This window comes from Microcystis sp. M144S2 (assembly GCF_020246065.1).
Lineage (GTDB): Bacteria > Cyanobacteriota > Cyanobacteriia > Cyanobacteriales > Microcystaceae > Microcystis > Microcystis ichthyoblabe_A.
In genome coordinates this window covers 1-57,671 of sequence record NZ_JADBTR010000136.1, presented here as the reverse complement: position 1 = coordinate 57,671, position 57,671 = coordinate 1, and the positions used below count along the sequence as shown (strand labels likewise).

Here is a 57,671-nt window from a genome sequence, read left to right as displayed (position 1 = left end):
CCACATGGGACCGAGGGTGACATTATCTAATACCGTCAGATGGGGAAAGAGGTTAAATTGTTGAAAAACCATGCCGACTTCCTGACGGATTGCCTCGATATTTTTCAGGTTGTGGGAAACAGTTATCCCGTCAATAATAATGCGGCCTTTTTGATAGGATTCTAACCCGTTAAAAGTGCGGATAAAGGTGGATTTTCCCGAACCCGACGGCCCCATAATCACGACAACTTCCTGTTTATTCACAGTGAGATTCACTCCCCGTAAAGCATGAAAGCGGTTATCATACCATTTTTCCACCGCTTCGGCAATTATAATCGGTTCACTGTTGTGAGATTCCATATTTTTGAGAGTTTATTGATTGTCTGTATCGGGAAACCACTGTTTCTCAAGAATTTGTCTCAGAGAGTAGGGACAAATTATCGGTAAATTTTTTAATCCTGTCTTTTTTTCGGCAATTAAGCGAGCGTTTTCATAGATATTTTCTAACTCTAGTTCTAGTTCTAGAAATTTACTTAAATTGGTGGTGAGCTTATCTTCTAATTGTACTCGAAAAGTGATAATCTCTGCCGCCCAATGATTACTATTTTTTCTTTTTCTGTTGTCCAAAATTGATAGAGTAACAGATGGATTATCATTTGTAAACTTAAACTTTTAACAGCAGTTTTTTCGCTTCGTCCCAAAGCTGCCAACTCCTCGATTAAATGTTCGTAATCTAACTGATCTAACTGACGATTTTTTAATAACTCGATCGTCTCGCTTAACCAGCGATCATACTCCCGTTCATAAAGCTGTTCTAAAGCAAGCATTGTCTTTGATCAAATGGCGACATTATTAAAAATAACCCATTCCTAGAAATGATAGCACAAAATATCCGGATGGCACGGGATTAGTGTAAATATTTGTGAATTAATGATGATGACAGTCAAAAATGCTTGACCCTGAGGTAAAAAAAGGTTAAATTATGGTTAGGCTGAGAACCCACACATCCTAGATAATGAGGCTATCATGGATTTAATCGATAAACTCAAAGCAATTGCCCAAAAAGTTGAAACCTCTCGTTCTCAAATCCAAAACGAACAGGCAACCAAAACAGCTTTTATTATGCCTTTTTTGCAAGCATGGGGTTACGATGTATTCAATCCCATGGAAGTTCACCCCGAATATAGTGCCGATTTAACTGGATTAAAAGGGGAAAAAGTAGATTATGCTATTTGTTTGGACAATCAACCGATTATTTTGATGGAATGTAAAAGCTGTCATCAAAATCTTGAGCATCCTAAACATAGTTCCCAACTGCATCGATATTTTAACGCAACTGGAGCTAACTTTGGAGTTTTAACTAATGGGATTATCTATCGGTTTTATACGGATATCGTCAAGGATAATATCATGGACGATAAGCCATTTTTTGAGTTTAACATTCTCGACTTTGACGACTCTTCTGTTAACGAATTAAAACGATTTTCTAAATCTAGCTTTAATTCTGACGAACTAGAAGAGGTTGCTCGCAATTTATTGCACACAAAAGAAGTTAAAAAAGTGATTGCCCAGCAATTAAATGATCCTTCCCCCGAATTTGTTAAGTTTTTTGTTAGTCATGTGTATTCTGGGGTGAGAACTGCATCGGTTGTCGAAAAATTCAAAGAAATTATTAAGCGTTCTCTCAAAGAGTATATCAATGATATCATCAAAGAAAAATTTGAGGAAGTTTTAGGAAAAGAACCTGAAACAAATCCTCCTGATACACCAGCATTAGAAGATACTCCACCAGAAGAAACAGGGGAAGATAAAATTAATACGACCCCCGAAGAATTGGAAGGATTTTACATTATTAAATCAATTCTACGGGAAGAAATCAATACCGCACGCATTCAATTCAAAGACACTAGAAGTTATTTTGGTATCAACTTAGATGGAAAAGTAACCAAAACAGTCTGTCGTCTGCGCTTCCATGAAAAAACTGGCAAGAAATCAATCAGTATTCCCGATAACGTCGAAACTGGTAAAGAAGCAACCACGAATATAGACAGTCTTGATGAAATTTATGGAGTCGCTGAATTTCTGAAATCTCGTATCCGCTATCTGACTCAAGATACTTATAAAAGCAAGTCAGAAAAAACGGAAAGTATCTAAAATAATTAGTCCCTATCTCTTTAATGACCGCAATATTTCTGATGATTGGTGGATTAGCGAGCAAACTTCAACACAAATACCATCACTACAAAATCTCTTAACTTTCCTGAAACAACTACTCAAAATGGAGTTGATATAATTATATTTATCTGCTGAAAACTTGGGGAGTTATACCAATTCTCCAAAGTCTGACTACAGAAGTTTAATCCCCCTAAATCCCCCTTAAAAAGGGTGACTTAAATTCGATGTGTAGTTTTCATTTAGAGAAATGGTATTATACTAAATCCGTTGAGTATAGGCTACATATCAGGATAGGCAAAAGGCACTCATGCAAAAGGGGGAATAAATAATCAGTCTTTGATAACCAGATTTGGTATAAATTAAGTCTGTCAAAGCTTAGAAAAAAAGCGAACTTCTCTGGGGAGAAATTCGCCTTAATTTCCAGAAATTCTGAATTTAGCCAAAAATTAATTAGGCACGAGCTTCGAGACGACCGTAGAAAATGCCGCGAATTTTCACTTCTTCAGCATCTTTTGCGCCTAAATCGGTGTCGGAAGGCTGTTCACTTTCAAAAACACCAGCAAACTCGCCGGTAGAAGCGTCAACTTTAGTTACCTGTAAAGACATAGTACCTTTACCCAGTTCCGTCGCTTTGACGTTAGCACGCTGGAAATCTTGACTATCAGCACTAGCGGGTAAAGCGACAGCATTATCATAACCCGTCACCACACCCCGACCTTTGGGATCTAAGAAACCAGCGCCACGATAGGAGGGAACTTTAAAGTCGCCTTCAAAATCCGTGGAACTGTTAATCGAGTTAAAGCCGGCTTCGGTTTTGCCGGTGAAACCTTTAATGGTAAAGAAGAGGGGAACTCTTTCACCTCCGGGTAATTGTACGGTAATGGGTTGGAAATCGATACCGTCTTCTTCCTTGAGGGTTAAAACACCGTCTTCGCCTACGGTTAAACTCGCTGTCATCTGTTCTAAACTGGTGGTATCTCTGGTTAAGAGTTTACCCGGGATAAAAGTGGCCGCTTCCCGCTTATTAATGGGTTCACCCTTGACAAAATATTCTTGGGGTTCCAAGCATAAATCTGTCACCACATAACTTTCGCCGCGTTCTAAGGGGAGAGTACCCCGGGTGAACTCGGAAATCTGCGGACATTTGTTAGCTAATCCCGTGTTTAAAATTTCATCATAGGTTAGCTCGTTTCTATTCAGGACGGCACTAGGCGCGTCGCTACAAGCTGTCAACACCCCCAAGCACAAGGCTAAAAAGGCAACTAACAAGGCACGAAATCTCATCTATGTCAACCTCTCTTTGTCAATCTTTACAATTACTACCCTTGATCCATAGCCTGATGAATTATCGAATCGGTCGGGCCAATTCATCGAAACTCAGTTTATCAAAGATCCGTGACCATTGAGAAGATGGGGGACAGGAGACGGGAAACAGGAGGCAAGAGGCAAGAGGCAAGAGGCAACAGTAAAGAGATTGGAGGAGATTCGGCTAATCGAAGAATAAGCAGTTTAAATACGTCTTAGCTTAGGAGTCAGTCCCGATGAAAAAATTTTCACCACCACAGATGAAAGAGGTTTCCTTCCCCACACCCCACACCCGTTCGGCTGAGCTCACGGCCGAAGCCCACACCCTACACCCCACTTCCCCACTTCCCCACTTCCCCACTTCCCCACACCCGTTCGGCTGAGCTCACGGCCGAAGCCCACACCCCACACCCTTTTTCAAGTCAGAAGGCTCTAAGTAACTCATAGCTGATGACTGATATGATTGGTGTGACTGTTTTCAGATGCAGAAATTTCGATGAATAGCCCATTGCCGGGAGATAATAGCCAATTAGATAGCCAACTACATTCCCTTGTAACGACGGTGACAGCGATCGCCCAAGAACAGCAGGGAGATTGTAACGGTTTGTTAATGTTGCTGCGAACTTTAGAAAATTTACATCGGCAAATTCGCGAGCAGATGTTCGAGCCATCTTTACCCAATACCCGTAAGGACTTATACGGATTACTCCGGGATATCGAGGAAACCGGGGGATGGCCCTATATAGAACGGATGAAGTTACAAATGTTAATGGAAAAATTATTAGCCAGTGAAGTCGGCGCGCTCGATTCGGCGGCAAAAACCGATGATCGGGAAAAATGAGTTTCCAGAGGTTACGGAGCGGGTTACAGTATTGGGAAAATGGATATTTTAGGGGTAGTTCGTAAATCATGACCACCGTGAACCCGATTAAATTTGGAACCGATGGCTGGCGCGGGATTATCGCCGCCGATTTTACTTTCGATCGAGTCGCTCTGCTCGCTCCCTTGGCGGCTCAGGTTTTAGCGGATAATTATGGTCAGATCACGGGTTCGCGGACGATGATCGTCGGCTATGATCGGCGGTTTATGGCGGAGGATTTTGCTCAAACTGCGGCGGAATCGCTGCAAAAAGCAGGTTTTGATGTGCTTCTCTCCCAATCCTATGCTCCCACTCCCGCTTTTAGTTGGGCAGCTCGATCAGAAAATGCTCTCGGTGCGATCGTGTTAACCGCCAGTCATAACCCGGCTAAATATCTCGGTTTGAAAGTTAAAGGTTATTTTGGTGGTTCTGTCTCGCCGGAAATTACCCAACAAATTGAAGCTTTATTGTCTAATCCGCCCCAATTTAAGGCCAATGCAGGTAAATTAAGCACTTTTGAGCCATGGTCAGGTTATTGTCAGGGTTTACGCCAAAAAGTTAATATTGCCGCTATTGCCGAGGCGATCGAATCGGGACAACTAAAAGTTTATTCCGATGTCATGCACGGTGCGGCGGCTACCGGTTTAGAGCGTCTTTTGGGGGTGGGGATCACGGAATTACGCGGCAATCGCGATCCTTTGTTCGGTGGCGGCTCTCCGGAACCTTTGCCGAGAAATTTGACGGAAATTATCGATAAGCTGGCTCACAGCGCCAATTTAGCCCCTTTACGAGTAGGTTTGGTCTTCGATGGGGATAGCGATCGAGTGGCGGCGATCGATGGTCAGGGGAATTTTTTAAGCACCCAAAATCTCATCCCGATTTTAATCGAGCATTTAGCCGGCAAAAAGGGAATGAGAGGGGAAATTGTCAAAACGGTGAGCGGTTCCGATTTAATCCCCAAATTAGCCAGTTTATACGGTTTATCGGTCTTTGAAACTCCGATCGGTTATAAGTATATCGCCGATCGAATGTTGACCACTCCTGTGTTAATTGGTGGGGAAGAGTCGGGAGGTGTCGGTTATGGTACTCACATTCCCGAACGGGATGCTTTATTATCAGCTTTATACGTTTTGGAAGCGGTGGTAGAATCGGGCCAAGATTTAAGCGATCTTTACGCGCAATTACAGGATAAAACTGGTTTTTATTCTCAGTATGATCGCATTGATTTACCCCTAGCTAATATGGAAGCTCGCGATCAGTTAATTACTGCTTTGGATCAGGAACCCTTAAGGGAAATTGCCGGTAAACAAGTGACTGATTGTAATCCTATAGACGGTTATAAATTCCGTTTAGAAGATGGCAGTTGGTTGTTAATTCGCTTTAGTGGTACAGAACCGGTTTTGCGTCTCTACTGTGAATCTTCAACCCTCGATCGAGTTCAGGAAATTCTCGCTTGGGCAAAATCTTGGGCTACCTATATCTAATAGAAAACGGGTTTCTTGAAGAAACCCGTTTTCTATTCTATTATTTTTTAACGCATTCAATAATACAAATATCTTCTTGAGTCGGAATAATTCGATTTAATTTTAGTCCCGCTTGACTCAACAATTCCTCAAATTCCTCTGCGGTTCTTTCCTTACCTCCCGGACACATAACTAACATATTTAGGTCTAACATTTTAGCGGCCGAAGGATTATTACCCGCAGGAACAACCATTTCCAAGACCAAAACTTTACCGTTACTATCTAAAGCTTGACAACAGTTTTTCAAAATAGCAATCGCTCGTCGATCATCCCAATCATGAATAATATGTTTTAATAAATAGCCATCTCCTCCCGATGGTACGGATTCAAAAAAATTACCGCCAACGGGTTGACAACGATGGAGAATGCCGTGTTTTTCTAAAGTCGGTTGACAATGGGAAATTACATATTCTTCATCAAAAAGAATTCCTTTGAGGTGGGGATATTGCTCTAGGATTGTCCCCAACATCTCACCGTATCCCCCACCCACATCTACTAGGGTTTGAAATTCCGAGAAATCATACACGGCTAAAATAGCTTTCTCCTCCGACAAAGAAAAACTATTCATCGACTGTTCAAAAATCTCGGCATCTAGCGGATGGGTTTGAAAATATTCAAAGACCCCCATCCCAAAGACATCATCAAAAGATGGTTGTCCCGTTTTAATACTATGTAACACATTTCCCCAAGCTTGATAATGGGGGGCTTCTCCTAACATAATCGCTGTCGCTTTTACTGACCGGGGATGGTCACTAGATAAATGTTCAGCTAAGGGAGTTAGTATAAACTGTTGAGATTCAGTTTCTTGAAAAATTCCCACACTAGCTAACGCTCTCATCAGTCGATATAAAGCAGCAGGATTAGTCTCCGTTAGGGAGGCCAACTCTTGACAAGATTTCGCTCCTTTGGTTAAATGCTCGGCTAGACTTAATTTAGCCGCAGCATAGATGGCCTGAGATAGCCAGTAACCCGAAACCATTTGGGTTAATTGAAGATGAAGAGGGGGTTCAGGTAAGGACATAAGCGACTTTTACGGGAATAAAATTAAACATTACCATATAGAATAAGCTGCCCGCGCATTTAAATTGCCTGTTGAATGAGGCACTCTTGCAAGGGTCAAGACCCACCTAACTCCCCCAACTTCGGGGGGTTGAGGGAGATTCAGCTAATTTCTAAACGCAAGTAGAGAGATAAACACAAAATTTCAATCCAAAATTTAAAGCGTGTTTCCATTCAATTAATTTCTAAGCGCGAGTAGAGAGGTTAATTCATGAATTAACCCTACAAATGTTTCCATTCAATCAATTTCTAAGCGCAAGTAGAGAGCTACCATCACCAGACGGTGGCCTGTTCACTCCGTCCGTTGTCAGGCATTCCGCTCAAATCTTTTTTATCCTTCCATTTTCCGCCCCAATTCATTTGCTCGTCTCGTCCCTTATTATCGCATTGCCAACAAGCGTGAGCCACACAACGTTATAAGCTGTACTGAATTTAAACTGCCTATTGGAAATTTTAGGACAAATGCTCAAACTGCCTCTCCCCGCTCCTCTGCAATCTTAACGAATAATTTAGATAGTCAACAGCTTACCTGTCCTTGTGTGGCTTGCGTCGTCTCACGCAGGATTGGGTTGGCGAGGATAGATCTGATCGGCGCGGTTGAACAAGATCCAGCTGGTCAGAATGTACTTGTCTTGCGACTCCGGCACATTGCCGCGATGGGTGTGGGTAAAACTGGCGGGAGCGATCACCATCGTCCCAGAGGTTGGCTTGAGCTTCCGTTCTTGGTACAAGAACTCCGTCTCACCACCGCGCTCTACATCGTTCAGATAGAACATAAACAAAAGGACGCGATGGAGCGTCTCAGCAGCTGGGTCGCAAGGATAGATTTCCGAATGCCAGTAGTAGTAACCACCGAGACTCTTCCAGTATTTCTGAACGTTGATCGCTCCCGGTCGAAACATTCTGAATAGGTACTCGGCGAGTTCCGGGTCTGATGCCGCCCCAACATCCGCAGCTGTTAACGGCCTGAGCAGTCCAGTAGCCCGATCTTGCAAGCTTAATGCAAACGCACTGGTGATCAAGTATGGATACTTGCGAATGTACAACATCAGGTGACGCAGTGTGCTGTCGAGTATCTGACTGTGCAAATCGCTCCACTCGGAGAGGCCTGTGATGGTGATGTCGGTGCTGTTCTTCTTGGATTTGTCGACTCCATGACCGATGCGTCCATCCGACTTGCGATCGCTGGCCTCGAAACGATGCCTGATCTCTTCGCACAATTCGGGGGGTAAAGCATTTTCGTACATCTCGATAAAGTCAGTTGTCATTCCAGTTTTCCCACCCCAAAGCCCTAGATACCTACGCACGCGGTCACGGATCCCATCTGGTTGATTATTATAACAGGTTTGCGTTGCATCAAGACCTTTGCCCGTATCTGGAAAAAGGCAGATGCACGCTGAGGCAAAGGTTTCACGTTTCCATTCAATTAATTTCTAAGCGCGAGTAGAGAGTAATTATGTAAGGATGATTCATGAATCATCCTTACATTTCCATTCAATTAATTTCTCTACTGATTAGAGAGGAAAATGAAAACAACAAAAAGGACTATTCATCTAATTAAGTGTTTCCATTCAATTAATTTCTCTACTGAGTAGAGAGTCATAGCACAAAAAACCCGATCTAAAAGATTGGCATATTTCCATTCAATTAATTTCTCTACTGAGTAGAGAGATACCTAACCGACACACCGAGATCTTGAGGAAACGTGCTTTTCCATTAACTTCTAAGTGCGAGTAGAGAGGGCCAGTAGGCAAACGCCTGACCAGGATTAGGGTTCAGAAGCTAGTTGCGACCAATAGACTAATTATAGCTACATATAGTCATACCGTTAAGCGCATAAACCCCAAAATGCTTGTCCTGTGCTAGATCGAGGGATTTTACCAGATAACGAGGTTGTAGCCACCCACCACTAAGCTGTTGACTATCTAAATTACTGGTTAAGACTGCAAGAGAGAAGGGAGCAGGGAGAGGAAGCTCGATCATTTGTACTAAAAATCCCAATACGCAGTTTAAATTCAGTAAAGTCTATCCAAATATAATAATCATAGAAAAAAATCTATACTAATAGAAACTCAGACAGGATAAGCTTTTGAAGCCTTTTACTAAAAATCTTTTAAATATCCTGTTATCTTCAAGGATTCCTAGGGCATATTAAGTGTAACGAGAAGATCAGTCGGCAAAAAGTTGAGGCGTTTGTGGCTCTGGGATACTGGCAAGCGAAAATCTGGGGATTACTACAATATCCCGTCTTGAAAGCACTACATAGCAACTCAGGACGCGGCGGTGACAGCTTTTGGAGAGATTTAGAAGTAATGAAGTTGTGGGGAAAACATAACCCCGAAGAATCGACTAAAAAAATTCTTAAACAAATCAAACTAGCTGACTATATCACCTCGGCCAGTGATCGAGCCGCAATCTCTAGTTTAACCCAATTCGTTAACTACGATCAACGAACAGGTCTAGAATTGCGTCATCTCCTCTCCGGAGAACCCTTAAATCTCAAATTAGCTAACACAACCCATAAGAAAATCGCTTCTAACCGCACAGATTACTTAAAAGAACAGGAAAAACGGCTATTTAACCAAATTCCCGACAGATTACGCACAGGAATCTCAGAAAACGAAGCTAAAGAACTATTTTGGTGGTTATGGCGCTGTCTTCCCCAAGCGGCGACGAAATTACTCGATGACGAAAATCTGCTTTTAATGCCCGCCGAAACCAGAATACCGGACGGATCGATCTGGAGTCATGCCAGTTTAACGGCGGCCATCGCCGGGTCCCTAGCGGGATATGATCTCACCTCCGAGGATGTGGTCAATAAATGGCCGACGGGAAAACAATTATCCCACGCTTATCTCGTTAGTTTCACCTTTTCCCCTGTGCAAGAACTAATCAAAGCCAGCCGCAAAATGCGCGATTTTTGGGCAGGTTCTTGGATTCTGCACTATCTATCTGCTCAAGTCTGCTGGCAACTGGCCCAACAATACGGTCCCGATAGTTTGATCTATCCCTCTCTCTACGCACAACCCTTAATCGATCGATGGTTACTAGAGAAATATCCCGATTTTAAACCCTGGATCGACCCACCGGGCGATCGACAATTACTAACCGCCGGATTTCCCAACATTATTATCCTCGTCTTGCCCAAAGATAAAGTCGCGGCGGCCATGCAAACCGCTAAATCTAGCTTATTAAAAGAATGGAAAGAAATTAGTCAGCAAGTTTTCGAGAAACTTCAATTAAAAGAAAATAGTCGTACCTGGGACAGTTGGTTAAATGCCCAATGGCAAACCTATTATGTGGGGGTTCCCATCGGTAGAGAAGATCAACCCCTCACCAGTGACGAAATTTACCAAGAAAATGAAAATATCGACGAAAATCAAGCCGAAGACCCAGAAAAAGCGCAAAGCTGGCCAGATAAACAAAACGAACTTTATAATCTCTACGATCAAAAAGCTCTCTTCTTAGAAAAAGAGCGGGAATTTCTGCAAAAAGCCGGAGAATTACGTCTTCAGAAGTGGAAAAGACTTTCTTTTAGCTCTAATGTTGGTTCTTGGTGGAGTAGCGCTTTCGAGCAAAACCTTTCTGCCCTTGCTGCCGTCAAAAATGCCCGTGATTGGCAGATTCCCACTGCTTTCGGTCCGCGTTCCACCATTTCTGGACTCGGACCTGTCGTCCATCCCGATGGTAACAACGATTGGATTAGCGAAAAAGCAAGCAAAGAATACTGGAAACGAAATGCCGGATTATTCGATGGTATCGAACAACTCAACGCCACCGAAACCGTTAAACGGGGATTACACCTAATCCTGCCAAAACTTTTAAAAAATAGCGACCAAAAGCGTCTAGATGCCGCTTATCCTGATTTAACTGTGGGAGTCGCAGGTTATCTCAAAACAGGTGGTGATCTAGACTATTTCCATCGAGTTTGTCGCACCATTTCTCGTAAGTTAAGAGAAGACGGCAAAAAGATTCCCCCGGCACTTACCCAACCGTGGGGAATTCCCTACATTGACGATCACATCGAACCAGAATATAAACGTTATCACCCTCGTTTTCTCAATGCGGGATGGTTAGTAGAAGAACTAGAGATTGCCGATGAAGAAGTGGCTAATTATCGCCATCAATTCAGCCAATTAATTGACCAAAACTATCCCAACAATAACCCAGCTGATTGGTATGTTATCGCCGCAGGAGATGGTGACGGAATGGGGGAATGGTTAAAAGGCAAAAAAATGAAACCCTATCGAGAATATATCGCTAAGTCACTTCATCAATACGCCGATCATCCCCCGACCGAAACCGATACCCTAGAAAAAGAAGTGCAGAAAGCTTTTGCCGATTTTGTCACCCTCGATAAACGCATCGGACCATCTACTCATAGCGCCCTCAGTCGCGCCCTTTTAGACTTCTCTAATCAACTCGTTCCCTACCTCACCGAACAGCGTTATGCGGGACGCTTAATCTATGGTGGCGGCGATGAAGTTCTCGCCTATACTAATCTCTGGGAATGGGATAAATGGTTATGGGATATCCGGCAATGTTTTAAGGGAGAAAAAGACCCCCATGGGGAATTTGATAACGCCGGTGACTATTGGCAATGGCAAGGCGAAAAACCTGCCGAAAATCTGGCAAAACGTCCCCTATTTACCATGGGAAAGCGGGCGACTATCAGTTTCGGTATTGTCATCGCTCACTATTCTGTCCCCCTTGCTATCGCCCTAGAAAATCTCTGGGAAGCCGAGAAAAAAGCCAAAGAACACACCTATAAAGGCTTTGACGGCAAAAAAGTCAAAAAAGACGCTGTACAAGTGCGCGTTCTCTACGGCAACGGTAACGTCCTTGAATCTACGGCTAAGTTTGATGTTTTCCCTCTCTGGCAAAAACTTCTGGCCGGTAATTCCGATGCCAGTTTATTCGAGGCAGTGGCCAGCCTTTGGCAACAGCATCCTGTGCCGATGATAGAAGCGATCGAGGTTTGGGTAAATGCCTTCTCTACCCGTCGGGAAAATCTAACAACAGACAACAGAGAATTTCAAGAAGATCTAACCAACTTTCTCAAACATCTTTGGTTAACCACGGAAAATGATCCTAACGATCTTAACGAAGCCGTGGGTAGCTGGATGAAATTAGCGGCTTTTATGACTCGAAAAAGACAGATTAAGATCGGAGATTCCCTTTCATGTATTGGTACACAATCACTCCCCTAGATGTACTTCTCTTACGCGATGCGAAACCCTTTAGCCCCAAGGAAAGAGCTTGGGCTGGAAGTACATTTCCCCCCAACGGTCACACGATCGCTGGGGCTTTAAGCGCTTTACTAGATCGCTCTAAAAATAGCTATTTTAAAATCACTGGTCCATTCCTATCTTTTGCCGGAGATACTTTATATCTACCCCGTCCTTTAGGATTCGCCAATTCTGATCCATTAATTCCTATTTCTTGGAGTGATAATTTAACGATTTCAGAAAACCATATATTTTGGGATCGATCAAAACCCGCCCCCTTAGCTAAGACTGAACTTCGCAAAAATTGCCAAAATCGAGAAAATCAAGAGGAAGAAGAGAACGAAAGTAAATATCGTCAGTATCTACCTTGTGAAGTTATTCTCGATTATTTAAAAACAGGAGCGATCGATCCCTCTCAGTGGTTAGTCAAGCATAAAGGAGAAGATAAACCCTGGCGAGAAGAAATTCGTTCCCATAACGCCATAAAACCGGGAAGCAAACGGGTAAAAGATGCCGATGGATACTTTGTGGAAAAAGCGATCCGAATGCTACCCGGTTGGAGTATAGCGATCGGAATCGATGTTAATATTCCCACTCCCACAACTTTACGGTTAGGAGGAGAAGGACACCGAGTTATGCTGGAAAAATGCGATCAGTTAGGTCAACAATGGGAACAATTAAAACAACAATCTGATGAGAACTTTAAACAAATAAAAAAAGCGATTGCTTATCTCGTTACCCCCGGTATTTTCGAGCGACGTCACGATAATAATCAAGCCATTTGTCGCTCTTGGCCCTGGGAATGGAAACTCGCCCATACTGTTAATAGTAATCAGAAACCGGGTAATCTAGTCAGTGTCGCAACCGATCGAGCTATCCCCATCAGTTGCCGCATTCAATCAAAAGAAAATATTAGCATTCCCGCCCCCCAAGTCTTCGCCGCCCCCCCGGGTAGTCAATACTATTTAAATCAACCCGAGCGCCTATTTCAAGATCAGCCCGATAGTCCCGAATATCACCAACGCTGGCGCAAATTAGGCTACTCGGAATTACTTTGGATCAACTATAAGGAGAATAGTTAACCTACAGGATCGAAATAGAAGTGCTGAAAATTGCGTTAATGATTCTGATGACAAACAATCAAAATGGTCATTATCTCACTTAAACAGAGACTTTTAGCTCTCTTAGGTTTGGTGGGTAAAATGTATTCTAAGATACAGTCTTGCTGTCTCTGGAGTGGAAGGAACCACTCCAGAGACAGAGGACACAAAGATTGATCGCTTCTATAGTTAAGTTAAACTGATCAAACAAAGAATAAGCGAGCCGACTTTTTGCCCTTACTCGTTTGATTACTCCATGATGCCATAACTTCTGGGGCCAATGCCCTTCAAACTGGTGACAGAAATCATCTACAGGATCAAATAAAGCCTTTAAACTAAATATTAGGACAGGTTATCGGAATTTTAGGTTACTTTCAGCTTACTAACCGTCCTTTTCCTTATCCTGAACTCAGGTTAATTAATCATGAACTTAATTCACTTTTATCTACTTTCTCCCCTACACACCGGAGGAACCACTCAAGAGGGGAATCTAGTCGGTATTGCTCGTGAATCCCATACCACTTTACCCTATGTTCCCTCCAGTACAATTCGCGGGAAAATCCGTTCTTTAGCTACCGAAGAAACCCTAAAATTTAAGTTATTCGGTAATGACATCGATCAAGATCCAGAAAACTTGGTACAGGGAGACATCTGGATAGGGGATGGCTCGATTCTCTGGTTGCCCGTCTCTTCTCTAAGTCACGGTGTCGTCTGGATCACTTCGCCTTTACTTCTCCGTCGTTGGACAAGATTAACTAATCCTCGTCTGACAATTCCTCCCGAATATAGCTGTAGTTTTAAAAAGGCCAACACGAACGTCTATCTCAAGGATGCCATTCTCAAAGATAATGATCTAAAAGACTGGTCAACTTGGTCAATTTTTATTCCCAAAAACTCTGTCAGCAGTAGCATTAATAAAGTCTTAGTATTACCCGATCAGCATTGCACGACTCTCATTCAAATGAGTTTATGGCGACAATTTAAAATTAAATTAGATAAGCATAAATCCGTCGATGGTGGATTTCGTTATGAAGAAGCTATTCCCCCCGATACCTTAATGTATTTTCCTTGGGGTGTCACCTCTCAAGCTAATAAAACCAGACAACAATCCCAAGCTGATTTTAAACGGTTATTAGCAGATAATGACATTCTACAAATCGGCGGACAAGAAAGTTTAGGACGCGGTTTCATTCAACAATTGTAGAGGTAATTTATGACAGCTAATCTTGCCTTAGCTAAATGGTCAGTGGTCGATTATCATCGCATGATTGCGGCGGGAATTTTAATTGATCGGCGTGTAGAATTACTGAATGGAGATATTCTCGAAATGAGTCCAGAAAGCCCTTTACACAAAGATAGTGGAGAAGGATTAGCTAATTTTCTCCGTCAACGTCTCAAGGATAAAGCATGGGTAAGAGAAGCGGGTCCAATTACCCTAGAAAACTCGGAACCTGAACCCGATATCGCTGTAGTTCTTCCCCCTCGTTCTCGCTATCGAGATCATCATCCCTATGCCGATGAAATTTTTTGGTTAATCGAAATTTCTGACTCAACTCTCAGTAAAGACTTAACCGAAAAAAAACGCATCTATGCCCAAGCTGGTATTGCAGAATATTGGGTAGTTGCCATCAAAAATCGAGAGATTTATGTTTTCCGTCAACCCATAAATTCTGATTATCAATATCAAGAAAATTTTAGTAAAGGAACTTTATTTGCTGCTGCATTTCCCGATATTGTTATCTCTCTTGATGCCCTTTGGTCAGGGAATATTTTTTAACTTTTGGAGCCAAAATAACCATGACATTCGACCCTAGAACGATTAGCAATCCCGTGTTCAAGGCCTTACAAGAATTGTACTTAAATACTGGTGATGATAGTCGCCGCAAAGAACAAAAAAAACAAGCTCTTGAACTTTATATCTATCTTTCGACTTGGGGAATGATGCGCCTAAAAGCTGAGGAAACTACCCTAAATCAAGAAGGAAAAAAAGAGGTCGTTAAAAAGTATTTTCAATGCCTAGAAGAGTTATCTCAAATAAATAATCTTTCTAATTCTCAAGGATTAACTACTCTCAAAGATTTATCTACTGATGATTATCTGGGGTTAACGGGTTTAGGATTGGAAATCGCTCAAGAATTTAGCTTCTGGGCTAACGCCATCTATTCCGATGTGGAAAGTGGCGACTAGCTCAGACAAATTGTCACCACAGTTTTTATCATTCATTAAACCAGAAAGAAAATTTATAATTATTATGTCCCATAGCCCCTTACCACGCCCTAATCGCCTCCAAAAACCCACCCTAAAAAATCTGGCTATACAGCAGCAAAATAATCACCAATCCCCCCAACAGCTCCCCGGGGGTGGCGGTGGCGGCAATAATAATCCTCCTCAACCCTCACCCTGGTTAAACACCGAAAAGGAACCTCAACCTGACCAATCAGCCAGTTTTGTCGAATATCTCCGTTGGATGCGTGCTGCTGACTATCCACACAAAGATGCGACTAAAACCCAAATTCTGCAAAAAGCCCAAGAAAATGCTAACTACACTCAGCGTCTTGACCAACTCAATCAGCGTACCCAACTGTTAGCGAAAGACGGAATCACTTTTCAAGTCAAATCCACTTGGCGCATTCGTGTCGGTGGTCATCGCGGACCGGAAGGTATTCTTTTACCTGCTTTTGATGGCCTCGGAATGCCCTATATTCCATCTAGTACATTGCGCGGTGTTGCCAGAACCCAAGCCATCCGAGAAATCATGGCGGAAAATAATCTGGAATGGAAAGAAGCTGAGGAAAAAACTGCTCCCTATTTTGGTGATATAAACGCCAAAGAGAAAAATAAAACGGGTAAAGTTATCTTTTTTGATGCCTATCCTTTACCGACTAAAAATGGTGGATTAGAAATAGACATGACTAATAATATTTGGTCATGGAAAGATGATTCTATGCAATATTCTCCTAACCCTAATCCTTTTTTATCTCTCAAAGAACCAACTTTTTTAATTGGTTTACGTCTAGCTAGTAACTGTGAGGGTAAAAAGATACTTGAACAGGTACAACAATGGCTTAATAAAGGGCTACAGCTTGGTATAGGTTCACAGGTAAATAGTGGTTACGGTGAATTAAAGCCAATTGATGATAATATTCATCCTGATAATAATAAAAATGACAACGATTCGAGTTTTTATCGATTAAATTTCGAGCTAGAAGGTCAATTAATTCATGGTTATCAAAGATTCACCCAATGGCAATGGAATGACCGACGCAATGAATGGCAAATGCGGAGCGCACCCGTTGCAGAAGTTCGTCCGACAGCCTTTAAATCGATGCTGCGATACTGGTTTCGTGTTTTGGCATCTGGAGTTTTACCTATTAACGAAGTTCGAAAGATTGAAGCTGAATTATTTGGTGCTATTAATCCTAAAAAATACGGTTATCTGCAAGTCAATATTCTTGAGGGTAAAGTTACCCAAAAAGAACCTCGAACCAATGCTCAGGGTAAAAATGATCCTTGTGGTGAACAACGGGGAACTTTAGTCTTATCTTTATCTTCTGAAACCCCAAAAGATAAACAAGAAGCTGTCAAACAATTAGCTAAACATTTGACTTGGTTTTTAGCAGATATGGGTGGTATTGGTCAAGGTGCAAGACGACCTATTTATTCTCGCAAAAGTCGTGAACACGCCCCCTGGTTTCGTGGTTCTACATTTTATATTGACAGTGAAGAAGATTTTTGGGCAATTCCCGATGATGTGCAGGGGTTTAAACAACAATTTCAGCAAAGATTGCGAGATTTTTATTGTATTTTGGATAAAATTAGTGAAACCAATATCAATACTAATAATCTAAGAACAGTAGATCAAGTTTCACAAAATCAATGGATTGATGCGGCCGATAGTAACTGTCAAATTTTTGTCTGTGCAGGAAATGAACAAAGAGGTAAACCCCATGCTTTAGCGATTCTTCACAGTGATACTTTGAAAATTACCAGTAAAAATGGTCAAAGAGAATATGATAGTAATCTCTGTGGTAAAGTCAGTGGTGGAGCTAAACCTTCTCCCGTATGGATTGCTGATTTAGGAAATTACCAAATAATTACTGTATTTGGAGCGACGGCAGCTCCTCGTCAAAATTTCGTCAGTGAATTGAAAGCTCAAACTATTGCTGAAAATTTCGCTCAAATCTTCCCTTTATAATTTTAGGCTGTGGGAAGTGGGAAGTGGGTTTTTAAAGTTCGCTTGGGAGTTAACCAGACTATTAAAAACGGATTTGGTATTATAACCTTGCACCTGTTTGGGAAAAAAGGGATTGAAACCTTTAACTGGACTGAATTCTAATTTTATTCAGCCAGTCCTATTTAAAAATCCAATTCGTCTAACTCCGATTCTGGGGAAGAAAAGCGACTGCGAGGAGATTTTTTCGACTTTCTGAAAAAAGCGGGAATAATTGCGGCGATAAAAAATCCCATGGCCAAAGAAAAAGCCAATAAAATGCCGATAGGTACTTTAATTGACTCAAATTGTAGAAACTTTAAAGAAACTGGTTGGATATTTTGGATAGCAAAAACTGCCATAGTCATAATCCAACCACCGACAATAGCACTAGCTAAAAAATTAGTGATTGTATTCATGCTTGTCCTCGCCAGGTTTGTAGGATATTTTTTAACCTTTTGTAGGCTAAGTAGGTAGGCTTGAAAAATTATCAGAGTCCCCCCTTATTAAGGGGGGACTAAGGGGGGATCGGCACCCCCCTTATCAAGGGGGATCCCCCCGCCTTCGGCTTCCCCCCTTATCAAGGGGGATCCCCCCGCCTTCGGCTTCCCCCCTTATCAAGGGGGGCTAGGGGGGATCGAACCTAAAATCCATTTTTAATTTAATTATAACCAGCTACTTAATTTGGGAGTTATACCCCTATTAATTTAACCTCCGTGGGGCGGAAATTACCGTTAATTGACTAAAACGTTACAATTGTCGATCGATCTCGAATAAATCTCGATCGCGATCATATAATTGTAGTCTGATCGCCCTAAGCTAGAGCTAGTAAATATAAATAGCACCCTGTTGATTGATGTTAAATGTGGTATAACCGGGGGTACTCCCCGGAACTTTGGTAACAGTAATCGTGACTAAATTATCCTGATTGACTTCTACGGCATAGATTAAACTAGAAGAATCGGGATCCGAGGCGGCATTAGCCCGATTAATCAGAATATATGCTGGAATTACGAAACCTTTTAGGGTTGTCTCCGTACCAGGAGATAATAATTGGGGAGAGGAATTAATATTGGCCGATAGGTCATAATTGAGGTCAATATCGGTTTGATTGATAATTTTAATCTCCACAGGACGACTCATATTCACCCTAGCGACAGGCTGCCAAGGACCCGGGTGAAAGGTGGTAGCGGGGGGATTTTGAGCGGGTAAAGAGGGGGGAAAAACTAATCCCAGACTTAACACGAGGGAAAGAGTCAAAAAGCGATCGCATTTCATAGATAAATCCTGGTCTAGGGTTGTCATCCTATTTTAGGGAGGTATCCCCAGTGTTTTATACTTAAAGTAGAAGCTTTTGAAATTGTCTATAGCATTGATTGATCAGCTATCAGGGAAAATCCTAAGCTTCCCTGATTTTGCTCTATAAACAAGGCTAAATACACCGATTTTTCTCTAGAAGTTTCCCTAGTAACCCCTATCAACGGTTTAACTCAGGTTGAGATTGATTATATGCCTACCATCGACATATCGGGAGTATCCCACAGTTACGAGTTATTTTCGCCCCGAGCGGATAAACCGGTTTTAGTCTTTATACACGGTTGGCTGCTGAGTCGTCACTACTGGCAGCCTTTAGTAGATATTCTCTCCCCAGATTATCCCTGTCTAGTTTACGATCTGCGGGGCTTTGGCGACTCCCAAAAAATCACCTCTAACAGTCCTCCTAGCAGTTATAACCTTGAATCCTACTCCCAAGACGTTATTACCCTTCTGAACCGCTTAAACCTCGATGCTGCTTGGTTAGTTGGTCATTCCCTCGGTGGTAGTGTGGCTTTGTGGGCCGCGGATAGCTGTCCTGAACGGATTAAAGGGGTAATCTGTATGAATGCCGGCGGCGGCATCTATCTAAAGGAGGAATTTGAGCGATTTCGGGAAGCCGGAAGACAGATTTTAGAGAGAAGACCGCCTTGGTTGCCCCGTGTTCCCTTGATTGATGTTTTATTCTCGCGGATGATGGTCAAGCAAACCCTAAGTAAAAAATGGGGCAAACAGCGAGTGATTGACTTTGTCCGGGCCGATTACCAAGCGGCCCTAGGGTCACTTTTGGAAACCACCACTATCGGCGAAGTTCATCTTTTACCCCAGATTGTCTCCCGTCTCCCGCAACCGGTCTATTTTCTGGCGGGGAAAGAGGACACGATTATGGAAGTTAAGTACGTTAACCATCTGGCCAGTTTTCATCCCTTGTTTGAAACTGGCGGCAACGTGATTGAGTTATCCGATTGTGGTCATTTTGCCATGCTTGAACAAACAGCAGCGGTGGCCGAAAAGATGATGGCTATTTTAAATCAGCATCGGGGTTAGGGGGTTGAAGTGTTGAGGTTTTAGTGGAAATTTCCCTATCTCCCCATTTCCCGATTCCATCCACAGATACTGTTATGAAGTGAAAATTTATGTAACAATGACTCTATAAGGGCGATTTTTTACCGATCGCCGAGGCCGTCTATTAATCGAATCGATGTCTTTGAAGAACGTAGTCCCAAACTGGAAACCTGACTTTCCTTCCCCATTCTTGCCACTACTAGCGGAATTTTTCTCCTTTTTGTGTTACCCACGGGAATTTTTGAGCTATTGCTGAGATTGGCATTTTGTCACTTCCCGTTAGTTAAATCCAACAAAAGAAGCTGTTTAGGAGCAATTTATGTTACACCGCAAGATTTATCAATTCTGTATGGATGGTCAGGAAGTCTGCATTTTCTTGCGCGATCAGCAAAGATGGATTGATAATGCTCGTATTGTCGATCTAGAAAGCGATCTCGTCACCATTCGCTACGAAACAGAAGAGGAAGACGAGATTAGTTCTTGGGAAGAAATGGTGCGTTTAGAAAGTATTGGTGCGGTGAGCAGAAAACTGGCCTCCGTGTCGCGGACGAATCCTGATATTAATGTCTCGGAAGATTGTCCGGAAGCAGAACAACTTTATCCTCATTCTCCCGATAGCTTAGATTAATTTTGTCGATTTAAATTACAGTGGCTAGAAGTCCCGAGGTTTGAACAGTGGCCAAGGGACTTTTAGGGAATGGAAGGGAAGAGAGCCAGTAAGAATCACCACTTGTTCTAAAATTATCGTCAAAGCCGCCAGATTTTCTCTATTATAAGCTGCAGGAGCAAAATGAATTCTAATCCCTACTTCCATGCCAAGGATATCTATCAAAAATTTGTGGCAGTAGTAATAGTTTTAATTAGTTGTTGGTTAGTGACTTTTCCCGCCTTCGCTGCATCCGCCCCTCTAGAAGTTAAAATTAGTCTAGGCTCTGGGCAAGGAGAATTAAAATTCTTTCCTAGTCAATTGGACTTTATTGCTGGACAAAAATACAAATTAATCCTCGATAATCCCAGTCCCACTAAACATTATTTTACCGCTAAAGACTTCGCTGATGCTAGTTGGACCCAGAAAGTTGAAGCGGGAAAAGTGGAGATTAAAGGGGCAATTCACGAACTAGAATTAAAACCTAATGCACAGGCGGAATGGGTGATAGTTCCTCTCAAAACCGGTAAGTATAAATTAATCTGTACTATTCCGGGTCATGCCGAAGCGGGAATGGTGGGAGAAATCGCCATTAATAACCCATGAATTTAAGAAAAATTGTCTCCTTTGCTTTCCTATTATTTATTCCCCTATCGGTGGTCGCTAGTCGTCTTAATTGGGGAGATCAAGCTATTTTTATCGCCGCCGCTTTATCGATTATTCCCCTGTCAATTTGGTTAAGTACGGCCGTCGAAAGAGTTGCCGTAGTCACTGGGCCAACTTTGGGAGGATTAGTTAATGCTATCTTCGGCAATACTACCACTTTAGTTATTGCCTTAATTGCCCTAAAAAAAGGCTTGGTGGACATCGTACAAGCCAGTATTACCGGCAGTATTCTCAGCGATTTATTATTATTTATGGGCATGGGAATGCTCACGGGAGGAATTCGCTACAAAGAGCAGGAATTTAAACCGATTTTAGCGCGGGTAAATGGTTCTTCCATGACTTTAGCAGTAATAGCGATCGCTTTACCAACTTTGGTAATTTATACTTCTAAAGTGGTGGAAGTTGCCGATATTCTCAGTCTTTCCCTAGTCACCGCCACGGTTTTATTAATAGTTTACGGGTTAACTTTATTATTTTCCCTGAAAACCCATAGCTATCTCTACGAAGTGGGATTAAGTAATGAAAATACCACCGACAATCAGGTTAGTGAGGAAGAAAAAGCTCAAGTCTGGATTTGGTTACTTGTGCTGCTTACTTCCACCGTAGCTGTAGCCTATGAGTCAGATTTATTTGTTAATGTAGTGGAATCGGTTATGGAAGGATTTAATCTCACTCCTCTCTTTATCGGGGTGATTTTTATTCCTTTAATTAGCGATGTTTCTGGAATAGTTACCGTCATTCAATTAGCCCTAAAAAATCAGATGGATTTAACGGTTTCCGTGGCTATGGGTGATAGTTTATTGGTGGCTTTATTTGTGGCACCTTTATTAGTTTTTATCGGTCAATTTTGGCAGCAACCGATGGATTTAAATTTTAATCCCTTTAACGTGGTGGCTTTAATTGTAGCGGTGGTTGTCACTAATTTAATCAGCTTTACTGGTCGTTCCAATTGGTTAGATGGAACCCTATTACTAGCCACCTATTTAATCTTGGCCGTGGCTTTTTATTACCATCCCGCCTAGCCAAAAAAGAGATTTAGGTATTTTCTGAGATTTCTGTCCTAGAATGGATCGATATCACCTTACTGCCGCAGGATTGCTGATGATGAAAAGAGGGTTTTGGTTTGTCGTCGGGTTAGTAGTAACGATAATTCTCCTTCCTTCCCTAGTTCTTTCTAATTCCATCGGTGAACAGGGAATTTATGCCGATCGCCTGCGGGCGGAACCCTATAATTTATTAGGGCGAAAAATTGCCATCGGTCAAGTAGAAATCGGCCGACCGGCTCAGTTCGGTTATGATAAAGTGGCAGCTTGGCAGCCTCCCTATAAATTAGCCGGTGTTTTTTTTCGCGATCAAATTGCCAAACCCAACACCTATCTAGATAATCACGCCGCTATGGTGGCAACGGTGATGGTCAGTGATGATAAAAAAATCCCCGGAGTGGCCCCAAAAGCGAGATTATATTCGGGGGCGGTGGGTTCTTTGCGACGCGGCGGACAACCGGAAGAATGTCTTACCAGTCAAAATATTGCCCGACAAAATAGCGGTGATGTGCGAGCAATTAACTTTAGTTTTGGGGAATCTTTGCAAAGAGATCAGCGACAGGAACCAAAATTAGATGGTCAAGCTTTATTAACTCAATGTGTTGATTGGTCATCGCGAGTTGATGATGTTCTTTATGTAATTGCCGGTAATCAAGGTAAGGGAGGAATTCCCATTCCCACCGATCATTTTAACGGCATTACTACCGCTTATACAGCCAAAAGAGAAGGAAAATTTACTAAAGTTGATTTTGCTAATATTAGTGCTTTGCCGGTGGGTATTGGTCGCAGTTTAATTAAACGGGAAATTAATGATGGTTTGCGGCGGTCAATTAATTTAGTTGCCCCCGGCAATAAAATAGAGCTTTATGATCTCAAAGGTAAATTAAATACTGTTAGTGGCACCAGTTTCGCCGCTCCTCATATTACGGCATCCGTGGCACTTTTACAAGAATACGGCGATCAACAAATTAATCAAAAAAATCCCCATTGGAGTCTCGATTCTCGTCATCATCAAGTGATGAAGGCAGTAATGCTTAATGCTGCCGATAAAATTAAAGATACGGGCGATGGGTTACGGTTAGGTATGAGACGGACAGTCTTAACTAAGGACCAAAAAACTTGGTTAGAGTCCGATGCTTATAAAGACCCGAAAATTCCTTTAGATATGCAGATGGGGACGGGACATCTTAACACTTTTCGCGCCTACCAACAGTTTAGTAATGGTCAATGGTCCGCCACAGAATCTATTCCTGCCATTGGTTGGGATTACGCTACAGTTACCGCTAATAGTTATCAAGATTATGCCCTAGAGAAGCCCTTAAAAGCTAATAGTTTTGTTTCGATAACTTTAGCTTGGGATCGTTTGGTAGAACTAATCGATACTAATAGCAATAATCTCTATGATATCGATGAAAGTTTCCGAGATCGCGGCTTGAATAATTTAGATGTTTATCTGTTACCTGCTCAAGAGGATAATAATGTTAAATACACCTGTGCTTCCCTGAGTGATAGTGATAGTTTAGAGCATATTTTTTGTCCTGTCCCCATCTCTGGAAAGTATAAAATTCGGGTTCAATATCGTCAACAAGTTAACGAGAAAGAACAAGCTTTTGCTCTTGCTTGGTGGACGGTTCCCGAATAATAAAAATGATAGTAAATCCTGTTTAAAAAGTATAGGAGAGTGGGAAGATGGGAGCGAGTTTTTCAAGTTCGATTGGCAGCTAACGGACTTGGTATAATTTAAATACCGAACAGTCTCTAAGATACACCTCGTTTTCTTTTAGGGATAACATCGTCAGGGATTCCCCAATAGTTTGATGCCTGAGACATATTATATAGCAATAATTCTTCGGGGATTTTTTCTAAAATAACTCGGTTGAGATTAGCGGTATTGATATTCATTGCTCCCATCACAGAAGAGCCAAGTTCTTTCGATAATAGCGGAATAACTGCATTACCAATCTCACGAAAACCATGCCATATTGTGCGGTGAAACTGAAACCAATCGGGGAATGTATGTAATCTGGCGGCTTCTCGTACAGTAATACAACGAGGAATAGAATAGTGAATGGGTCTAGGAGCAGTATAGGCCCCTTTATCACTATTAGTTCCGGCCCGGAGAGTATTGCATAAACCAGTGGGAGAAAGCTTGAAAAAGCGACTTTTTGGTTCCACTGTACCCGGTTCGGTTACGATAAATCTATTAATTGATCTTTGGGTATGAACTGAGCCTATATGTCCATAGATTTTTGTATCTACTGTTCTTTGATGGCAAAGTTTAAAAATATCCCCTGGCTGCACTGAATATTTTTTCCTCTTACCACTATAATCTAATTTTGATGCAGGTATGCCTAAATCAGTATCGATAAAGGCCGATATTGATTCTAAATCTGAAATCGCATCATAGACGCTGGTAAAAGCTGATTTTTTGGCTGAGTTTAAATCGACGGTCTTTGCCAGGGGATATTTAGCCATCGGCACGTCTTTTCGACTACCAATTAAGATTAATCTTCTGCGCTTTTGTGGCGCACCATATTCACTGGCATCAAGGATTTTAATTGGCTGATTGATTGCATAGCCAATAGCTTCAAATTCAGAGATTAACTCCTCTAAAAATTGTTTATGTTTACCCGTCGCCATGCCGGGGACATTTTCAAAGATAAAATACTTGGGTTTAATTTCCCCTACAATTCGCAGATATTCAAATACTAGAGAATTTCTAGGATCATCTATTTGTCGTTTACCAATCAGTGAAAAACCTTGGCAGGGGGGACCGCCGGCAATTAAACTAACATCGGTGGCATAGCCTTTTAGTTTTAATAATTCCCATATTTCTCTACTTGTTACTTTGGCTATATCCCGGCAAATAGTTTGACAATAGGGAAAGTTAAAATGATGAACCAAGGAATGGACTGCATCAAACTCCACCGCTACAGCAATATCAAATCCCGCCGCTTCTAGACCAAGGGACATCCCACCGCAGCCGGCAAATAAATCGATCGCAATTGGTCTATGTTTCACTTTGATGATTAGCTCTCTATTGTCTGCCTTTTATTATACTGTATTTCTGATAAAATTAAGGCTTTACGTTTTATTAACAGTCTGGTAAATAAAGGCAATTGTGCTATATTATTAAGCAATTATTTGAGCAATTTTTTTTCATCAATTTTTGGATCATTTGTTCAATTATCTTTACTTCAATAGTAATAGCTTATAAAAAATCCCGCCCCAATATTTGGACGGGACTAATAATCAATCAATAATTCAATACTACTCCCATTCTATAGTTCCGGGGGGCTTAGAAGTAATATCATAAACCACGCGGTTAACTCCCTTAACTTCATTGACAATGCGATTAGAAATTGTCTCCAATAAATCATAGGGAACCCGCGACCAATCGGCAGTCATTCCGTCTTCACTGCTGACTAAACGTAGGACAATGGGATAAGCGTAGGTGCGTTGATCTCCCATTACTCCCACACTGCGGACAGGCAATAAAACCGCGAAAGCTTGCCAGAAATCGTGATACATTCCCTGCTTATTAATCTCGTCGCGCACCACCCAATCTGCATCGCGCAAAATATTTAATTTATCTGCGGTGACTTCCCCTAAAATGCGAATTGCTAAACCGGGGCCGGGGAAAGGTTGACGACGAACAATTTCTTCCGGAAGACCGATCGAACGACCTAATTTTCTCACCTCATCCTTAAATAATTTTCGCAGAGGTTCGACTAATTTAAACCGGAGATTTTTCGGCAGTCCACCAACGTTATGATGACTTTTAATTTTAACCGCGACTCTTTCCCCGGTTTTGGGATCCACATTACTATCGGCCGATTCAATCACATCGGGATATAAAGTTCCTTGGGCCAGATAATCAAAGGGTCCCAAACGATTTGATTCTTCTTCAAACACCTGAATAAATTCATGGCCGATACGACGGCGCTTTTCTTCGGGATCGGTGACACCGGCCACTTGCGCTAAAAATCGCTTTCTAGCGTTGACATACTCGACTCTAATATGGAATTGCTCGTTAAATATCTGCATTAATCGTTCGGGTTCACCCTTACGCATGAATCCCTGATCGATAAACATACAGGTTAGTTGATCACCGATCGCTCGATGCAAGAGGAATGCTAAGGTAGAGGAGTCCACACCGCCGGATAAAGCCAATAAAACTCGCTTATCGCCCACTTTTGCCCTAATTTCTCGGATCGATTCCTCGACAAAAGCTTCCGTGGTCCAAGTGGGTTCGCATTTGCAGATATGATAGACGAAATTGCGAATTAAGGCGATTCCTCCCACAGAATGGACAACTTCCGGGTGAAACTGCACTCCAAAGAGTTTTTTCTGGTGATCGGCAATGGCCGCACAATCGGTATTATCGGTATGAGCGAGAATTTCAAAACCCGATGGCAATTCCACGCAGGAATCTCCGTGACTCATCCATGCGGTGGAGCCGTTCTCGACATTGGTTAATAAATCGGTAGGATCGTTGATAAATAGGGATGCTTTGCCGTATTCGGCCCTTTTTGCCCGTTCTACCCTGCCTCCTAACTGCTGTACCATCAATTGCATCCCGTAGCAAACTCCGAGGATGGGTACACCTAAATTCCAAATTTCGGGATCACAGTGGGGCGCCCCTGGATCATAGACGGAATTGGGACCGCCCGAAAGAATTATTCCTTTCGGGTTGATTTGTGCTAATTGTTCGGCACTGGTACGATAGGAGAGAACTTCGGAGTAAACGTTCGTTTCCCGGATTCTGCGGGCGATTAATTCAGAATACTGGGAGCCAAAGTCAAGAATGATGATTATTTGACGATTAAGGCTATTAGTGAAGGACTCTGAGGGCAAAGTCTCTTGGGGGGTGGGAAGGGGGGTTTGAGTTGTCACTACGATCAAGAAAAGAAACTGGCAGGAAAAGGTTAAAGATTTGTGAACTAAATCGGCTATTGTTCTGAAAATAAGCTACAATAGTCTAGCCTTATTAGTTTCATTTTTTAAGACTAAATATTCCCACGATCATAGCACGGTCACTGGGGGGTAACTTGTAGATTTTGCAAAAATTTAATGCCATTTTCGCTTTTGCTGATCAAAGAACGAGAGCGATCGAATAAAATACAACCGACCCCAAGATGACCGTTACTGTGGTTATAAACGTATTCTTGGCAACGGCGATCAATCGTATTAGCCATTTCTCCATAGATGCGTTCCACCCAATTATCTCCCGTTTGCCGGTCTAATTGACGCAGATATTCCAGACCGTTTTCGCTGGTGCTACTGTCAAAAATTTGCTGGAGATGGGGGGTAGCTAAACCCATTTTAGCGGCGTAGGCGGTAAGAATTTCCCGACGACCATCGGCGAGATGATGGTGAGTCTGAAAGATTCCCCCGGCAAGTTTAATTAATTTACCGTGATAACCAAACAAAAGAATTTCAGAGATTCCCTGTAATTGTGCCTCTAATAACATCGGCCCGATCCAATTGGCTGTTTTTACCAAAATATCAGGATTAATACCCATTTGAGGGGCTAAATCTAAGCCATTTTCCCCGATACAAAACACCAAGCGATCGAAACGAAGAGATAAAATTTTTAATTGCTCGCGAAAGATTTCTAACTGTCCGGGGGCGCTCAGGGGTTGGGAAATGCCGGTGGTACCCAACAAAGATAATCCCTCTACCACCCCAAAAGCGGCGTTAGAAGTCCTTGTGGCCAGTTTTTTGCCTTCTGGAAGGATAATCGTCACTTTGATGCTTTCTTGGGGCAGTAACAGGGGTCTGAGGTTTTCTTGCAGCAGACGCTGGGCATAACTATAGATAGCTGATTTTCCGCCATTATCAACCTGTAGGCCGATTCCTTGACCGCCTTGAATCTCTATCTCTTGATTACCCGTTTTTCTTTCTACTAACGCCCATATAGGGGTATTTTTAGTTAAATCTAAATTATCCCCCGGATCGCTGCGGGTGATGGCTAGGGCAGCATCGGGGTTGAGTCGGGCAACTTGTTCGATGGCAATTGTAACGGCTTCTGGCGGTTCTAAAAGATTAAAAGTAACGGAATTTAGCTCATTTTCGCCGTGGAGATGCTGGAGAGATGCGATCGCACTGGCACAGGCAAAAACCGGTAAAGTGTAACCTGAACGGGGTGGGGAGATAGACATGAATAGGGTCGATAGCCAATCAAATTAGCCGTGATCTGATTATAGAACTAGGGGGCAACCGCTGCTATTTTTGATGATTCTTTGACATCCTCACCACCCGGGATGAGCGCATCTCAAACGCTATTGGCAATTGGCCAATTTTGTGATCCTTGTGAGAATTTCAAGGGATACTAGCAATCAGAATAGTTACAAACTCGACCCATTTGGTCGATTGTTGCTTAACAATTGAGATGGCAAATTCTCCTCAAATATGCCTTAATTGTCGGTAGGCAACCCACATAAAATGACTAATTCAAGTCTGAATTGGCGATTCTATATACCCCAGAGTCCCAGAAGAGCGATAAGCAGAATCATCTCGATCCCGTTACAAATCACTGATTACTGTTGACTAACTCCTGCTTAATTACTCTAGAATTTTGATGAGCAAGGGGTAAAGTAAACCAAAACTGTGAACCAACCCGCGGGGTACTTTTTACTCCAATTCTCCCAGAGTGAGCCTCGATAATTTGCCGACATTGGTAGGAACCTAAACCGATTCCCGTTAGGTGTTGATTATGAAGATTTCTTACATATAAATGGAAAAGATGTTGACATTGTTCCTCATCCATGCCAATACCATTATCGCTTAAAGTGCAGTAGAGCATATCTTGGTCAATACGAGCATCTAAAGCTAATTGAATTGGTGAAGGATTATGTTTTAAGGCATTATTTAATAATTGTTCAAAAACACTTCTTAGCTGACAAGGATCGGCATCAATAGCGGGTAAGTTATCGGGGAGAAGATTAATAAAAGTAGCTTGGTATAAATCAAAATCTTTTTGCCAATCTTTGAGCCAAATTTGCACCTGTTCTTTTAAAGATAGAGGTTGACGATGCAAGATTAAAGGCCGTTCTTCAGCAAAATGATTTTCTGATAAAGCATTAATTAAAGTTAATTGTCGATCACAACTACGCACCACCTGATCGAGCATTGCTCGGGAGATAGTTACTTTTTCTGTTTGCCGACACTGTAAATTTTTTAATAACATCACTAATCCCATAATCGAAGTGCGAAGATCGTGGGATACTGCCTGTAAAAAAACCGTTTTCATTTCGTATAAACGCTGAATTTCCCGGACTTTTTCTCGCAGTTCCATGGTTCTAGCTGCCACTTCCTGTTCTAAATTATTATTCAAGCTTTGCACCCTCTGATATAGTTGCGCTTGGCCGATAGCGATACAAACTTGGGTGGCTAACTGTTCTAATAATTTGACCTCGCTTTTTTGCCAATGACGGGGATGGGAATATTGATGGACAACTAAAGCACCTAAATGTTGATTATTAACCGTTAGAGGTAAAACTAAAGAGGATTTAACTTGCAGGTATTCGTAATAACCCTTGAGAGTGGGCAGCGTTTGCACCTTAGCGGTATTATCAGCAATAATTAACTTATCTAAAGAAAATAATTGTCCCAATTCTTCCAGTAATTCTGGTTCGGGAAACCAACCCATCAGCGAGGGAATCTCGGGACGACGGGACTCAGCGATTACCTTAGACCAACCCCGCTCTTGACAGTGACCGATATAGACTTGATCGGCATCGAGAAAATTTCTGATTTCCCCAACAATGGTATTTAAAACTTGATCTATATCTAAAGATTGATGGACTTTTAAAGCAACTTGTGTGACTAAATGTTCTCGTTCTAAAGTTTCATTTAAAGCTCGATCGATCTGTTGTCTTTCGGTAATCGCCGCCGATAAAAACAGAGAAGTTGACATGACAATGACCAAAAAGATTTGTAAGATCAGGACACCTCTGGTATGGTCGGGGGCCTGTAGGATAAAAGGACTGATTCCCCCGACCAATCCCATCAAAGCTAAAATAGATACTAAAAAATTGGCTATTACCGCTCCCCAGGTCTGAAAACGCATAGCAGCCCAAACCACAAAAGGAAAAGGCAGATATTCGAGGTACTGCACCATACTCCAATCGGGGTTAAGAAAATCCTGTTGACCACCAAAAACCACGAAAGTCACCACCGTTAGCAAACTCATACAAAGTAATGCCTCGCCAAGGCGTTGGGGTTGCCGGGGTTCCCGCAGGGAGTGACGATTGAAGCAAAAACGCAACAGCAGCGGCGTGGTCATTAAGATCCCCGTACTATCTCCGAGCCAGATAATGCCCCAAGACTGTCCAAATTGCCGCCAATCCCAAGTATTTAGCCAACTACGGGCAAAAGTATCGATAGTGGCATTAACTGCCGAGGCTAATAAAGCCGCTAAAAATACCAGTAAAAGGATATCGCGAATACGCTGTAAAGTGGCGGAAAATCTCAGATAATGCAGGAATTGCGCCCCTAACAGAGCCGATACACTGCTACCGAGCGCCGAAAATAGAGCTATGGGCCAACTGCCCCCTAAAAAGAAGGTTAGAAGCAAATCACCGATAAAAACGCCTAAAACTAGCCTTTTTCCCCCTAAAAAAACAGCAGTTAAGCCAATACCAGCACTCATCCAAATTGGGGCAGGTCGCGACCCTAAATTTAAGCAGAGATAGCCTAGCCAACCAACACCCAGATAAACTAGGGCAACAAGCACAATTTTAGGGCGATCTGATGAAATCCGTAGCATTTTCAGTTATCAGTTATCAGTTATCAGTTATCAGTTATCAGTTATCAGTTATCAGATTTGAGTTCTAAGTGAGCAGTATGTATTAAGCGAGCAGTATTAAATAGTAGTTTCCCACTGTCTTTTCACTGATTACTGATTACTGATTACTGTTTACTGATCACTGTTTACTGATCACTGGTCACTGAATCACTGTTAATCTATCTCCAGATTGCCTAAACTAGGAGTAGTTCTGCTTCATGCAGATGGGTGAAAACCGTACATTTTCCCGTTAGGAATCAAAGATTATGCGGATTTTAATTGTTGAAGACGATCCTTTAATGCAGTTAGGTTTAGAACAAGCGCTCGGTGAACAGCCGGATTTTGAGATCGTCGGTCAAGCGAGTGATGGTCTAGCAGGGGTACAATTAGCCCTATCCCTACGGCCGGATTTAGTGGTCATGGACATAGGGTTACCCCGTCTCGATGGCATTGCGGCAACTAAACAGATTAAGGAGGGTTTAGCTAATGTTCATGTGGTCATGCTCACTTCCCACACTCTCCAACAGGAAGTGATCGCAGCTCTGGCCAGTGGCGCTGATGCCTATTGTATCAAGGGAGCGAGTCTCGATCGCCTTTTGGCCGCCATTGAAGCAGCTAAGGACGGGGCCACCTATTTAGACCCTCAAATTGCCCGTTTAGTCATGGATAATCTCAAACCGCCAGCAGTGCAACCTAATCCCAATCTAGCACTTTTATCGGAGCGAGAAATGGAGGTTTTAAAGTTAATTGTTGAAGGCAAAAGTAACGCTGAAATCGCCGAACAACTTTATTTAAGCACCAATACGATTAAAACCCATGTGCGGGGAATTATGAACAAATTAGCCGTTGATGACCGAGTACAAGCGGCGGTAATTGCTCTGCGTTCTGGTATTGTTTAAGGAGAAAATGGCGATTTACCCACAGGAATATTCTACCTCAATTGCTACTGCTACAATTGCTCAAAAAATCCCTTCAATCATTTATAATAACTTATCGACCTATCTTTGTTGGACAAACCATGACTATCGCTGAAAGCTTACCCCTAGTCGAGTCCTATGTAAACCCTGAGATAATCTTCCCAGAAGGCGAATTTTGGAGTGATGAACCACCCTTGGAAAGTAACCTACATCTACAACAAATTATTTTATTAATTCAGTGTTTAGAATGGTGGTGGCGCGAGCGAGAAGATTATTTTGCCGCCGGCAATTTAACTATCTATTACAGTCCCAACCAGAAAAAGTCAGAACTCTGCCGTGGTCCCGATTTTTTCGTGGTTTTGGGGACAAATTCCAACCCCAACCGCAGAAGTTGGGTAGTTTGGCGAGAAGAGGGCAAATATCCCAATTTAATTATCGAAATTCTCTCCGATAGTACCGCCAAAGTTGACCGAGAGGAGAAAAAACAAATTTATCAAGATATATTTCGCACTCCCGATTATTTTTGGTTTGACCCAGAAAGCCTAGAATTTGAAGGATTTACCCTAATTAGCGGTCAATATCAACCGATTACCCCCAATCCCCAGGGACGGCTCTGGAGTCAACAATTAGGCTTATATTTGGGTTTATCTGCCAATAAATTGCGCTATTTTACCCCCGAAGGGGAATTAGTACCCACTCCCGCAGAAGCGGCACAACAGGCAGAAAATCGGGTTTTAGAGGCAGAAAAGCGGGCTGTAGAGGCAGAAAACCAAGTCGAGCAAGAAAAGCAAAAAGCGGCGAAATTAGCGGCTAAACTGCGGGAATTAGGCATAGATACCGAGGAAAATCTCTAATCTTCTTTTGTTATTAAATGACTCTATTTTCGGTGAGAGGTGAGGGTATTTGATGTCATTTAGAGGCTGAATAGTTTACTAATCGCAGAAAGCTCCGCGCAAGCGTAAATTTTCCCGCAATTCCTCGGTCATACCCACGTTATCGGCAAACTTTGCCCCCTTCACTTTTGCCCCGCTAAAATTCGCTTGAGTGATATTGACTTCAACCAAATTAGCTCCTTCTAAATTGGAGCCGATTAAATTAGCTAAAGCCAAACTAGAACGATAAAAATCAGCATAACTTAAATCGGCATTAGCTAATAAGGCTCCGCTTAAATCCGCTCCTTTGAAACTAGCATGACTGCCGTTAATTTCACTTAAATCAGCATCGGTTAAATTGGCCCCCCGCAGATTAGCTTGATAGAGATTAGCCATACCTAAAGATATACCACTTAATTCCGCTGCCAGGAGATTTGCCCCAGTAAAATCTGTTAGGGTATCCAGTTCAGCTAATTGGGCTAATTCCAGAAAATCATCACTAACAGCAGCATAAATTCCCTCGATTTGTGTCTGCAATTTCTCTAAATTTTCTGATGCTGCCGGTTGCGGTTCAACTAGAACATTATCTAATTCCACCTGCGATGATCCCAAAGAAATACGACTTAAAAAAGCATCAAATTGATTTTCCATCAGGAAAAATGCTAACTTTCGCTCTAAAATACTATGTTTATTGGGACTTAGATCGTGTTTCCATAATCCCGATGTTTCCGTGATACAGATATCGGCAGCTGTCAGCGAAAATTGCACCGTGAGATGATAAGGTTCTTCCTCCACACTGACGGTTCCTAGGTTAATCCTTTCGATCGCTCCTGTAAATATTGACTGAGGACTTTTGAAAGATAACCGCCATTGATAATTATTAATACGATTTATGTATAACTCTTGACTAGAAAGAGGATTTGGTGTTAGGTGACAATTAACTAAAAGAAAATCTAATTTTCCTCCTTTTAGTCCCCATTTGATTTCCCCGCCAAGGAGAGATTGAATTTGAGCTTGTAGGTGTAAAGTTAAATATAAATCAAATTTTTGCGAGTCGGTGGCTACTGGTTCTAGGGTTAACGATACACTATCGGGATAGCGATCAAAGGCAGCTAAAAGACGCATAATCTAAAAAAGAAAAGTCAAAATAAACAGTAAAAAAGTGGTGTTTCTCTGGCTCCAAAGCCGAGAACTCACCCCTATTTAAAACAATAGCTGATTTTCTCGATCCTCGCTGAACATTTCTTCAGCGATCGCTGAGTGATTGCCCCTGAAAATCAAGATTAAATTAGTTGACTTTCTCTTTTTTGCCGATATTGCCGTCCGCATTAAAAAACATCGGTAAAAAGCGTTCCATAAACATTTGTGGATCACGATTCCAGGCTTTTTGAGCCGCTTCTACCCGGAATAATTGCAATTTCGGGTCGAGAAGGGTTTGGGGTAAACGTTCCATCAGATATTGAGGACGTTCCCAGAGTGGCATAGTGGCGGCGATTTCCATTAAATGACCGAAGCGGCGTAATTCTGCCCCCAGGGTGATATCCATACCCGATTCATAGGCGGCCTGTTCGATCGCTGAGTATTTGGCCTTAGCTTTTTCGACTTTTTGCCGATGTTCGGGGCTTTTTTGAGCAATTTTGGCTAACCAACGATTACCCCAACGCACATGGCCCGCTTCTTCGGGAAAGATTTTGGCGATCGTTTCCTGAATTTTCAGATTTTCCGGGGTTTGTTCCCCTGCTTTGAGGGCATAAATATGGGCGGCAAAGTATTCGCATCCCCGTTTTTCCGTGACGTTAATTGCCGCTAGGGCCGCAATCAGTCCATCTTCCCTTTGTTCTTCGCCTTGGAATTGATCTTGATCGAGAAGACGTTCAAATTCATCGATATAGGACAACCCCGGCGGTTTCCCCACATCGGCCCCCAATTCGATTAATAAATCGGTTAACCAGTAGGCATGGCGGGCCTCATCGGCGACGTGACGGGAAAGCTCCTGGATCAGTTCTTTCGGTTGTCCGTCTAGGGTTTCGATCAGTTCGGTCAGGTCTTTACAGCTACGTTGTTCGTTGTAGCGGTAACGGTTGAGGGTGACAAGATGAATTTCGCGATCGCTAATGACACGCTTCATGATGTCGCGAGCGCTCATCGTCTTCTTGAATTTACGAGGGTAAGCAACGGTCATGATTTTGTATCGTTTTGTAAACGGCTTCCCGTATTCTAACGGAGTTTTTTCCCGATCTGGCAAGGGAGCGGCAAGTGGCAAGCTTTTTTCAGTGATCAGTAAACGGTAATCAGTAAACTGAAAACTTACATCTGATAACTGATACTAAATCCGGTTATTAAAGAATGATTATTTATTCCTCCTTTTGCCGTTCGGACCTCGGCGTGAGCTCGGTCGAACGCTGAGCTCACGGCCGAAGCCTATTGCCTATTGCATGAGTGCCTATCCTGATATGTAGCCTATGCTCAACGGATTTAGTATGATAACTGATTCAAGTGGGAAACAAAATTAGGTGGTGAAAAAAAGATATTTGTCAGGAGAGTCACTATAAAAACATCAGTTTTAAAGATTTTTTTGGCAATTATTTTGATTAGGAAATATTTGACACTTCCAGGGGTGACAGAGCGACTAAAAGGCTCGCTGGATAAAGCGCATAGCCGTTATACCTCTAGAAAAATCTTGATGTTTTCCAGCAGCAATTCTCATTTTGAAATAAATGATGAATTAACCCCTATTGCGAACCTCAAAGTTTAGTACAAGAGAATTATGTCGTCAGCTATAGGGCGATCACCAAAAAGAAAAATTGACCCGATTTATTATCAAAATAAAAATTTATAATTGTTGTCCGTTAAGATAAAATTAATAGGTGGAACTCTATTAGTTAGTCAAATTTCCTCAAGATGACAAAAAAGGCAGCGACCGTGTTGGGTTTCGCTTTCCCCTAGAATTGAGAGGTTTTCTTCAACATATTTATTCGCTCAACCCAACCTTGTATATTGAGAGAAGTGTTAGACCGTCCCAACCTTGGTCAGAAAAGACCGCTTCGTAGCAAGGGTCACCACCATAATCTCCCTGACAAAACTCGAACAGTCGCCGGGGTCGTGGCGAAAACAATCAATTTTTAAGCTAACAGACCGTATCGGGCAAGGATGAGTAAAATCAAGGGTATCCTCTCCAAAATAACCATTAATCCCGCCAATTTCTCAGGTTTAATCATGGAAAATATCTCTCAATGGGTAGGCATTGACATTAGTAAAGCGACCCTAGATGTTTACCTCCGTCCCCTCGGTAAAGCGATGAAAGTTGCTAACACAAAGGAGGACAGCTCTAAACTGGTCGAAACCCTAAAATCCTACACTGTCAACCTCATCGTTCTGGAAGCGACAGGAGGTTGAGAAACTGAACTGGTGATTCAATTACAAGAAGCGGATTTACCTGTAGCCTTAATCAATCCCCGTCAAGGAAGAGACTTTGCTAAAGCCACTGGTAAATTAGCCAAAACCGATGCCATTGACGCTCAAATCTTAGCTCATTTTGGCGAGGCAATGCAACCGCAAATATTAGCGGTTGAGTCGGAAGAATCTCGTCAATTGGGCGACTTAATTAGTCGTCGCCGGCAACTTGTCGAGATGCGGACTGCCGAAAAAAACCGACGGGAACGCGCTCGCGGTAAAGCTTTGGTCGATAGCGAAGCCCATCTTGAGTATCTCGATAACTGCCTCGAAAAACTCAATCAAGAAATTGAGGAATTGACCCAAGCTAACCAACAATGGCTCGAGAAAGTCAATTTACTCAAAACCGTGCCGGGGATTGGTCAAGTAATTTCTACTACTCTCGTCTCCGACTTACCAGAACTCGGTCAATTAACCGCCAAACAAATCTCTCGCTTAGTCGGTGTTGCGCCGATTAATCCTGATAGTGGTCAACATAAAGGTAAGCGGATGATTCAGGGAGGTCGCGCTCAGATTCGGGCGACTCTTTACATGGGGGCGGTGGTGGCTATGCGTCATAATCCGGTGATTAAAACCTTTTACGAACGCCTAGTCGGACGCGGTAAATCAAAAAAACTGGCTCTGACTGCTTGTGTGCGGAAAATCTTAGTTATTCTTAATGCAATGGTTCGCCAAAATCAGCCTTGGCAGCTTGCTGACAATTTACCACCTTGTTCCTAGAGATTCACACTTTTTGTTATCTCTGATCAAGGGTTGCGCTTGCTTTGGTTTAACCTGAGCGACTTAGTTTTTGCTGCGCTTTTTTTCTGGCTTGAGATTTTAGGTTCGACAGCAACTCCTTGATTGTTTTTTGAGTTACCCCTTGACAATCAAGACAGTCGCTATAATAACCCTAAAAGTTTACATCCACATGGGAAAAGGATTTAATTTATCTTCCGTCAAAGCTTCTTTTAACCATCCCATGCTAACAGGAACATCATACAATCTTCCTAGCCCTAAACGCTTCCACATATGACGCATTCCGGGGACAATGACTTTAGCTACCCTTAAACCAATATCAGGACGAGTCTGATCTAATACTAACATTTCCATCACCTTTGACTCAATCTCTATAATTTGATTGATTAATTCATTTGTTCTACTTAAGAGATTACGCCATCATACCATAAAGTGACCCTTTGAATCTAATATAAATCTAATATAAATCTCATAAAAAGTTAATATTCTGCTCAAAAAAACCTATTAGAAAAGTATTAACTTTAGAGATTGCCATTACTCAAAATAAAACTTATTCTGGTATCAAAGGTGATTGAAGAAATCACTTTTAACTCAAAAGACAACACATTTTGCTTTATAGCATTATGTCTAACTCGAAGACTTCAGCAATGGATTTTTGAGAGTGTCTTAGGAGTGTACAAGGCTAACTCAATTAGTTATCTATATCATAAGGAGTCATTTTCATGCAAGTAACCACAACACAAGCCGATTTACTGCCTCACATTTCTACTGAGCAAGGCGTTCCTCAAGCTGCAACTATGGAAGTTCCCACATCCGCAACTGTTGCCCAAGAAGCTGTATCAGGTAGTTATACCTTTTTTGGTTTTCTTGAAGTAGATTATTCTCTGTCTATTTCTCCTCCCCAAATTAAAGTTGACCTTTTTATTAATGCTTTAGGTCAAAAAATCAGAATTGCTGGGGTTGATCTTAATCCTAATCACCCCACAGCCAAAATTGGTGGTAGTGCTTTAGGCTTCAAAGCAGAAGTTGAGTTAAGCTTTGACTTTAATACTTATATATTAACAATTAAAGCCACTGGCTGCGCTCCTTTTGTTGGTTGCAAAACAGGTTCTACTACTATTCATCTTTAAAAACAAATAAGGTGATTGAACTCAATCACCTTTAACCTAACCCAAAAGACCAGACATTTTCCTTTATCGGTCTCCAATCAAATCTTAAATCAACAAAAACAACACAAGAGGTAAAAATAATGGCTAATACAATTCAACCTAGCGAGTGTAGCATTTTTATTCAAATTTGGGTGGATACCAATGCTCTTCAAAACGGCTCTACAAAAGGTGTCTATCTAGTAGATAGCAATCACAACAATGGCAGTTCACAAGAAGGAACAACCTTTCTTAAAACTAATGCTACAACTAACAGCAAAATTTGTTGGACAATTCTAAATACTAACATTAACTCTGATGTTCAACTTAGCATTGCCAATCTTTCAAATGCAAGTGTTTTTGGAGCGGGAGGTACGCCGCAACAATATCAGCCTAATATTTGGACTGGACAAGTACAAGCTAATGGAGAGGCTCAGTATTCAATAACCTTCAATGCTGAAAAAGGTGTAGGAATTACCACGACTGTTAATCCAACTCTGTCAGTGCACTCCTAAACATTCCGCATGGGGTTTCAAAAACTTTGGGCATTCAATTCTAATCAACACAATTAAACCAGAGAGACAAACCATGATTACTTTACATCCAGATCGTACTGTTATTCGCGTAGCCGAGAAACCACAATTTAATCCGACAACGGCGATTACGATTGCTGTTGACACAGCCTATGTTGCTGCACAGCAAGGTCGAAATATTAATCAAGGTATTTATATGATGGACAATATGGTAGCTAACGGTAGCTCTGGGGAAGGAACACTAGAATTACATACTAAGTGTCCTGTGGGTAGCTTAATCGGCTTTAATACAGTACCAATTAATGGTGAAGGAGCATCAGGAGATCAAGTTATTATTACTGGGTTTACAGTATCTCAGGGAAATGTTTTTACTGCTGCTGGTCAACCCCGAAAACAGCCTTCTCCTAATAAAGAACCTGATGGCAGCTATTGGATTGGACAAGCGTTAAATACAGGATCACAAACCTATCAGATACAGATCAAAGTGACAGTTGGTCAACTTCAACCTGTTTCTTATTTCATTAACTGGGATCCATTTATTACAGCCCAATAACTAAAATGTGATCGCCCCTTCTTCTCGATTAGGTTGAAACAACGAAAATCAACACTAATAAAGGTGTGTTACTGCGGTGACACACCTTTTACTATCAGCGGCGATCGCTTATATATCTCTCTATTAATCAAACTTTGGCAAGACGCGATCGCACAGGAAAAATTGTTATTCCGCCCTCAGGATATGCTACAATGCGGGATATTTCAGTTGACAAAGTGGCAATGATTTGGAACTAGCATTTGAATGGGATAAACAGAAAGCAAAAATAAATCAAAGAAAACATAACATTTCTTTTGAAGAAGCATCCACCGTATTTGATGATCCCTTAGCTGTAAATTTCGATGATCCTGACCATTCTACAGGGGAGAATCGCTATCTTATAATAGGTTTATCAGATCAAGGTAAATTTCTATTTGTTTCTTATACGGATCGTGATCATAAAATTCGTTTAATTAGTGCAAGATTAGTTACACCCAAAGAAAGGAGATATTATGAACGAGAAAATCCAAGATGAATTAGAAGATGACTTGCGAGAAGAATATGATTTAAGTCAACTTAAAAATCCTGTTCGCGGAAAATATTACCAACAGTATCGGGAAGGTCATAGCGTTACTATTCATCATGAAGATGGAACAAAAACGGTTGAACATTTTCCAGCGCAAAATGATGTAATTATTCTTGATCCTGATGTTAAAAAGTATTTTCCTAATTCGGAATCCGTTAATGCTACTTTAAGAAGTTTAATTAAATTAATTCCTCAATAATAGTGCGATGCCTACGGCACTGCATAGCAGCACGCCCCTTCTTCTCGATTGGATTAAAACAACGAAACCCAACAGTATTTAAGGTGTGTTACTGCGGTGACATACCTTTTACCTATCAGTTATAATGGAAAGGTTTGAAGCCTAGACTTTCATCAAATGATGCTCATCTCTCTGAAAAATCCTGGTATCGTATCGTACATAGTGTAATGTCGTTGTCACTACATTATGTTAAAATAATTAAGTTTGGAATTACACACCCATCTTATGAGTAGTAAAACAAAAAGTAAGACTCCGCGTAATACCCTAAATTTGCGAATTAAGCCAGAAGAACGCAATTTGATCGATATGGCAGCCAAAGTGCAAGGTAAGAATAGAACTGATTTTATTTTGGAAGCCGCGCGGAATGCTGCGGAGGAAACTTTGCTCGAACGTACTATTTTTTTGGCTAGTCCAGAGGCTTATGCAGAATTTATCGCACTTCTAGATGCACCACCTCAACCTAATGAACGTTTACGCAAAACCATGCAGACGCTCGCACCTTGGGAGAAGGAATGAATTTGACACCACCTGAACCTCTGGCTAGTTATCACTCAATCACTGATTTTTCCTGCGGAATTACTTCTCTTGATGATTGGTTGAAGCGTCGAGCTTATGCTAATCAAGCCAGTGGTGCAACTAGAACTTTTGTTACCTGCGTTGACAATAGGGTAGTTGGGTATTACGCCTTTGCTTCCGGGGCGATTAGTATACAATCAGCTAATGGTAAATTTCGGCGGAATATGCCTAACCCAATTCCAGTGGTAATTTTGGCACGATTGGCAGTAGATACTTCTTACCAAGGTCAAGGTTTAGGATGCGGTTTATTTCGTGATGGTGCGCTACGGGTTGTTAAAGCGGCTGATACCATTGGTATTCGGGGAATTATTGTTCATGCTATTTCAGAAGAAGCTAAGAATTTTTATTTGGCTTTAGGTTTTGATGTGTCTCCTCTTGAACCGATGACGTTGATGATTACTCTTAATGATTTACGCGCTTGTATTGCTTAGTGCGCTACAGGGGCAACACGGGGTCAACCACAGGGGGTTTGCCCCTACAGGTACGTTTAAGTCCAGAATAACTAAGATTCTGGGACTAAATAACGACGAGAGTTAACAAACACAGTGCGATCGCCGACGAGGGTAGGTTGGATTGAGGCAACGAAACCCAACGCTATAAATCAACAGGTGTTTTTATCATTTGTCACCTCCCTAATTACCGTAAAAGTTGCATCACTTTTTCCTAAGCAGCCATATTATTCCGCCAACAGAATAATATGGCTGCTTGTTGTAGATTAATTTTTGCCTTTTCGGTTTGTTTTAATCCAGCATATAAAAGACCACGACTACGGACTACAGTAATCATAACAATTGTCGTCGGTTGGGTTGACCCAAGGAAACCCAACAAAAAGCAATGGGAGGAGGGGAATAGCGAGCGCTCATTCAGACAGATTTAGGTGTTGGGTGTTGGGTTTCGTTCCGAGGTCTCAATCTACAAAACGATGCGGCGCTCGCCCTGAAGTTCTTTCCCAATCATCGTCGTCTATTCCGTATTTCTCTCTTAAGTGCTTCTCATCCATAGCTTTCATGCCATCATACCTTTACCCTCCTGAACGGTTACGCTTTAGGAGTTAGTATATGCTAGGATCACTGTCAACTCAGTATAAATAAGAGTAAGTAAATCAACATGAGGCTCTTCTGGTACTGACAGTTTCTTCCGCCAAATAGCCCTAAAAGTTTTGCCCGATAAGCATTTCACGATTCTATAAGCAAAAATTATCACACAAAGTCGAGAGGAGCCAACATATGAGTTTAAAACCTCAATCTCTAAGAACAAAAAAACATTTTAGCATAAATGTATTACTAATCATCGTCATTCTTTCACTAAGTATTTTTTTGAGGTTTTTTGAATTATCCCAAAAACCCTACACAACAGACGAGGTAAGAACGCTGCTTAGTTCTTCAGGATATACCAGCCAAGAGCTTATCTCTCAATCTTTTAATGGACAAATTCTTACTGTTAAAGACCTAAACAAGTATCAAGACTTTGCCAGTGAGAAAACTGACAAAGATACTATTTACGCCGTAACTAAACAAGATTCCAATCCGCCTCTTTACTTTATCCTACTTCGCTACTGGATGAAATTTTGGGGTAATTCGGTTCTAGTGACTCGCGGTTTATCTGTGTTGATAGGCTTATTACTATTACCTGTGGTTTACTGGTTATCTTTAGAATTATTTTCATCAAGTATAGTAGGTTGGATGACAGTTTGCTTAATTGCTGTTTCTCCTTTCCATATGATTAATTCTCAGGAAATTCGTTTCTATAGTCTATTTTCATTAGCAATTATATTATCTAGTTTGGCACTACTACGCAGCCTGAGAAGTAACAATAATTTTAACTGGTTAGGTTATGGATTAACTCTTGCATTAGGTATTTATTCACACGTTAATTTTATCTTTGTCTATTTTGCACAAACAGTTTATGTAATTGTTACTCAAAAATTTAAGTTTAATAAATTAATACTAAACCATATACTGGCTTCTACCATTTTATTTGTTTCCTTTCTTCCTTGGGCTTTATTTATTATTATCAATTGGAGCAAACTCACATCTGCGCTAGGCTGGATGACTAACTTTCAAATTAGTGTCTTTGAAAGAATATTAACAATTATTTTTAATACATCCACAGTTTTAGTGGATTTTAACAACCAGTTCAATTTTAAAAACCCCTTACCATATCTAATATTTATTATCATTATATATTCCTTTTGGTTTATGTATCGCAAGGCTCCATTTCATACTTTCTTATTTATAGCTCTATTAGTTATCATACCTGGTCTATCCCAGATTATTCCCGACTTTTTGCAAGGTGGTAGAAGAACTATATACTCTCGCTATCTTACTCCAAGTTATATAGGGGTTAGTCTGTCTGTTGCTTATTTACTTGCTTCCAAAGCTTTTCATGGTGTTGAAAAGCCTCTCAAAAGAAGGTTATGGCAATTGATCAGCATAGCCATAATTTCTCTAGGAATATTTTCCTCTCTGGCTATTGCTAAATCTCCTACGGGAAGAACTCAAGGAATTGTACCTATTATGAACTTACAGATTGCTGAAGTAATTAACAAATCACCTAATGTCTTAGTAATTACTGATGATATGTACCATCGAGTTCTGGCTTTAACTCACTTACTAAATTCAGATGTTTATCTACAGGTTGTCTATGGGGAAAATCAAAAGGAACTAGAAGAAAAACTATCTAAATTAGAGCAAATAGGTAGTAAATTTGACAATATATTTCTATACATCCCCTCTGATCAATTAATTCAGCAAATCGAGACTAATGGTTACAATACTCAGCTTATAGTCAGTGATAAGGATAAAAAGCGATATTGGCTTTATAAAATAACTAAGTAGGGTCTGGATTTGCCCAATACATGAATGCTAAAAAATTAACAAAACCTTGATTGACAAGCCGCCACTGGGTACACTTTCCCCTTGAAAATGGCTGTACCGTTGGCTGTATCTAGACTAGAGCGATTCCGTAGAGTTGGCTGTATAGTGATCGCTAACCTTATTAACACAGATGATGTCATTAATCTCTAGAGTCAGCGATTCCTTCTGTAGCCATGTTTTTGATGGTTTTCTCCCCTGAAACAAGCTATAATGGTGGAAGCGTCAAATTTGAAAAATTTTGGGCGTTGCTGAATCAAAATATGAATGCCAACTGTGCGGGTTCCCGTGCAAAAGTTAGTTTGGGTCTAGGTTTTAAAAATCCCAGACAAGAAGATTCCTATCTCAAATCAGCAACCCCAGGATTTCATGGGTATTTCCTCGGTTTGGGTGATTTGAGCTTCTATCAAGAGTTGGCTGAATATCGGTGTAAGTCTTGCTATAAAAGAGTCTTGGGCTTTTTTGACCAAAAAGTGGCAGAAACAAAGGTTGGGAAATCAAAATAAGCTAAGAGGTTTATCCTTTTACAATGTGATCACTAAACTGTTCCGCAGTTCCGTCGTTCCCGAAAAGAAAAACTTTGTACTTCACCATTAAGATAACTGCTATAGTATCGAGGAAAACTAGAATTGTCTATGAACACATTTACTCCCCATCAAATTGTTAGTTTATTCTGCAAAAATCGAACTTTATACGGAGAAGTAATTCAGGTTATCGAAAGTCGTTCGGCTCTTTGGGTGCGTCCTCTTTGGTTAATTATAGCCGATAATTTTGAGACCATTGATGTGCGGGAATGTTCCGATTTAATCCTGCCGATTAAGTTATTTAAACCCGCCTTAGATACGGAAGTTTTACCCCTATTTTCTCAAGCAATTAAAGATAATTATATCGCCAATATTTCCTATCCTCTCCAGGACTTTGTGCAGAAAGTTTGTCAAAATTATCCTGAATATTTTCAGAAAAATCTATGATTGACGAAGGCTACGTCAAATACAATTGTACTTGGATTACTGACCGTCCCTTAGCAAGCTCAGAGATTGCAGAATTAAATTATTGGCGCAATCGGCTCTATCGACTGGGATTAATCGGTCAATACGATAACGGAATCGGTTTTGGGAATGTGAGTCAACGAGGGAAAATAGACAAAGAAATCATTATTTCTGGCACTAACACTGGGGGAATCCCAGTATTAAATGAATCCCATTACACCACAGTTATAGACTACGATTGGAGAGAAAATCGGGTCACTTGTCGGGGAACAATCGCCGCTTCTTCGGAAACTCTCACCCATGGAGCAATTTATGAAGCGAATCCCCAGATCAATGGGGTGATTCATATTCATCATCGCCCCCTGTGGCAAAATTTGATGTATCGAGTGCCGACCACTCAAGAAAATATCGCCTATGGAACCCCAGAAATGGCCGCAGAAATTATCCGTTTATGTCAAGAAGAGCGTCTAGAGGAGCAACAAATTTTAGTGATGAGTGGTCATGAAGAAGGAATTATCGCCTTTGGGCAAAATTTAGCAAAAGCGGGCAAATTATTATTATCCTATTACCAGCAATCTCAATCATCTTGAAAGTGACCTCCTTTCCAACTCACCGCCGGGGAGACAAAAGTGGTTTTGATTTAGTCGTTTTTATGTTAACTTATTCTGTAGATTTTCGTTTTTAAGGAATGCCATCGTGATCAACATCTTCCATCATCTATCTGTCTCGATCGACTTTTCGCCTCTTACCAATGTCTTGATGACTATTTCCGAGCAAGACGTGGATATCATCGGCAATGTTCAGAAATCCTTCTCAAATTTCGTCAAAACTGGGCAAGCATTGGCCCTATTAATCGGTTTCATTGCCGGTTATATGTTTCGAGGTTTTACTTCTTATTAGCTTTTCGCCTATGGGCATTCAGCCAGAGCGAGCAATTCTTGCTATTCTTATGTTTGTAGGGTTGGAGATTTTTCTAACCTGAAGCGGTAATGCTATCAGCGCCGGATTATTCCCCAAAATTGTCCAGCATATTTTGGTTAACTTTATCCACAATCATCTAACGAAAACAGTGACAGCAAAGAAAACTTGGAGCGATCGCTTTGAAGGTAGTCTCCATCCTACGATCGTAGAATTTAACGCCAGTATTGGCTTTGATATCGAATTAATCGAGTATGATCTCACCGGATCGATCGCTCACGCTAAAATGCTCGCCTATACGGGTATTATCAGCCCCGAAGAAGCAGATAGTCTCGTCTCTGGATTGGAACAAATTCGTCAAGAATACCGCACCGGCAACTTTAACCCCGGCATCGATCAAGAGGACGTGCATTTTGCCGTAGAACGCCGTTTAACCGAAATTGTGGGAGATGTGGGCAAAAAACTGCACACGGCCCGTTCGCGAAATGATCAGGTAGGAACGGATATACGTCTGTATCTTAGACAACAAATTGATGATATTAGGCAAGAAATTCGCAATTTTCAGCAAGCTTTAGTCAATCACGCTGAAAACCATCTCGAAACCCTGATCCCCGGTTACACCCACCTACAGCGCGCTCAACCGATTAGTTTAGCCCATCATCTCCTCGCTTATTTTCAAATGGCCGAACGGGATCACCAAAGATTAGGGCAAATTCGCGCCAGGACTAATATTTCGCCCCTAGGATGTGGCGCTTTAGCAGGGACGACTTTTCCGATTGATCGTCATTACAGCGCCAATTTACTCGATTTTGAGCAGGTGTATAACAATAGTCTCGATGGAGTCAGCGATCGAGATTTTGCTATTGAATTTATGACGGCCGCTAGTCTGATTATGGTCCACCTGAGCCGTTTGAGCGAAGAAATGATTCTCTGGTCTTCCCAAGAATTTAGTTTTATCACTCTCACCGATACTTGTGCCACGGGATCTAGCATTATGCCCCAGAAAAAAAATCCCGATGTTCCCGAATTAGTGCGCGGCAAAACAGGGCGGGTTTTTGGGCATTTACAAGCGTTATTGACCTTAATGAAGGGTTTACCCCTAGCCTATAACAAAGACTTGCAGGAGGACAAGGAGGCGTTATTTGATGGCGTTAAAACCGTGCGGATTTGTTTGCAAGCGATGACGGTACTTTTAGCCACCGGGATTCAATTTAAAACCGACCGATTAGCTAACGCGGTGGCGGAAGATTTTTCTAATGCGACGGATGTGGCGGATTATTTAGCCAGTAAGGGAATTCCCTTCCGAGAAGCTTATAATTTAGTCGGGAAAGTGGTTAAAAGCAGTTTGGCAGCGGGTAAGTTATTAAAAGATTTAACCCTGACGGAATGGCAAGAATTACATCCAGCTTTTGAGGCCGATATCTACGACGCGATCGCTCCTCGTCAGGTGGTGGCGGCCCGTAATAGCTATGGTGGCACAGGTTTTGAACAAGTGCGATCGGCTTTAATTCAAGCTAAAGCCATTCTCGATCATGATTGATATTGTTAGGGGTTGGGGGATAGGTGTTAGGCAAAAGTCCTGACTTGAAAGAGGGTGTAGGGTGTGGGGTGTGGGGTGTAGGGAAGGAAACCTCTTTCTTCTGACAATTAGCGGAACCTCCCCCAATCCTTTTACTTTTGCCTTTTGCCTTTTGCCTCGTCTCAACAAGCAATTTAAATTACGAACAGCTTATATATGGGTCGTGTTTGGCATTTTATTAAAAGTGTGATGGGAATTATCTTTCGTCATCCTGTAACTGGGGTGACAATAATTCCGCTGCTTGCTGATGGTACAATTGTTTTAATCCGACGCAGAGACACCGGCAAATGGGCCCTACCGGGGGGAATGGTCGATTGGGGGGAAGATATTTTTAATAGTGCTCAAAGGGAATTAAAAGAGGAAACAGGATTAAATTTAGTCAGTTTAGGGCGTTTAGTCGGGGTTTATTCCTCTTTTGAGCGTGATCCGCGTATTCACTCCATTTCAGTGTTAATTGAAGTGACAGCTGCGGGGAATTTTCAGATCAAAGATACATTAGAAGTTAGCGAGGTGAGAGCTTTTAGCGTCGAAACTTTACCTCTAGGCAATCTCAGTCACGATAATGGTCGCCAACTAGAAGATTATCTCAAGGGTGCCACTGTAGTGGCTTGATTTTTTTCTAGTATCGGCTCTCCCAGGTTTGGTGGGTAAAATGTATTCTAGGATACAGTCCTGCTGGCGAGTGAGTGGAACGAACCACAAAAACACAAAGGACACAAAGATTGATCGATCATATTGTAAGTTAAACTGATCACACAGAACCTAGAAGAGCCAAATAACTGGAAGGTTGATACTTGGCTATGGATTTGGTAGCATGGCGGCGGAAAAAATGTGCTTATTATGGGCAAACCACAAATCTCTATCGGAATTCCCCTAGTTCCTCACCAGACCAAACCTCTAACCCCTAGAATCTGCTAAGTTACCTAGTAAATCAGTAGCGACTACACTGGTAGAAACCAAAGTGAAGAAGAAGTCAGAGATCCAAATTTTCCTAGCTCACGCTAGTGAGGATAAACCAGCAGTTTTGGCACTGTATAACCGCCTCAAGCAAGCGGGGTATAAACCTTGGTTGGATGAAGAAGACCTTATTCCGGGTCAAATTTGGCGAGATGAAATTCCGAAAGCGATTAAAGCTAGTCAGATTTTTCTCGCCTGTCTGTCAGCGAAATCGGCTAAACAGGGATACATCCAACGGGAGTTGAGGATTGCACTTGATACCTTGGGACAGATGCTACCGGGGACAATTTTTTTTATTCCTATGAGGTTAGAAGAATGCGAAATTCCTGATCTGCGAAGTGCAGAAGTTGGCTTGAATCTGCGAGATATTCACCGGCTTGATTATTGGAAAGAAAACGGATTTGAGCAACTAGAAAGAGCAATTACCTATCAGTTCAAGCTTGAACCAGAAGAGCTAAAACAACCAGTAATCGTTCCAGAAGAGCCAAAAAAACCGGTAATCGTTCCAGAAGAGCCAAAACAACTGTTATCAGTATTTAACTTTGAGATCGTGCGAGTAAATGCGAAGGGTGAGGAAATCAAAAAAGAGTCGAAACAGTCCCAATATTTCAGCGAAGATCTGGGCAACGACATCACCTTAGAAATGGTCGCCATCCCGGGGGGAACTTTCCTGATGGGAACAGAAGACGAGGAAATCGAAAAACTGGTGAAAAAATTTGGTTGGGAAGGATTTAGACGGGAAAGACCACAACATCAAGTAACTGTCCCACCCTTCTTTATAGGTAAATATCCCATCACCCAGGCCCAGTGGAAAGCGATCGCCGCAACCGCTAAAATAGACATCGACCTGGAGACAAACCCTTCTAACTTCAAAGGGGATGAGCTACCCGTAGAAAGTGTCAACTGGTATGAAGCAAGGGAATTCTGTAAACGACTATCAAGGGAAACAAAACGGGAGTATCGGCTACCGAGTGAAGCGGAATGGGAATACGCTTGTCGTGCTGGAACCACCACCCCATTTTACTTTGGGGAAACCATTACGGGGAAATTTGCCAACTACCGTGCCAGCGAAACCTACGCAGAAGAAGCGAAGGGAGAATATCGACAACAAACGACTCCCGTGGGACAGTTTCCCCCCAATGCCTTCGGACTCTACGATATGCACGGCAATGTCTGGGAATGGTGTGCCGATACTTGGCACGATAATTATGATGGTGCGCCGAGGGATGGCAGTGTCTGGACAGAAAATGGTAATGATAATCATTCTTCTCTGCGGGGCGGTTCCTGGGGCAACATTCCTGATAGCTGCCGTTCCGCGATTCGCAGCTACGACTACCGCCGCGCCGACCGCGACATCTATATCGGTTTTCGGGTAGTCTGCGTATTCGGGAGAACTCTCTAACCCTTTTCCCTTTTTCCCCTTTTACCCTCATTCCCTATTTTTTCTCTTTTCTTTTCTTTCCCGCCCTTAGGCGGGTCGATTTTTTTGAGAAAATGGCGTTAATGTTAAATTTTATTAAGGCAATGAAAGAATTATCGGTTATCAGTTGGGAAGGTGGTGTTATATTATGGGTAGTAAAGTTGCTCAAAAAGCTGGTCAGTTTGCTATTAGAATAGTAAACGCTGATAAATATCTCAGCCCAGAAAAGAAAGAAGTTATCCTGTTATAATAAAGTTAATTGATAAGTAGGTAGGCGTTAAAAATTATCAGATGCCCCCTTATCAAGGGGGATCCCCCCGCCTACCGGCACCCCCCTTATCAAGGGGGGCAGGGGGGATCGAACCTACAGTCCATTTTTCATTTAATTATAACCAGCTACTTATTTGCTTAATTTAAGTTATGAACTTCAACCTTTATCTGGAAGATGAATTAAGTCAGCAACTACAGGCTTTATCTCGCTCTACAGGCAAATCCCAGAATGCTTTGATTCGAGAAGCAATACAGCTTTTAATTACCACAAAAGAACAGTCTCAATGGTCGTCAACTATCCTTAATTTTCAAGGTATAAGTGATGGTATTGTTTTTGAAGCTTATAGAGAGGAACTTTCCCCACCTAGAGAAGATGAGGTGATTTAGTGCTGGTTTTGCTCGATACTTGTACGATTAGTGATTTTGTCAAAGGTGATAGCAACACTCTAGTGCAGATCAAAAATCACTCTCCTAGGGAAATTGCCGTTTCTGCGATAACTTTAATGGAAATCGAATATGGACTATTTCTTAACCCAGCGAAGGCAAAGAAAATAAGACCCATTCTTGACGAATTTCTTGATTCTATCTCAATTCTTGCCTTTGGCAATCAAGAAGCGATTTGCGCCGCTCAAATTAGAGCAGCTCTCAAACAATCCGGCACTCCCATTGGTGCTTACGATCTGTTAATCGGTGCAACGGCGATTACTCATAATCTTAAATTAATTACGGCCAATCCCCAAGAATTTGCTCGTATTCAAGGATTATCGTGGGAGAATTGGCGTTAAAGCTAATCGCCTAACTAATTCGAGAATATATAGGGTTTGCTGAATAAATCTAAAAACCTTGTTGGATAAAGTTTTTAGACTTTTTTTCCCTCAAAAAGTGCCGACCATTGGAGTGATTGGGGGGAAAATTCAGGGACTTTTTCCCTGAAAATTAGGTAATTGACCCCGGCTCGACTGAGCTCGCCGAACGTCCTCAAAATCGGTAAAACCCCACACCCGGCCCCCACAAGAAACTTTTTGCTGCATACCCTAAATATTGGCTTTCTCTCTTTAACGGCTGATTCTGCGAAGTTGCTCCAGAAGTTGCTCAAGAATGTCTTCCATCTCTTCCGGACTGCTGCCCATATTCCTGGCCGGTCCGCGCAGAAACTCTTTAACCGTTATCTTTTTATCGCGGAAGTCACGGACAAAATTATAGACTTTTTCGGTGGATTGAACTTGTAATTTCATCTCCTCTAGCATTTGCTCAATCGGGTCGATGCCATCCTTCTCACAAGCGCGACTGGCCCTCACCATCTCGCCTTCCGGGGTATTTCGCACCGAGCGCAGTTCTCTTTTCAGGTTCTCGTATTGCTTTTTAAGTAGTTCGTTATTGGTTTCAACCTTCTCGCACTGTCGTTTAAGGTCGCTTTCCGATGAGCCTTCAACCGCGAAAGAGTCCCCCATTTGATGCTGTCGTTCGATTTCCAGCAGTCTGGCAATATCTCCCTCTTTATAGGCAAGGTTGACTTCCTTCATGATCTCATTGTGACGCATCCGAGTTTCGGGATCCGTAACCTTGTCGGGGTGAAAAATCTCGGCCATTCTCAGGAAAGTGCGGCGTATTTGTCTAGATTCAGGAGATTTAGGCGAGCTTTCAGGTGATATCTCTGTTCCATCATCGTGACGGCCATAGGAGTCTCCCCCAGAGAAGAAATCCTGCGCGGATTGCTCCGATGCTCCTTCTGGTTCTTCGTCTCCGAAAAGTTCGTCTAGTTCTTCATCTCCATCGTCAAATTTTGGGCTAATCACCCCCGTTAACTGAAGTGTCTCGTAAATTCCGAGAATGCTTTTCTTTGTCTGCTGCCCCATTTTTCTAGCAGTGAGGATTTCGTCAAAAAGGGCGTGTATTTCGCGGTCGAGGTCGGTAAGTTTTTCATAGAGGGGTTGCCCTCTCTGGAAAATCTCCGTCGCCAGGGAACGCATCTGGTCGAGGAATTTCTTCAGTTCGGTGCGTTTTCTGCCAATCTGCTTGAGGAGCCACTGATGCTCCTCCTCTAAAGCTTGGAGACGAAAATGTAGGGAAGAGAGAGCCAAGGAAGGAGAGGTAGGCGAATCAGAGGAGTTCAGTGATTTCGGCTTTTTAGATCTGGTCATTACTTTGGGGTGAAAGCATATTGTCCATTCTACCAAGCCGGAAGGAGCCGCATTCGTAAAACTCACCCTTGGCTCATTTTGTTGTTTCTCCCTACTCCCATCACCCCATCACCCCTGCTCCAGCGCCCTACGGAAACCTTTTTAAGTGGCTAGAAGCTAGATATATCAATGGTCTTAATTAATTCTTATCAATCGAATTAAATTTTTGTAAATAAAATTCTCGATCAGATTAATTATTTTTTCCAAATTCCGCTAGACTTATTTAGTAAGTTCAATCGAGATTCAATATTCCATAGCTAAATTTCTATAGCACGGGCTAGAAGGGAAGTTTAGCGAGGGATTCCTTTACCCATAATTCAGCACACATACTTGCTTTAGCAGCAGGCAGGAGATTCTATGTCAAATTTTTCGAGACGGAAATTTTTAACCACGGCGGCAGTTTCAGCGGCAGGGGCCGTTGTCCTCAAAGGTTGTTTGGGTAATCCCCCCGACACTACGGGTGGAACCACCACCACCGCGCCCGCTTCCCCGGTTGCTTCTCCCGTAGCGGTAGCCCCCGGAGAGGCCCCCGAAACCACCAAAATTAAATTAGGTTATATCCCGATTGTTGAATCAGCACCCTTAATTATTGCCAAGGAAAAAGGCTTTTTTGCTAAACACGGGATGCCCGATGTGGAAGTCTCCAAACAAGCAAACTGGGGATCCGCTAGAGATAACGTCGAAATTGGGGCAGATGCGGGCGGAATTGACGGAGGACAGTGGCAAATGCCCATGCCTTACCTGATTTCCGAGGGACTAATCACCAAAAATAACGTTAAAGTCCCCATGTATGTGTTGGCGCAGTTAAACACCCAGGGTAACGGAATTGCGATCGCGGGTAAACACGAGGGCAAAAATATCGGTTTAGACCTAAAACCCGCCAAAGATTACATCCTCGGCATGAAAACGACGGGAACTCCCTTCAAAGCCGCCTATACTTTCCCGAAAGCTAATCAAGACTTCTGGATTCGTTATTGGTTAGCCGCCGGTGGTATTAACCCCGATACGGATATTAATCTAATTGCGGTTCCTGCCGCCCAAACCGTGGCCAACATGAAAACGGGAACCATGGATGCGTTTAGTACCGGCGATCCTTGGCCGGCGAGAATTGTGGCTGATCAGATCGGTTTTATGTCAGCTTTAACCGCAGAAATCTGGCCTTATCACCCGGAAGAATACCTCGCTATCCGCGCCGATTGGGTGGATAAAAACCCGAAAGCCACTAAGGCACTATTAAAAGGAATTATGGAGGCGCAGCAATGGCTCGATCAAGAGGCAAATCGGGCAGAAGCGGCGGCAATTCTCGCTAAACCGGCTTATTTCAACCTCAAAGAAGAAATTATCGCCAGTCCCCTCAAAGGAATGCAGAAAATGGGTGACGGTAAACCGGAAATCACCGACAAAAATAAAGGGGTTTTCTACTGGAAAGATCCCGCCGGTAGCGTTTCCTATCCCTACAAGAGTCATGATCTCTGGTTTTTAACCGAAAGTGTTCGTTGGGGTTTCTTGCCGAAAGAAACTTTAACCACTGCCTCCGCCTTAATCGACAAAGTTAACCGCGAGGATCTTTGGAAAGCGGCAGCTACAGAATTAGGAGTTCCCGCAGCTGATATTCCCACCAGTACCTCCCGCGGTGTCGAAAAATTCTTTGATGGCAAGACTTTTGATCCTGCCAATCCCCAAGCTTATCTCGATAGTTTGGCGATCAAAAAATAGCGAGCTTTTACCGATAGGCTAGGGGCATAAAATATCTAGTCTATTAATCCCAAAAGTGTTTTCTTCTCTTCCCAATCAAGTAACTTTATCTTCAACAAAGGAAAACGGCAAAATGGCAAGTAGCGTCAGCAGAAAAAGTAACGGTGGTTTCAACTTCAGTAAATTCTGGAAAAAGCATTCCCAAGACATTCTTCCCCCCATTATCGGTACCTTGGGTTTTCTGATTGTTTGGCAATTAGTCTCGATGGTGGGATTAATCAAATTACCCCCCCCATCCGACCTAATCACCAATGAACGGACTCGTACTTATTTAATGTATCCTTTCTTTGATCGTGGCGGCATTGATAAGGGACTATTCTGGCAAACTTTAGCCAGTCTGCAACGGGTATTAATCGGTTATTCTTTTGCTGCGGTGGTGGGTATTGGAGTTGGGATTATGGTCGGTTTAAATTCTTTCTTAAATAAGGCACTCGATCCCCTTTTTCAATTCCTGAGAACAGTTCCTCCTCTTGCTTGGGTTCCCCTATCTTTGGCCGCTTTACAACAAAACCAACCTGCCGCTTTATTCGTTATCTTTATTACCGCAGTTTGGCCGATTTTGATTAATACCACCGTCGGTGTCCAACAAATTCCCCAAGACTATATCAACGTTAAACAAGTCTTGCAATTGTCCAGCAAAAAATTCTTTTTCAAGATATTAATTCCCTCGGCTCTTCCCTACATCTTCACTGGTTTGAGAATTGCGATCGGTTTAGCTTGGTTAGCGATTATTGCGGCTGAAATCGTTATGTCGGGTATCGTCGGTATCGGTTTCTTTATCTGGGATGCCTACCAAAATAACTACATCAGCGATATTATTCTCGCGCTGTTTTATATCGGTGGTGTGGGTTTATTGCTCGATCGCTTTATGGCTTGGTTGCAAAATCAAATCGTTCGTCAATAGGGAATCAATGGGGAAACTTTCCCCATTTCTAAATAACTGAAACTTGAGCAAATTTAAGGAGAAAAAACTATGAGTTTGTTTGTCGCTGTCGATAACATTGATAAAGTATTCCCCCTCAGTGGTGGCGGTGAATATGTGGCCTTAAAAGGTATCGATTTACAGATCAAAAAAGGAGAATTTATCTCCCTCATCGGTCACTCTGGTTGCGGAAAATCCACCCTCTTAAACATGATCGCTGGTTTAGATTTGCCCACGGAAGGGGTGGTGACTTTGCAAGGTCAAAGCATTAAAAAACCAGGGCCAGATCGCATGGTAGTCTTCCAAAACTATTCCCTTTTACCCTGGTTAACCGTCAAAGAAAATATTACTCTGGCCGTCGATCAAGTTCTCGCCCAACTATCAGAAGACGAAAGAAAAGCTGAAGTCGAAAAATATATCGATCTGGTCAATCTTCGTCATGCAGTGGATAAACGTCCCAACGAATTATCGGGGGGGATGAAACAACGGGTAGCGATCGCTCGCGCCCTAGCCATCCGCCCGAAAGTCCTGCTTTTAGATGAACCCTTTGGGGCGTTAGATGCCCTGACTAGAGGTAATCTACAGGAACAGTTAATGCAGCTGTGCGAAGAATACCAAATGACCTCGGTAATGGTGACGCACGATGTGGATGAAGCGGTGCTATTATCCGATCGCATCGTCATGCTCACCAATGGCCCCGGCTCAAAAATTGGCGGTATTTTGGAAGTGGATATCCCCCGTCCCCGCAAACGCATGGAAGTGGTGGAACACCCCAGTTACTACAGTCTCCGGAGTGAAATTATCTATTTCCTCAACCAACAAAAACGGATCAAAAAACTACGCGCTCGCAAAGTCGAAGTGATTGCCCGTCACGGTTTAGAAAAAGTCAATCTAGAGATCGGTTTTGTTCCCCTCACCGCTTGCGCGCCCCTAGCAGTGGCCAAAGAAAAGGGATTCTTCACTAAACATGGTCTAGATGAGGTGAATTTAGTCCGGGAAACCAGTTGGCGAGGCGTTGTGGATGGGATCGCGGGGGGATTCCTCGACGGGGCGCAAATGCCTTCAGGAATGCCCACCTGGTTAACCGTCGGTGGTTATCAGGAGCAACCTTTGCCGATTGTCAGCGCCCTGACGATGACTCGTAACGGTAACGGTGTCACCCTCGCTAAACGCTTCTATGACGAGGGAGTGATTGACGGTAACGCCTTAAGACAGATGCTATTGGAATCGAGGGATCAGCGCCATATTTTTGGCATTGTTCACCCCTCCTCCATGCACAATTTGCTCCTACGTTACTGGTTAGCGGCAGCGGGAATTGACCCCGATAAAGACGTTCACCTCGAAACTATTCCCCCAGCCCAAATGGTAGCCGACCTGAAAACCGGTAGTATTGACGGTTACTGTGTCGGTGAACCTTGGAATCTCAGGTCTGCCATGGAGGGTATCGGTTACACCGTCGCCACCGACTTAGAAATCTGGCAGGGCCACCCAGGTAAGGCCCTGGGAGTCCGGGAAGATTGGGCCAATAAATACCCTAATACCCACGTTGCTTTAGTTAAAGCACTACTGGAAGGTTGTCGCTACTGTGCCGAGGAAGGGAATCAGGAAGAAATTCGCCAAATCCTCGCCAGTCGTCAGTACCTTAGTACCAATATCGATTATATCCAACTGGGTGATCCCAACTCCTACGCGTGCAGTCTCGATCAACCGATGAAAGAATATGCACACCATCTGTTCTATGGAGAAGGGGTAAATCGTCCCAGTCGTACCGAACACCTCTGGATGATGACCCAAATGGCGCGCTGGGGCCACATTCCTTTCCCCCGTAACTGGGTAGAAATTCTCGAACGCGTCTGTCGGGTGGGTGTCTTTAGTACCGCGGCCCGGGAATTGGGTCTAGGGGATATTAAATATCGTCGCACACCGATCCTTTTATTCGATGGTATCGAGTTTGATGCCGAGGATCCGATCGGTTATCTCAATAGTTTAGAGATCAAACAAAACATCACCATGGCCGAAGTGGCTATTGATGCTCGTCCTAGTGCCAGTGAATCTCGCAAAATTGCCTAAAAATCGACTAAGGGGATAATTCCTAGCCAATTATCCCTAGCCATTGCTCCTATTATCTAATTTCCGCCAAAGACTAATCATGTACACCACCACCGACACCGTTAACCGGGCAACCCAGGCCCCCAGTAAAGAAGCTTTTGTTACCATTGAAGGAGTTTCTAAGGTTTATCCCACTCCTAGAGGCCCCTACACTGTCCTCAAGGATGTTAATCTCAACATCAATGAAGGTGAATTTATCTGTGTGATCGGTCACTCCGGTTGCGGTAAATCCACCCTATTAAATATGGTGTCGGGTTTTTCTTCTCCCACCGATGGCATCGTTAAAGTTAACGGTAAGAAAATTACTAAACCCGGGCCCGATCGCATGGTAGTGTTTCAAAACTATGCTTTATTGCCTTGGTTAAGTGTTTTTGAAAATGTCTATCTCGCGGTAGATGCGGTGTCTCCCAATGCCCCAGAAGCACAAAAACGCTCGATCGTGCGCGAACATTTAGCTATGGTGGGTTTAACCGAAGCTATGGACAAAACCCCTCCCCAAATCTCCGGGGGGATGAAACAACGGGTTTCGATCGCCCGGGCCCTTTCTATCCGTCCAGAAGTGTTGATTCTCGATGAACCTTTCGGTGCCTTGGATGCGATTACCAAAGAGGAATTACAGGAAGAATTGCTGAAAATCTGGCAAGATAAACGCTGTACGGTGTTGATGATTACCCACGATATCGATGAGGCCCTTTTCCTCGCTGATAAGCTGGTAATGATGACCAATGGACCGGAAGCGAAAATCGGCGAAGTGATGAATATTCATTTCCCCCGTCCCCGCGATCGAGAGAGAATTATGGAGGATCCGGAATATTATCGTCTGCGTAACTATGCCCTCGACTTCCTTTATAATCGTTTCGCTCACGATGATGTCAGCTAGATGCGAGCATTTGTATTAGTTTTGGGTGCGGTTGACTTAATAGCGATCGCACCTAGATTTTTTTTTTAGGGAAGCCTTCTTCAAGTAAAATTATGTCTAAGTAGGTAGATTTTAAAAATTGTCAGACACCCCCCTTATTAAGGGGGGATCAAGGGGGGATCAGCACTCCCCTTATCAAGGGGGGATCAAGGGGGGATCAGCACCCCCCTTATCAAGGGGGGATCAAGGGGGGATCAGCACCCCCCTTATCAAGGGGGGATCAAGGG

General features: G+C 42.4%; 53 protein-coding genes and 3 pseudogenes (1 of these 56 running past the window's edge). 38 read left to right on the top strand and 18 right to left on the bottom strand.

Annotated elements, in window-relative coordinates; translation table 11 throughout:
- Both IM462_RS15710 and IM462_RS15705 read right to left on the bottom strand, forming a co-directional pair.
- On the bottom strand, positions 1–339 hold the start of the coding sequence (locus IM462_RS15710) for an amino acid ABC transporter ATP-binding protein (protein ID WP_002798269.1). Its footprint begins 411 nt before the window's first position; 339 of the gene's 750 nt are visible here — the first part of the coding sequence; its start codon is at positions 337–339; its stop codon lies off the left edge, out of view.
- Between the two features lie 12 nt (positions 340–351).
- Positions 352–806: pseudogene (locus IM462_RS15705) on the bottom strand (DUF29 domain-containing protein).
- Between the two features lie 199 nt (positions 807–1,005).
- On the opposite strand from IM462_RS15705, the gene IM462_RS15700 reads away from it, so the two are divergent.
- Positions 1,006–2,133 carry a type I restriction endonuclease gene (locus IM462_RS15700; protein ID WP_287700153.1) on the top strand — a complete coding sequence of 376 codons (1,128 nt, stop codon included), beginning with the start codon at positions 1,006–1,008 and terminating at the stop codon, positions 2,131–2,133.
- Positions 2,134–2,604: 471 nt separating this feature from the next.
- On the opposite strand, the gene IM462_RS15695 is transcribed toward IM462_RS15700, so the two are convergent.
- A complete protein-coding gene (locus IM462_RS15695) occupies positions 2,605–3,438 on the bottom strand; it encodes a photosystem II manganese-stabilizing polypeptide (protein WP_194013966.1) in 834 nt (277 codons plus the stop codon).
- 517 nt (positions 3,439–3,955) lie between these two features.
- On the opposite strand from IM462_RS15695, the gene IM462_RS15690 reads away from it, so the two are divergent.
- Together IM462_RS15690 and IM462_RS15685 are read left to right on the top strand one after the other, a co-directional pair.
- Positions 3,956–4,300 (top strand): hypothetical protein, encoded by a 345-nt coding sequence (locus IM462_RS15690; protein WP_286825884.1) that lies wholly within the window; start codon positions 3,956–3,958, stop codon positions 4,298–4,300.
- Between the two features lie 68 nt (positions 4,301–4,368).
- A complete protein-coding gene (locus tag IM462_RS15685) occupies positions 4,369–5,802 on the top strand; it encodes a phosphoglucomutase/phosphomannomutase family protein (protein ID WP_287700152.1) in 1,434 nt (477 codons plus the stop codon).
- 40 nt (positions 5,803–5,842) lie between these two features.
- Here the strand turns inward: IM462_RS15685 and IM462_RS15680 are convergent, their stop codons facing one another.
- The 4 genes from IM462_RS15680 to IM462_RS15665 all read right to left on the bottom strand — a co-directional run bounded on the left by IM462_RS15680 (position 5,843) and on the right by IM462_RS15665 (position 8,883).
- The gene (locus tag IM462_RS15680; RefSeq protein ID WP_287700151.1) at positions 5,843–6,862 is read right to left on the bottom strand and encodes a methyltransferase; all 1,020 of its coding nucleotides are present in this window, start codon (positions 6,860–6,862) and stop codon (positions 5,843–5,845) included.
- A gap of 311 nt (positions 6,863–7,173) precedes the next feature.
- Positions 7,174–7,308: a hypothetical protein gene (locus IM462_RS15675; RefSeq protein WP_287700150.1), complete on the bottom strand. Its 135-nt coding sequence runs from the start codon at positions 7,306–7,308 to the stop codon at positions 7,174–7,176.
- A gap of 146 nt (positions 7,309–7,454) precedes the next feature.
- Positions 7,455–8,168 carry a 2OG-Fe(II) oxygenase gene (locus IM462_RS15670; RefSeq protein WP_287700149.1) on the bottom strand — a complete coding sequence of 238 codons (714 nt, stop codon included), beginning with the start codon at positions 8,166–8,168 and terminating at the stop codon, positions 7,455–7,457.
- 532 nt (positions 8,169–8,700) lie between these two features.
- Positions 8,701–8,883 (bottom strand): hypothetical protein, encoded by a 183-nt coding sequence (locus tag IM462_RS15665; RefSeq protein WP_287700148.1) that lies wholly within the window; start codon positions 8,881–8,883, stop codon positions 8,701–8,703.
- Positions 8,884–9,095: 212 nt separating this feature from the next.
- Here IM462_RS15665 and cas10 point away from each other — a divergent pair, with 212 nt between their 5' ends.
- From cas10 to cmr6, 6 genes are all read left to right on the top strand, one after another.
- Positions 9,096–12,110 carry a type III-B CRISPR-associated protein Cas10/Cmr2 gene (gene cas10 / locus IM462_RS15660; protein ID WP_287700147.1) on the top strand — a complete coding sequence of 1,005 codons (3,015 nt, stop codon included), beginning with the start codon at positions 9,096–9,098 and terminating at the stop codon, positions 12,108–12,110.
- Positions 12,083–13,210, top strand: coding sequence for a type III-B CRISPR module-associated Cmr3 family protein (locus IM462_RS15655; protein ID WP_287700146.1), 1,128 nt, complete (start codon positions 12,083–12,085; stop codon positions 13,208–13,210). Before cas10 ends, IM462_RS15655 begins: the two co-directional genes overlap by 28 nt.
- 442 nt (positions 13,211–13,652) lie before the next feature.
- Complete coding sequence (cmr4, locus tag IM462_RS15650; RefSeq protein WP_287700145.1) at positions 13,653–14,432, top strand: type III-B CRISPR module RAMP protein Cmr4; 780 nt, start codon at positions 13,653–13,655, stop codon at positions 14,430–14,432.
- Positions 14,433–14,441: 9 nt separating this feature from the next.
- A complete protein-coding gene (locus IM462_RS15645; protein ID WP_287700144.1) occupies positions 14,442–15,005 on the top strand; it encodes a Uma2 family endonuclease in 564 nt (187 codons plus the stop codon).
- A gap of 20 nt (positions 15,006–15,025) precedes the next feature.
- Positions 15,026–15,415: a hypothetical protein gene (locus tag IM462_RS15640; RefSeq protein WP_287700143.1), complete on the top strand. Its 390-nt coding sequence runs from the start codon at positions 15,026–15,028 to the stop codon at positions 15,413–15,415.
- Positions 15,416–15,479: 64 nt separating this feature from the next.
- Complete coding sequence (gene cmr6 / locus IM462_RS15635) at positions 15,480–17,423, top strand: type III-B CRISPR module RAMP protein Cmr6 (RefSeq protein ID WP_287700142.1); 1,944 nt, start codon at positions 15,480–15,482, stop codon at positions 17,421–17,423.
- 161 nt (positions 17,424–17,584) lie between these two features.
- Here cmr6 and IM462_RS15630 read toward each other — a convergent pair whose 3' ends face one another.
- Both IM462_RS15630 and IM462_RS15625 read right to left on the bottom strand, forming a co-directional pair.
- Positions 17,585–17,857 carry a lipopolysaccharide assembly protein LapA domain-containing protein gene (locus tag IM462_RS15630; protein ID WP_287700141.1) on the bottom strand — a complete coding sequence of 91 codons (273 nt, stop codon included), beginning with the start codon at positions 17,855–17,857 and terminating at the stop codon, positions 17,585–17,587.
- Between the two features lie 406 nt (positions 17,858–18,263).
- Positions 18,264–18,716: a hypothetical protein gene (locus IM462_RS15625; protein WP_287700168.1), complete on the bottom strand. Its 453-nt coding sequence runs from the start codon at positions 18,714–18,716 to the stop codon at positions 18,264–18,266.
- 231 nt (positions 18,717–18,947) lie between these two features.
- Here IM462_RS15625 and IM462_RS15620 point away from each other — a divergent pair, with 231 nt between their 5' ends.
- From IM462_RS15620 to IM462_RS15600, 5 genes are all read left to right on the top strand, one after another.
- Positions 18,948–19,799: an alpha/beta fold hydrolase gene (locus IM462_RS15620; protein ID WP_287700140.1), complete on the top strand. Its 852-nt coding sequence runs from the start codon at positions 18,948–18,950 to the stop codon at positions 19,797–19,799.
- A 337-nt stretch (positions 19,800–20,136) separates the two neighbouring features.
- Positions 20,137–20,445: a DUF6679 family protein gene (locus IM462_RS15615; RefSeq protein ID WP_002757875.1), complete on the top strand. Its 309-nt coding sequence runs from the start codon at positions 20,137–20,139 to the stop codon at positions 20,443–20,445.
- 162 nt (positions 20,446–20,607) lie between these two features.
- A complete protein-coding gene (locus IM462_RS15610; RefSeq protein ID WP_287700139.1) occupies positions 20,608–21,069 on the top strand; it encodes a cupredoxin domain-containing protein in 462 nt (153 codons plus the stop codon).
- Positions 21,066–22,151, top strand: coding sequence for a calcium/proton exchanger (gene cax / locus IM462_RS15605; RefSeq protein ID WP_287700138.1), 1,086 nt, complete (start codon positions 21,066–21,068; stop codon positions 22,149–22,151). The genes IM462_RS15610 and cax overlap by 4 nt, the downstream gene beginning before the upstream one ends.
- A 43-nt stretch (positions 22,152–22,194) precedes the next feature.
- Positions 22,195–23,814: a S8 family serine peptidase gene (locus IM462_RS15600; RefSeq protein ID WP_287700137.1), complete on the top strand. Its 1,620-nt coding sequence runs from the start codon at positions 22,195–22,197 to the stop codon at positions 23,812–23,814.
- Between the two features lie 116 nt (positions 23,815–23,930).
- On the opposite strand, the gene IM462_RS15595 is transcribed toward IM462_RS15600, so the two are convergent.
- The 4 genes from IM462_RS15595 to IM462_RS15580 all read right to left on the bottom strand — a co-directional run bounded on the left by IM462_RS15595 (position 23,931) and on the right by IM462_RS15580 (position 30,945).
- Complete coding sequence (locus tag IM462_RS15595; RefSeq protein ID WP_287700136.1) at positions 23,931–25,193, bottom strand: DNA cytosine methyltransferase; 1,263 nt, start codon at positions 25,191–25,193, stop codon at positions 23,931–23,933.
- 249 nt (positions 25,194–25,442) lie between these two features.
- Positions 25,443–27,068, bottom strand: coding sequence for a glutamine-hydrolyzing GMP synthase (guaA, locus tag IM462_RS15590; RefSeq protein WP_287700135.1), 1,626 nt, complete (start codon positions 27,066–27,068; stop codon positions 25,443–25,445).
- A gap of 140 nt (positions 27,069–27,208) precedes the next feature.
- Positions 27,209–28,336, bottom strand: a complete 1,128-nt coding sequence (cbiD, locus tag IM462_RS15585) for a cobalt-precorrin-5B (C(1))-methyltransferase CbiD (RefSeq protein ID WP_287700134.1) — start codon at positions 28,334–28,336, stop codon at positions 27,209–27,211.
- A 371-nt stretch (positions 28,337–28,707) separates the two neighbouring features.
- Positions 28,708–30,945 carry a sensor histidine kinase gene (locus tag IM462_RS15580; RefSeq protein ID WP_287700133.1) on the bottom strand — a complete coding sequence of 746 codons (2,238 nt, stop codon included), beginning with the start codon at positions 30,943–30,945 and terminating at the stop codon, positions 28,708–28,710.
- Positions 30,946–31,229: 284 nt separating this feature from the next.
- On the opposite strand from IM462_RS15580, the gene IM462_RS15575 reads away from it, so the two are divergent.
- Together IM462_RS15575 and IM462_RS15570 are read left to right on the top strand one after the other, a co-directional pair.
- Positions 31,230–31,862: a response regulator gene (locus IM462_RS15575; RefSeq protein ID WP_002737320.1), complete on the top strand. Its 633-nt coding sequence runs from the start codon at positions 31,230–31,232 to the stop codon at positions 31,860–31,862.
- Positions 31,863–31,981: 119 nt separating this feature from the next.
- Complete coding sequence (locus IM462_RS15570) at positions 31,982–32,734, top strand: Uma2 family endonuclease (protein WP_287700132.1); 753 nt, start codon at positions 31,982–31,984, stop codon at positions 32,732–32,734.
- 78 nt (positions 32,735–32,812) lie between these two features.
- Here the strand turns inward: IM462_RS15570 and IM462_RS15565 are convergent, their stop codons facing one another.
- Both IM462_RS15565 and IM462_RS15560 read right to left on the bottom strand, forming a co-directional pair.
- Positions 32,813–33,877 (bottom strand): pentapeptide repeat-containing protein, encoded by a 1,065-nt coding sequence (locus tag IM462_RS15565; protein WP_287700131.1) that lies wholly within the window; start codon positions 33,875–33,877, stop codon positions 32,813–32,815.
- A 163-nt stretch (positions 33,878–34,040) separates the two neighbouring features.
- Positions 34,041–34,934 (bottom strand): ferritin-like domain-containing protein, encoded by an 894-nt coding sequence (locus tag IM462_RS15560; protein WP_042790771.1) that lies wholly within the window; start codon positions 34,932–34,934, stop codon positions 34,041–34,043.
- 1,034 nt (positions 34,935–35,968) lie between these two features.
- On the opposite strand from IM462_RS15560, the pseudogene IM462_RS15555 reads away from it, so the two are divergent.
- Positions 35,969–36,925 (top strand): annotated as a pseudogene (locus tag IM462_RS15555) (IS110 family RNA-guided transposase).
- 180 nt (positions 36,926–37,105) lie between these two features.
- On the opposite strand, the pseudogene IM462_RS15550 reads toward IM462_RS15555, so the two are convergent.
- Positions 37,106–37,312, bottom strand: a pseudogene (locus IM462_RS15550) (YcaO-like family protein); the annotation flags it as partial.
- Between the two features lie 353 nt (positions 37,313–37,665).
- On the opposite strand from IM462_RS15550, the gene IM462_RS15545 reads away from it, so the two are divergent.
- From IM462_RS15545 to IM462_RS15515, 7 genes are all read left to right on the top strand, one after another.
- The gene (locus IM462_RS15545) at positions 37,666–38,073 is read left to right on the top strand and encodes a hypothetical protein (RefSeq protein ID WP_002798105.1); all 408 of its coding nucleotides are present in this window, start codon (positions 37,666–37,668) and stop codon (positions 38,071–38,073) included.
- Positions 38,074–38,192: 119 nt separating this feature from the next.
- The gene (locus IM462_RS15540; protein WP_002798103.1) at positions 38,193–38,603 is read left to right on the top strand and encodes a DUF8788 domain-containing protein; all 411 of its coding nucleotides are present in this window, start codon (positions 38,193–38,195) and stop codon (positions 38,601–38,603) included.
- Positions 38,604–38,676: 73 nt separating this feature from the next.
- On the top strand, positions 38,677–39,174 hold the full coding sequence (locus IM462_RS15535; RefSeq protein WP_002798101.1) for an AidA/PixA family protein: 498 nt from the start codon (positions 38,677–38,679) through the stop codon (positions 39,172–39,174).
- Between the two features lie 226 nt (positions 39,175–39,400).
- On the top strand, positions 39,401–39,688 hold the full coding sequence (locus IM462_RS15530) for a BrnT family toxin (RefSeq protein ID WP_072924714.1): 288 nt from the start codon (positions 39,401–39,403) through the stop codon (positions 39,686–39,688).
- The gene (locus IM462_RS15525; RefSeq protein ID WP_002799473.1) at positions 39,666–39,938 is read left to right on the top strand and encodes a hypothetical protein; all 273 of its coding nucleotides are present in this window, start codon (positions 39,666–39,668) and stop codon (positions 39,936–39,938) included. Before IM462_RS15530 ends, IM462_RS15525 begins: the two co-directional genes overlap by 23 nt.
- 264 nt (positions 39,939–40,202) lie before the next feature.
- Positions 40,203–40,493 (top strand): type II toxin-antitoxin system TacA family antitoxin, encoded by a 291-nt coding sequence (locus IM462_RS15520; RefSeq protein WP_002799472.1) that lies wholly within the window; start codon positions 40,203–40,205, stop codon positions 40,491–40,493.
- Positions 40,490–40,984, top strand: coding sequence for a GNAT family N-acetyltransferase (locus IM462_RS15515; protein WP_104396702.1), 495 nt, complete (start codon positions 40,490–40,492; stop codon positions 40,982–40,984). The genes IM462_RS15520 and IM462_RS15515 overlap by 4 nt, the downstream gene beginning before the upstream one ends.
- Positions 40,985–41,216: 232 nt before the next feature.
- Here the strand turns inward: IM462_RS15515 and IM462_RS15510 are convergent, their stop codons facing one another.
- Entirely contained in the window at positions 41,217–41,339 is a 123-nt protein-coding gene (locus IM462_RS15510; protein ID WP_287703141.1) for a hypothetical protein, read from the bottom strand.
- A 440-nt stretch (positions 41,340–41,779) separates the two neighbouring features.
- Here IM462_RS15510 and IM462_RS15505 point away from each other — a divergent pair, with 440 nt between their 5' ends.
- From IM462_RS15505 to IM462_RS15460, 10 genes are all read left to right on the top strand, one after another.
- Positions 41,780–43,390 carry a glycosyltransferase family 39 protein gene (locus tag IM462_RS15505; RefSeq protein WP_287703139.1) on the top strand — a complete coding sequence of 537 codons (1,611 nt, stop codon included), beginning with the start codon at positions 41,780–41,782 and terminating at the stop codon, positions 43,388–43,390.
- Between the two features lie 221 nt (positions 43,391–43,611).
- Complete coding sequence (locus tag IM462_RS15500; RefSeq protein ID WP_287715364.1) at positions 43,612–43,932, top strand: hypothetical protein; 321 nt, start codon at positions 43,612–43,614, stop codon at positions 43,930–43,932.
- Positions 43,933–44,061: 129 nt separating this feature from the next.
- Complete coding sequence (locus IM462_RS15495) at positions 44,062–44,397, top strand: hypothetical protein (protein WP_287703136.1); 336 nt, start codon at positions 44,062–44,064, stop codon at positions 44,395–44,397.
- On the top strand, positions 44,394–45,005 hold the full coding sequence (locus tag IM462_RS15490; RefSeq protein WP_287703134.1) for a class II aldolase/adducin family protein: 612 nt from the start codon (positions 44,394–44,396) through the stop codon (positions 45,003–45,005). Before IM462_RS15495 ends, IM462_RS15490 begins: the two co-directional genes overlap by 4 nt.
- Before the next feature lie 106 nt (positions 45,006–45,111).
- Entirely contained in the window at positions 45,112–45,315 is a 204-nt protein-coding gene (locus IM462_RS15485) for a hypothetical protein (RefSeq protein WP_287703132.1), read from the top strand.
- A 169-nt stretch (positions 45,316–45,484) separates the two neighbouring features.
- Positions 45,485–46,873 carry an argininosuccinate lyase gene (gene argH, locus IM462_RS15480; protein WP_287703130.1) on the top strand — a complete coding sequence of 463 codons (1,389 nt, stop codon included), beginning with the start codon at positions 45,485–45,487 and terminating at the stop codon, positions 46,871–46,873.
- 195 nt (positions 46,874–47,068) lie between these two features.
- A complete protein-coding gene (locus IM462_RS15475; protein ID WP_287703128.1) occupies positions 47,069–47,524 on the top strand; it encodes an NUDIX hydrolase in 456 nt (151 codons plus the stop codon).
- 349 nt (positions 47,525–47,873) lie between these two features.
- Complete coding sequence (locus IM462_RS15470) at positions 47,874–49,271, top strand: SUMF1/EgtB/PvdO family nonheme iron enzyme (RefSeq protein ID WP_287715361.1); 1,398 nt, start codon at positions 47,874–47,876, stop codon at positions 49,269–49,271.
- Between the two features lie 438 nt (positions 49,272–49,709).
- Positions 49,710–49,946 carry a ribbon-helix-helix protein, CopG family gene (locus IM462_RS15465; protein ID WP_287703124.1) on the top strand — a complete coding sequence of 79 codons (237 nt, stop codon included), beginning with the start codon at positions 49,710–49,712 and terminating at the stop codon, positions 49,944–49,946.
- Positions 49,946–50,344: a type II toxin-antitoxin system VapC family toxin gene (locus tag IM462_RS15460; RefSeq protein WP_287703122.1), complete on the top strand. Its 399-nt coding sequence runs from the start codon at positions 49,946–49,948 to the stop codon at positions 50,342–50,344. Before IM462_RS15465 ends, IM462_RS15460 begins: the two co-directional genes overlap by 1 nt.
- A gap of 270 nt (positions 50,345–50,614) precedes the next feature.
- Here IM462_RS15460 and IM462_RS15455 read toward each other — a convergent pair whose 3' ends face one another.
- A complete protein-coding gene (locus tag IM462_RS15455) occupies positions 50,615–51,700 on the bottom strand; it encodes a molecular chaperone DnaJ (protein WP_287703120.1) in 1,086 nt (361 codons plus the stop codon).
- A gap of 396 nt (positions 51,701–52,096) precedes the next feature.
- Between IM462_RS15455 and IM462_RS15450 the strand changes: the two genes are divergently transcribed.
- The 4 genes from IM462_RS15450 to IM462_RS15435 all read left to right on the top strand — a co-directional run bounded on the left by IM462_RS15450 (position 52,097) and on the right by IM462_RS15435 (position 57,405).
- On the top strand, positions 52,097–53,455 hold the full coding sequence (locus tag IM462_RS15450) for a CmpA/NrtA family ABC transporter substrate-binding protein (RefSeq protein ID WP_287703118.1): 1,359 nt from the start codon (positions 52,097–52,099) through the stop codon (positions 53,453–53,455).
- A gap of 112 nt (positions 53,456–53,567) precedes the next feature.
- Positions 53,568–54,398: a nitrate ABC transporter permease gene (ntrB, locus tag IM462_RS15445; RefSeq protein WP_287703116.1), complete on the top strand. Its 831-nt coding sequence runs from the start codon at positions 53,568–53,570 to the stop codon at positions 54,396–54,398.
- Positions 54,399–54,467: 69 nt separating this feature from the next.
- A complete protein-coding gene (locus IM462_RS15440; protein ID WP_287703114.1) occupies positions 54,468–56,486 on the top strand; it encodes an ABC transporter ATP-binding/substrate-binding protein in 2,019 nt (672 codons plus the stop codon).
- A gap of 79 nt (positions 56,487–56,565) precedes the next feature.
- On the top strand, positions 56,566–57,405 hold the full coding sequence (locus IM462_RS15435) for a nitrate ABC transporter ATP-binding protein (RefSeq protein WP_194017350.1): 840 nt from the start codon (positions 56,566–56,568) through the stop codon (positions 57,403–57,405).
- The last annotated feature ends 266 nt before the right edge of the window (positions 57,406–57,671 follow it).

Excerpts from the sequence above, each read along its gene's own strand:
- IM462_RS15700 (WP_287700153.1), top strand. The coding sequence starts at position 1,006 with ATGGATTTAATCGATAAACTCAAAGCAATTGCCCAAAAAGTTGAAACC.
- IM462_RS15695 (WP_194013966.1), bottom strand. The coding sequence starts at position 3,438 with ATGAGATTTCGTGCCTTGTTAGTTGCCTTTTTAGCCTTGTGCTTGGGG.
- IM462_RS15690 (WP_286825884.1), top strand. The coding sequence starts at position 3,956 with ATGAATAGCCCATTGCCGGGAGATAATAGCCAATTAGATAGCCAACTA.
- IM462_RS15685 (WP_287700152.1), top strand. The coding sequence starts at position 4,369 with ATGACCACCGTGAACCCGATTAAATTTGGAACCGATGGCTGGCGCGGG.
- IM462_RS15680 (WP_287700151.1), bottom strand. The coding sequence starts at position 6,862 with ATGTCCTTACCTGAACCCCCTCTTCATCTTCAATTAACCCAAATGGTT.
- IM462_RS15670 (WP_287700149.1), bottom strand. The coding sequence starts at position 8,168 with ATGACAACTGACTTTATCGAGATGTACGAAAATGCTTTACCCCCCGAA.
- IM462_RS15665 (WP_287700148.1), bottom strand. The coding sequence starts at position 8,883 with ATGATCGAGCTTCCTCTCCCTGCTCCCTTCTCTCTTGCAGTCTTAACC.
- IM462_RS15655 (WP_287700146.1), top strand. The coding sequence starts at position 12,083 with ATGTATTGGTACACAATCACTCCCCTAGATGTACTTCTCTTACGCGAT.
- cmr4 (WP_287700145.1), top strand. The coding sequence starts at position 13,653 with ATGAACTTAATTCACTTTTATCTACTTTCTCCCCTACACACCGGAGGA.
- IM462_RS15645 (WP_287700144.1), top strand. The coding sequence starts at position 14,442 with ATGACAGCTAATCTTGCCTTAGCTAAATGGTCAGTGGTCGATTATCAT.
- IM462_RS15640 (WP_287700143.1), top strand. The coding sequence starts at position 15,026 with ATGACATTCGACCCTAGAACGATTAGCAATCCCGTGTTCAAGGCCTTA.
- cmr6 (WP_287700142.1), top strand. The coding sequence starts at position 15,480 with ATGTCCCATAGCCCCTTACCACGCCCTAATCGCCTCCAAAAACCCACC.
- IM462_RS15630 (WP_287700141.1), bottom strand. The coding sequence starts at position 17,857 with ATGAATACAATCACTAATTTTTTAGCTAGTGCTATTGTCGGTGGTTGG.
- IM462_RS15625 (WP_287700168.1), bottom strand. The coding sequence starts at position 18,716 with ATGAAATGCGATCGCTTTTTGACTCTTTCCCTCGTGTTAAGTCTGGGA.
- IM462_RS15620 (WP_287700140.1), top strand. The coding sequence starts at position 18,948 with ATGCCTACCATCGACATATCGGGAGTATCCCACAGTTACGAGTTATTT.
- IM462_RS15615 (WP_002757875.1), top strand. The coding sequence starts at position 20,137 with ATGTTACACCGCAAGATTTATCAATTCTGTATGGATGGTCAGGAAGTC.
- IM462_RS15610 (WP_287700139.1), top strand. The coding sequence starts at position 20,608 with ATGAATTCTAATCCCTACTTCCATGCCAAGGATATCTATCAAAAATTT.
- cax (WP_287700138.1), top strand. The coding sequence starts at position 21,066 with ATGAATTTAAGAAAAATTGTCTCCTTTGCTTTCCTATTATTTATTCCC.
- IM462_RS15600 (WP_287700137.1), top strand. The coding sequence starts at position 22,195 with ATGGATCGATATCACCTTACTGCCGCAGGATTGCTGATGATGAAAAGA.
- cbiD (WP_287700134.1), bottom strand. The coding sequence starts at position 28,336 with ATGTCTATCTCCCCACCCCGTTCAGGTTACACTTTACCGGTTTTTGCC.
- IM462_RS15580 (WP_287700133.1), bottom strand. The coding sequence starts at position 30,945 with ATGCTACGGATTTCATCAGATCGCCCTAAAATTGTGCTTGTTGCCCTA.
- IM462_RS15575 (WP_002737320.1), top strand. The coding sequence starts at position 31,230 with ATGCGGATTTTAATTGTTGAAGACGATCCTTTAATGCAGTTAGGTTTA.
- IM462_RS15570 (WP_287700132.1), top strand. The coding sequence starts at position 31,982 with ATGACTATCGCTGAAAGCTTACCCCTAGTCGAGTCCTATGTAAACCCT.
- IM462_RS15565 (WP_287700131.1), bottom strand. The coding sequence starts at position 33,877 with ATGCGTCTTTTAGCTGCCTTTGATCGCTATCCCGATAGTGTATCGTTA.
- IM462_RS15560 (WP_042790771.1), bottom strand. The coding sequence starts at position 34,934 with ATGACCGTTGCTTACCCTCGTAAATTCAAGAAGACGATGAGCGCTCGC.
- IM462_RS15545 (WP_002798105.1), top strand. The coding sequence starts at position 37,666 with ATGCAAGTAACCACAACACAAGCCGATTTACTGCCTCACATTTCTACT.
- IM462_RS15540 (WP_002798103.1), top strand. The coding sequence starts at position 38,193 with ATGGCTAATACAATTCAACCTAGCGAGTGTAGCATTTTTATTCAAATT.
- IM462_RS15535 (WP_002798101.1), top strand. The coding sequence starts at position 38,677 with ATGATTACTTTACATCCAGATCGTACTGTTATTCGCGTAGCCGAGAAA.
- IM462_RS15525 (WP_002799473.1), top strand. The coding sequence starts at position 39,666 with ATGAACGAGAAAATCCAAGATGAATTAGAAGATGACTTGCGAGAAGAA.
- IM462_RS15520 (WP_002799472.1), top strand. The coding sequence starts at position 40,203 with ATGAGTAGTAAAACAAAAAGTAAGACTCCGCGTAATACCCTAAATTTG.
- IM462_RS15515 (WP_104396702.1), top strand. The coding sequence starts at position 40,490 with ATGAATTTGACACCACCTGAACCTCTGGCTAGTTATCACTCAATCACT.
- IM462_RS15510 (WP_287703141.1), bottom strand. The coding sequence starts at position 41,339 with ATGATTACTGTAGTCCGTAGTCGTGGTCTTTTATATGCTGGATTAAAA.
- IM462_RS15505 (WP_287703139.1), top strand. The coding sequence starts at position 41,780 with ATGAGTTTAAAACCTCAATCTCTAAGAACAAAAAAACATTTTAGCATA.
- IM462_RS15500 (WP_287715364.1), top strand. The coding sequence starts at position 43,612 with ATGGTTTTCTCCCCTGAAACAAGCTATAATGGTGGAAGCGTCAAATTT.
- IM462_RS15495 (WP_287703136.1), top strand. The coding sequence starts at position 44,062 with ATGAACACATTTACTCCCCATCAAATTGTTAGTTTATTCTGCAAAAAT.
- IM462_RS15490 (WP_287703134.1), top strand. The coding sequence starts at position 44,394 with ATGATTGACGAAGGCTACGTCAAATACAATTGTACTTGGATTACTGAC.
- IM462_RS15475 (WP_287703128.1), top strand. The coding sequence starts at position 47,069 with ATGGGTCGTGTTTGGCATTTTATTAAAAGTGTGATGGGAATTATCTTT.
- IM462_RS15465 (WP_287703124.1), top strand. The coding sequence starts at position 49,710 with ATGAACTTCAACCTTTATCTGGAAGATGAATTAAGTCAGCAACTACAG.
- IM462_RS15455 (WP_287703120.1), bottom strand. The coding sequence starts at position 51,700 with ATGACCAGATCTAAAAAGCCGAAATCACTGAACTCCTCTGATTCGCCT.
- IM462_RS15450 (WP_287703118.1), top strand. The coding sequence starts at position 52,097 with ATGTCAAATTTTTCGAGACGGAAATTTTTAACCACGGCGGCAGTTTCA.
- ntrB (WP_287703116.1), top strand. The coding sequence starts at position 53,568 with ATGGCAAGTAGCGTCAGCAGAAAAAGTAACGGTGGTTTCAACTTCAGT.
- IM462_RS15440 (WP_287703114.1), top strand. The coding sequence starts at position 54,468 with ATGAGTTTGTTTGTCGCTGTCGATAACATTGATAAAGTATTCCCCCTC.
- IM462_RS15435 (WP_194017350.1), top strand. The coding sequence starts at position 56,566 with ATGTACACCACCACCGACACCGTTAACCGGGCAACCCAGGCCCCCAGT.